This is a genomic window from Catellatospora sichuanensis (assembly GCF_007483665.1).
Classification (GTDB): Bacteria; Actinomycetota; Actinomycetes; order Mycobacteriales; family Micromonosporaceae; genus Catellatospora; species Catellatospora sichuanensis.
The window spans coordinates 111,227-167,594 of sequence record NZ_VIQO01000014.1 but is presented as its reverse complement, the minus strand read 5'-3'; the positions used below and the strand labels follow the sequence as shown (position 1 = coordinate 167,594).

Here is a 56,368-nt window from a genome sequence, read left to right as displayed (position 1 = left end):
CGGGTGGCAATGCGGGCAACCGTGGCGGCCGGGCCCCGGTCGCGCGGGCGCTTTCGGCCCGCGGGTTCACCGTGCTGCTACTCGACTACCGGGGGTACGGCGGCAACCCGGGCAGTCCGAGCGAGGCCGGGCTCGCGCTGGACGTCCGGGCCGCGTATCGCCACCTCGTGGACGAGGCGAAGGTGCGCCCGGATCGGATCATCTACTTCGGAGAGAGCCTGGGCTGCGCCGTCGTCACCGGCCTGGCCGTCGAGCACCCACCCGCCGGGCTGCTGCTGCGCTCGCCGTTCACGGACCTGGCCGCGACCGCCGCGGAGCACTACCCGTTCCTGCCGGTGCGCCTCATGCTGCGCGACCGGTTCCCGGTGGCCGAGCAGATCGCGGGGATCACGGTGCCGACCGCGGTGGTGTACGGCACCGAGGACTCGATCGTGCCCGCGGAGCAGAGCCTCGCGGTGGCGAAGGCGGCGGCCGGTGCGGTCGAGATCACGCCGGTCGAGGGCGCGGATCACAACGACGCGGTGCTGTTCGAAGGCGACGAGGTGATGGCCGCGGTCGACCGGCTCGCCGACCGGATCGAGGGCGAGTCCTGAGCGGGGAGCGCGGGTGCGGTCTGACGGCGTGCTGAGGAGCGCGCACGATCGACTTCTGCTTTAGTGGGCGCGGGAGGCACGCCATGAGTGACGATCACCGCCACGGCCGCCGCGGCCACGCCGAGCACGACCACCCGCACCATGCGCACGGCCACGACACCGGCGCGGTCGAGCGCCACCCGCACGACCACGGCCCGCGCGGTGCTGACGAGCCAGACCACCAACACGAAACCGACCATGACCACGCTGACGTGCACCGTGACGCCGATGTGCACGACCACGACGCGCCAGACCACGACGCGTCAGACCGCGACGGGCACGGCCACGACGCGCCAGACCGCGACGGGCACGGCCACGACGCCCACGACCGCGGCCCGCACGGACACGACCATGCGGGCGGCCATGACCACGAGCACGACCATGACCATGACCATGACCACGAGCACGACCATGACCACGCGCACGACCATGCGGACGCGGGTCTGTTCTCCCGGCTGAGACATCAGGTCGGCCACCTGTTCAGCCCGCACTCGCACGACACCGCCGACAAGGTGGACTCCGCCCTGGAGTCGTCCCGCGAGGGCCTGCGCGCACTGTGGATCTCCCTGGTCGTGCTCGGCATCACCGCGGTCATGCAGGGCGTCGTCGTGTACTTCTCCCACTCGGTCGCCCTGCTCGGCGACACCCTGCACAACGTCGCCGACGCGCTGACCGCGGTGCCGCTGGGCGTGGCGTTCCTACTCGGCCGCCGCCGCCCGACCCGCTCGTACACGTACGGCTTCGGCCGGGCCGAGGATCTCGCCGGCATCTTCATCGTGCTGACCATCGCGGCGTCGGCAGCGCTGGCCGGGTACGAGGCGTTCCGCCGCCTGCTCAACCCGCAGGAAGTGCGTCACCTGCCCTACGTGGCCGCAGCGGCACTGATCGGGTTCGCGGGCAATGAGCTGGTGGCCCGCTACCGCATCGTCGTCGGGCGGCGCATCGGCTCGGCGGCGCTGGTCGCGGACGGGCTGCACGCGCGCACCGACGGCTTCACCTCGCTGGCGGTGCTGCTCGGCGCAGGTGGCGCGGCGCTGGGCTGGTGGTGGGCGGACCCGGTGGTGGGCCTGCTCATCACGGTGGCGATCCTGCTGGTGCTCAAGGACGCCGCACGGGAGGTGTACCGGCGGCTGATGGACGCGGTGGACCCGAAACTGGTCGACGCGGTCGAGCAGACGCTGCGGGCGACGCCGGGTGTGGAGGACGTGGGCGAGGTGCGGCTGCGCTGGATCGGGCACCGGCTGCGGGCGGAGTGCGCGGTGTCCGTCGACGCCGACCTGACCGTGGCCCGGGCGCACGCGATCGCGGTCGACGGCGAGCACCGGCTGCTGCACGCGGTGCCGAAGCTGACGGCGGCCATGGTGCACGCCGATCCGGCCGGGGTGCGCACCGATCCGCACGCGGTGCTGAACCATCACCGCGATCCCGGAAACCGTGAGGTTGGTGGCGCGCACGACCGGGTATAGCCGCTGCCGAGGCGATAGTCGCCAAAAGGGAGGCTGGACATGGGTATCGGCGCGAGCCTATTCCTGATCGCGTTGGGCGCGATCCTGACGTTCGCCCTGGATGTGAGCATCAGCGGGCTGGACCTGGACGTGGTCGGCTGGATCCTGATGGTCGTCGGCGTCCTCGGGATGGTCCTGACCCTCACCATCTGGAGCAGCCGCCGGCGCAGCGTGGTGACCACCGCGCCCACCGAGCATCGGGTCATCGAGGAGACCCGCGACACCACGCCCCCCGGCACACTCTGACCTGCATCGTGGAACGCTGCTCGTCGTGTGGAGAGCCCTCGGCCGCGGGTGCGGCCGGGGGCTCGACGCGGCGATGCCACCGAGCGCCGGTGGACGCCCGGCTCGTGGTCGCTAGCCCGGTTCACGCGCGGACTCGGCCGCCGGGGCGCGCCCTGGCGGCCGCGGCGACCTCCGGCCCGTACGCCGAAGGGCCGCAACGCGACCCGGTGCGGGGAGCGTTGCGGCCCGGTGGATCGAGGTCACTGCCAGCGAAAGAGCCGGATGGCGAGAGTGCAGGTGACCAGGGTGTATGCCGCGGTGACGGCCAGGTGAAGGGGCTGCGGCCAGTCACCGGACCATGCGGCCTGCATCGCCTGGGACGCGGCGCCCAGCGGGGTGAAGTCGGCGACGCGCTGCGCACCGTCCGGCATCATGTCGCCCGGCGTCCACACCCCGGCGAAGAACAGCATCGGGAAGTACACCAGGGTGCCGATGCCCGCCGAGGCGCGGGCGTTCGGGGCGACCGCGGCGATGAACAGGGCCACCCCGGTCATCGCGGCACCGCCGAGCAGGAACGCGACGAGCAGCGCCGGCCAGTTCTCCGGGCCGCTGCTGCCGAAGGCGATGGCCGCCATCACCAGCATCAGCGCCGCGCCCGTGAGCAGCGCGCCCGCGTTCACGGCCAGTTGCGCGCCGATCAATGCCGACGGCTTGACCGGCGTGGTCGCCAGTCGCTTGAGCACGCCCCGCTCGCGGTACTGGGCGAGCACGCCGAGCAGGCTGGTCATGGTCACCGTGCCGATGGCCAGGGCCAGCACCACGGGCAGGTACAGGTTGATGGGGCGCTCGCCGCCGAAGTCGGGCGAGGGCTCGCTGAACGCGGGGATGGCGTTGCCGAGCACGATCACGAGCACGGCCGGGAAGGCCAGCGCGAAGAACGCGCCCACCGGCTCACGCAGGAACAGCCGGGCCTCGCTGCCGGCCAGTCGGGTCAGGGCGGACATGGTTGCTCCTTTTCAGTTGTCGCGGTCGGAGCCGGTCAGGGCGAGGAACGCGTCCTCGAGGTTTGCGCGGTAGCCGTCGACGTCGCCGACACCCGCGATCAGCGCCGCAGGGGTGTCCAGCGCGACGATGCGGCCGCCGTCGAGCACGGCGAGCCGGTCGCACAGCCGCTCGGCCTCGTCCATGAAGTGCGTGACCAGCAGGACGGTCACCCCGCGGTCACGGATCTGGCGGATCAGTTTCCACGTCTCGCGCCGCGCCCGCGGGTCCAGGCCGGTGGTGAGCTCATCCAGGATCGCCACGCGCGGGTTGCCGATCAGGGCGAGCGCGATCGACAGGCGCTGCTTCTGCCCGCCGGACAGCTTCGCGTACGGCATCCTGACCTGCTCGTTCAAGCCGACCGCGGCGACCAGCTCACGCCAGTCGGCGGGGTCGGGATAGAAGGAGGCATACAGCTGCATGGCCTCGCCGACGCGCAGCCGGTCCTGCAACTGGCTCTCCTGCAGCTGCACCCCGATGAGGCGGCGCAGCTGCTCCCGGTCGGTGTGGGCGTCCATGCCGAGCACGCTGATGGTGCCGGAGTCGGGGGTGCGCAGACCGGAGATGCACTCGACCGTGGTGGTCTTGCCGGCGCCGTTCTCGCCGAGGATGCCGAAGATCTCGCCCTCGGCGACGGTGAAGGAGACGCCGTCGACGACCGTGCGGTCGCCGTACCGCTTGGTGAGCCCGTTGACTTCGATGACTGTCATGCCGACAGACAGTAGGGGCACGGTGCGAACGCCGGTATGCGGCTGCGCGCCGACCCGGGGGTGTAGCAAACCCCACCCCGTTCCGGGGCTCACGCGCAGTGCCATGACCACGGCCGATCGGCGACGATGTGTCGCATGTTCCGGTCGTACGCCCTCGCCCCGCTGCGCTGCGTCGCCCTCGCGCTGCTCGCGGTCTTCGGATTCGTCGCCTCGCTGCCGCTGATGATGGCGATCGGCGCGGTCGTCACCTACCCGCACGTGCTGCAGCTGGTGCGCCGGCTGACCGCGCTGTCGCGGTGGCTGGCCCACACCTGGAGCGGCGTGGTGATCGAACCGCCGTACCGCGAAGGTCCCGTGCCCGCGCCGCTGCGCCGCCCCGACGGCTGGTACGAGCACGACGGCCAGCTGTTCAAGACCCCGCACTACCCCGCCTTCTTCCTGCGCATGCAGTGGCTGAGCGACGACCCCGCGACGGCCCGGGACTGGATGTGGCTGGTGCTGCTCGCCCCGATCGGCGGCCTCATCGCGCTGCTCTCGCCGGCCCTCGTCGTGGCGGGTGTGCTGCTGGCCCTGGGTGTGACCGGCCCGGGACGCCGGGCGCTGGACGACGCCGGGCTGATCGACCTGGTGGCCTGGCCGGTCCTGACCATGCCCGGTTGGGCCGTGCTCGCGGCAGGCGTGGCCGCGGTCGTCACCGGGGTGCTCGCCGGACCCGCGCTGCTACGTGCCCACGGCCGCTGGGTGCGGACCTGGCTCGGGCACCCGGGCCTCACCTGGTGGCAGTCCTCCGGGATCGGGGCCTGGCTGCGTAAGGGCGGCCATGACACGTGGAAGGCGGCGCTGCTGCTCGGGCTTTCGCTGACCGGGTTCGCCGTGTTCCTGCTGACGGTGCTGCTGACCTTGCTCAGCGGCGGGTTCGGCATCGCCTGGCTGGCGTACGCGATCCGGCCGATGCTCAACCAATACCGGCGGCTGTGCGTGAAATGGGGCGGCGGCGAGCCGATGCCCGAGCCGTACCGGCAGCGGGAGGCCGTACCGGAGCCCGGCCCCGACGGCCGCTACCGGGTCGGCCGCACCCTCTACGCCACCCGCGACGGAGCCCACCGCGCAGGCTTCTTCCCGTGGATCCTGGGCGACCCGGCCACCTGGCGCGACCTGGCCTGGATGGCGACCGCGCCGCTGGTGGCAATGGTCGCCGTGGTCCCCGGCGTGCTGATCGGCGCGGGCTACTTCGGGTTGTTCTGGCAGGCGCTGTTCTGGCCGCTGTGGGCCGTGCCGTTCGGCCTGATCACCGATGTGTGGATCAGCCCCTGGTACGTCTGGCAGCTGATGACCCTGGGCATGCCCGCCCTCAACGGGGTGCCCGGCTGGCTGTCCATCCCGATCGGACTCGCCCTCGGCCTGCTCGGCGTGCTGCTGGCCGGCCCCGTGCTGCGGCTGATCACCGGCTCGGCGCGGCTGCTGCTCGCGCCGAGCCGCTCCGCCCGGCTCACCCAGCGGGTCGAGCACCTGGCCCAGACCAGGGCCGAGGCCGTCGACGCGCAGAGCGCCGAACTGCGCCGCATCGAGCGCGACCTGCACGACGGCGCGCAGGCCCGGCTGGTCGCGGTCGGGCTGAGCCTGGGCACCGTCGAGCAGCTGATGGACCGCGACCCGGCCGCCGCCCGCGTGCTGCTGGCACAGGCCCGGGAAACCTCGGCTGCAGCCCTGGCCGAGCTGCGTGACCTGGTTCGCGGCATCCACCCGCCGGTGCTCGCCGAACGCGGTCTCGCCGACGCGGTGCGCGCGCTGGCACTGGACTCCGCACTGCCGGTCGAGGTGCGCGCCGAGCTGGCCGGGCAGCCGCCCGCGCCGGTCGCCACGGCCGCGTACTTCGCCGTCGCCGAGGCGCTGACCAACGCCGCACGGCACGCGCAGGCCAGCCGTGTCGGCGTGGACATCCGGCACACCGGTGGCCTGCTGCGGGTCACCGTCACCGACGACGGCCGCGGCGGGGCCGAACCGGCGCACGGCGGTGGGCTGCACGGGCTCCGTCGGCGACTCGCTACATTCGACGGAACCGTCGCCCTGCACAGTCCGCTGGGCGGCCCCACCGTGCTCACCCTGGAGATACCGTGCGCGTTGTCCTCGCCGAGGACCTCTACCTCCTGAGGGAAGGGCTGGTCCGCCTGCTGGAGGCGCACGACTGCACTGTCGTGGCCGCCGTGGAGACCGGCCCCGACCTGCTCGACGCCCTGCTGGCGCACCGGCCGGACGTGGCCGTCGTCGACGTGCGGCTGCCGCCCACGAACACCGACGAGGGCCTGCAGGCGGCGCTGACGGCCCGGCGCCAGGTGCCGGGGCTGCCGGTGCTGGTGCTGTCCCAGCACGTCGAGCAGCTGTACGCCCGCGAACTGCTGGCCGACGGCACCGGCGGAATCGGGTACCTGCTCAAGGACCGGGTGTTCAACGCCGACCAGTTCCTCGACGCGGTGCGCCGGGTCGCCGGGGGCGGCACCGCGATGGATCCGGAGGTCATCGCGAAGCTGCTGCAGCAGCCGGCGCGCAACGTGCCGCTGGCCAGGCTCACGCCGCGGGAGCGGGAGGTGCTGGAGCTGATGGCGGAAGGGCGCTCGAACGCGGCGATCGGGCAGCGGCTGTTCCTGTCGGAGAGCGCGGTCGGCAAGCACACGGCCAGCATCTTCGGCAAGCTCGACCTCGCGCCGTCCGATGACGACAACCGGCGGGTGCTGGCGGTGCTGGCATACCTGAACGTCGCGGCCTGACCTGAACCTCGTTCCGGTTCAGGCGTCCGCTCGGCTCGCGGGCTGCCGGTTCCCGCAGCCGGGGCGCGTCACCCGCCGCAGGCCGCACACCAGGCGACGTCCGGCTGCGGAAGGTGATCCAGGTGGTCGGGGTGATCCGGAGCCAAGCTCTTTCCCTCGGGCATGTGCCGGGCGCCGATGACCAGGACGATCACCGGCAACACCACCGCGGCAGCAGCTCCCACCACGAGAAACGTACCCACCGGACCTCCTGGGACGACGAGCGCGACGGCTGCACACCGAGGCGTGCAGCGCGCCGTGTCCGCTGGCCCGTATGCCGGATCGTCCCCGGTTCGGGGTCGCATCACGTGTTCGGACCTGCGCGGACAGGACTGCTACACGGTGGCGTCGGTGGGTGAAGCACGCGGGGACGTTCCCTGAACGGCGGCCGGCCTCTGCCCGAATTCACCGAGCCGGCACGGTCCGGCCGCTCGTCACCCGGTCCTGTACCCGATGGGGGGCGGTCAGCATGGTCTGCCACCGGCGGAACAGGCCCGGCATCGATAGGCCCGGCCACCCGCGGTGAGTTAAGAAGGGCACCTTCTGCTACGTATTGCGATGAGAAGGTGCCCTTCCTTTGCTCTTGGTCAGGCGTCGTCCCAGCGGAAGAGGAAGGCGGCGACCGCCGCGAGGACGAGGGTGAATCCGAGCAGGATGCCGATGTCCGGCAGGGTGACGGCAAAGCTCTCGCCGCGGACCATGACGTCCTGCATCGAGGAGACGAGATGCTTGAGGGGGAAGAACTCGGAGAGATTCTGCAGCCACTCCGGGGCGCCGTCGAGGGGGAAGAATGCGCCGGACAGGAACGCCATGGGCAGGGTGATGAGGTTGGCGATGGCGCTGGCGGCCTCGGGGGTCTTGGACGCGGCACCGGCGACCAGGCCGATGGACAGGAAGGCCAGGGTGCCGGCGATCATGACGGGGATGAAGGCCCACCACTGGTCGGACAGCTGCAGGCCGAAGTAGGGCAGCAGGGCCACGCCGATGAACATGGCGCACTGCGCGCCCGCGATCGCGATGCTCACCGCCACCCGCGCGCCGATGATCGAGGCGATCGGCACGGGGGACAGCCGCAGGCGGCGCAGGATCTTCTTCTGCCGCCAGGTGACCAGGGTCAGCGCCGCGCCGAACGTCGCGCCGGTGGCGATCGCCCAGCCCAGCAGGCCCGGCGTCATGTACTGGATCGCCTTGAGCGACTGGTCCTCGACGGGCTGGGTGCGCATGGTGACCGCGGGCGTCGTGACACCCGCGGCGGCGAGGTTCGCCTGCTGGACGAGGGACTCCACGATGCCGCGTACGGTGGCCGACTTGACCGCGTCCGCGGCGGAGTAGTGCACGATCAGCTCGCCGCCGACCTGCTCGATCGCGGCGGCCTTGTCACCCTTGCGCACCTCCTCCAGCGCGGCGGCGCGGTCGGACGTGCGGGTCACCGCGAGCACCTGGTCGAGCCCGGCGGCGGCCTCGGCGGGCAGCTGGTCGACGACCGGCACCGCGCCGATCTGCAGGATGTCGGTCTTGGACGCGCCCGCGTCCTTGAACAGGCCGCCGAACAGCACCAGGAACATCAGCGGGAACAGGATCGTGAAGAACAGGGCGGTGCGGTCGCGGAAGAAGCCGCGGGCCATCGCCGAGGAGAGGCTGACGAAGCTGGTCACGCGCGGTACTCCCGTCCGGTGAGGTGCAGGAAGACGTCTTCCAGGGTCGCGCCGCGCACGGACAGGCCGCGCAGCGCGTCCCGCTCGGCCAGCGCCGAGAGCACGGGCGCGGGGGTACGCGTCGCGATGGTCAGCGAGACCCCGTCGTCGCTCACCTCCAGCCCGTCGGCGAGCCCGCGCGCCGCCTCGGCGGTGATCGTGCCGGTCTCCACCGAGATCCGGGTGGGCGCGTCGAGGTCGCGCACCAGCGTCGCGGGCGGCCCGGACTCGAGGATGCGCCCGTGGTCCATGATGGCGACCCGGTCGCACAGCGACTCGGCCTCGTCGAGGTAGTGCGTGGTCAGCACCACGGTGCGGCCCTGCGCGCTGATGTCGCGCAGCACGTCCCACAGGTTGCGGCGGGCCTGCGGGTCCAGGCCCGACGTCGGCTCGTCGAGGAACACCAGGTCCGGCCCGTGCGCGAGGGCGCAGGCGATGGACAGGCGCTGCTGCTGGCCGCCGGACAGGTCCTCGTTGCGCTTGCCCGCCATGTCCTCCAGGCCGACCACGGCCAGCCATTCGTCGGCCTTGCGGGCGCTGACGCCGTAGAGCGAGGCGAAGGTGCGGATCTGCTCACGCGCGGTGAGCCGCTCGAAGAATGCGCTGGCCTGCAGCTGCACGCCGATGCGGGGGAGCAGGCGCGGGTTGCGCGGCCAGGGGCTCTCGCCGAACAGGGTGACGCTGCCCGAGTCGGGCTTGCGCAGCCCTTCCATCATCTCCAGGGTGGTGGTCTTGCCCGCGCCGTTGGGCCCGAGGATGCCGAAGAACTCCCCGGTCTGCACGTCGAAGGAGACGCCGTCGACGGCGCGCAGCTCGCCGTAGGCTTTGCGCAGCTCCTCGACCTTGATCGTCGGTGACATGTCGTGCACGGTACTCCTCACTCGCCAGGGCGATCTGTCGTGTTCGGACGCACCGCGGCTGGTTCGCGCATGCCGAACAGGAATCGGGTGATCCGCGTCCGCCGCACCAGCAGGTCGTAGGCGGCGACGGTCAGCACGATCGCGATCGCGACCAGGGCTGCGTACTTGACCGCGATCGGGGCCTGCCAGGACACGACGCCGTAGGCGACCGCGACCACGATCGGCTGGTGCAGCACATACACCGGCAGCGCGCCGAGCGCCAGGTACAGGTAGCTGCGCCGGGTGAGATCCGGCTGCCCGTCGCCCGCCTCAGCGTGCGTCGGCGCGGCGACCGCTCCTGCTGCCGGGCGCCGTTCCCGCCGGGCGACCTGTCGCCGGTCGAGCAGGCCGAGGATGGCGACCACCCAGCACCAGCCGGTCATGCCGTAGAGCGCCCGCATGGTCAGGGCCGGGCGGGTCAGGTCGGTGAACGGGTCGCCGCCGCCCTGGCTGATCATGAAGAACAGCGGCATGCCGACCGCCATCAGCACGACTCCGGCGACGGCCGCGAGCACCGCGTCGCGGCGCATCGCGTCGCGGAACCGCTCGTCGGTGGCGAGGACGAAGCCGTATGCGAAGAACAGCAGGTAGGCCCAGCGGCTCCAGCCGGCGAGCCCTTCCTCCATGCCGTCCAGGGCACTGATCAGCGCCAGCGGCAGCGCGGGCAGCAGCAGCACCATGCCGCGATGGCCGATGGAGGCGGCCAGCCGGTCGCGTAGCCGCCGCATCCGGTCGGCGGGCAGCACCCGGGCCGCGCCGGCCAGCAGCAGCGCCCAGGCCAGCAGCAGCACCACGAACCACAGGTGCCCGGTCTCGAAGTGCTCGCCCTGCAGCACGAACGGGAACTCGCCCGGCTCGAACCGCACGTCGAAGAAGCGCGGCAGGAACCGCCAGTAGGACTCGTGGTAGCCCGGGTCGGCGGCCTTCAGCCGCAGCCACTGCGGCACCGGCAGCAGCGCGACGAGCGCGAACAGCAGCGGCACTCCCAGCCGCCGCAGCCGTTCCGCCGCGAACCTGCCCGGTCCGCGCCGACGCAGCGAGTGGCGCGCGCCGAACCCGGCGATGAGGAACAGCGCGGGCATGGCCCACACCACGGCCAGCCCGGACAGGATCGTGGTGACCTCGGTGGTGTCGGCGTTCTTGACGTAGTAGTCGTCGCGGGCGTCGAACACCAGCGCGGAGTGGAAGAAGACCAACCCGACGACCACCAGCGTGCGTATCGCGTCCAGCTCCGGCCGCCGCTGCACAGCCGCCCCCGCCGGGGCCGTGGTGTCCTGCCCGTCGCCCATGCCTCCCCCTTTCGCCGCCGACGCGTCCTGGAGATGGACGCGGCGGGGGACGCCGGAGGTGGGTGGCGCGATCAGTCTACTTTCGACACATCCAGCGCGGGCTGCTCCTGGGGCGCGGGCGACGACTCGTGGCCGGTGCGGAAGCCGGTGACGGCGGTCAGCCGCGCCTGTGGGTGGTCCAGGGCGACGGTGAGCCGGCGGGTGCGGATCGTGGGGAAGGCGTGCCAGCGGCGTACGCCCACGGTGTGCCCGGCCGCGACCACCGCCCCGCCGCAGCGGATCTCGTGCCCGCCCGCCCACTGCCCGGTCGTGAGCTCCTCGCGCAGCTCGACGTGGTCGATCTCGACCTCGGTGTCGAACTCGGCGACGACCTGGCCCGGCTCGTGGGTGAGCCGGGCGGGCAGCGGCGTCGCGAACCGGTGTCGCAGCTCGGCGGTGACTTCCAGCAGCCGGGCGGTGTCGGTCTCGTCGAGCCGGCCGCGCCGGTCCGGCGGCAGGTTGAGCAGCAGTCCCGCGCCCAGCCCGACGGAGCGGTACCAGATGGCCAGCAGGTGTTCGGTGCTCTTGAGCGTGGGGAGGTCGTCGGGCTGCCAGAACCAGTGCGCCCGGATCGGCACGTCGCACTCGGGCGGCAGGTAGCGGGCTCCGTCGAGGCTGTCCTGGTCGGTGGTGAACATCGACCTGCCCAACCGGTCGACGGTGTAGACGCACGGGTCGGCGGCCAGGCCGTCCTCGTTGCCCACCCACCGGATGGTGGGCCGTCCCATGTTGAAGACCATGGCCTGGGGCTGGTGCGTGTCGACCACCTTCATGATCGCGTCCCAGTCGTAGGTGCGGCCTTCCGAGCCCGCGCCGTCGAACCACAGCTCGAACAGCGGCCCGTAACGGGTGCACAGCTCGGTGAGCTGACGCAGGTAGAACGCGTCGTACGCGGCCGGGTCGGGGTAGCGGGCGGCGTTGCGGTCCCAGGGGGACAGGTAGAGGCCCAGCGGCATGGCTGCGGCGCGGCAGGCCTCGGCCAGCTCGCCGACCACGTCTCCGCGGCCGCCGCGCCACGGCGACGACGCGACCGAGTAGTCCGTGGTGTCGGTCGGCCACAGGCAGAAGCCGTCATGGTGCTTGGCGGTGAGGACCAGATACCGCGCGCCCGCGCGCTGTGCGACGTCGACCCACTGGGCCGCGTCGAGGTCGGCGGGGTCGAACGTGGCCGGGTCCAGGGTGCCGTCGCTCCACTCCTTGCCGTGGAACGTGTTGAGCCCGAAGTGCAGGAAGAGACCGAAGCCGGCCTCCTGCCAGGCGAGCTGGGCCGGGGTGGGGACGGTGGTCATGGCACTCCTCGCCGAGCGGAACGGCGGCCGGGGGCGGCCGGGAAGTCGCAGAACGAAGGGACAGTAAACGGTTTCCTGGACGCTGTCAAAGATCCTATAGCATCCGGGGGCGAGCAGTCAGACCAGCGGAACGCCCGATCGGGTCGGGGACCCGGTGAAACGATGAAGCGGTGCTGATCGTGAGCCTGTGCGGGGCGTTGGCGGCGGCCGTGTGCTTCGGGTTGTCGTCGGTCCTGCAGGCCGTCGGCATGCGTGGGGCGGGGCCGGTCAGCGAGCTGGACCCGCGGTCCATGGTGCGTGCCTGGCTGACCGTGCCGTTCCTCGCCGGCCTGGGCCTGGATCTGCTCGGCTTCGGCTTCGAACTGGTCGCGTTGCGACATCTGCCGCTGTTCCTGGTGCAGGCCGCGATCGCGTCCGCGCTGGCGGTGACCGCGATCGCGGCGGCCGTCGTGATGAAGGAGCGGCTGGGTCGCGGCGAGAAGTTCGCGGTGGTCGCCGTCTGCCTGGGGCTGGCGCTGCTGGGCGTCTCGGCCGGACCCGAGGGCGCGAACCGCGCGCACACCGACTTCTACACCGCCCTCGCCGCCAGCCTGGTCGGGCTCGCCGTGCTCGGCGCGGGCGCGGGACGCCTGCCGGGGCGGTGGCGCACCGTGACCCTCGGGCTGTGTGCGGGCTTGTGCTTCGGGGTGCTGGCGCTCGCCGCGCGCACCCTGCCGGAACTCGATCCGGCGCGGATGATGCGCGAACCGGCGACCTACCTGGTGGCCGCTTCCAGCCTCATCGCGCTGGTGCTGTGGACGATGGCGCTGTCGGGCGGCTCGGTCACCACGGCCACGGCGGCGATGGTGATCGGGGAGACCGTGCTGCCCGCCGTGGTGGGGGTCGTGGTGCTGGGCGACGAGGCGCGAGCCGGCTGGGTGCCGGTCGCGGTCGGCGGCTTCCTGCTTGCGGTCGGCGGCGCGCTGGCGCTGGCCCGGTTCGGGGAGTTGAGTGGGGCGCCGTCAGGTGCTGCGCGGCCGGATGTCCGCGTGCCTGTTCGCGATGCGGACGCCGCCTGACGGCAGTGTGAAGCGGACCTTCTCCGCGGCGCGGGCGCCGAGGCGCTGGTAGAAGCGCTGGGCGTCGGTGTTCCAGGCTGGGGTCTGCCACTGGAGCTCGTCGCCGTCGGCCGCGGCGACCACCGCGTCGAGCAACTGCCTGCCCACGCCGCGGCCGCGGTGGTCTTCGGCCAGGTAGAGGCAGTCCAGGTGGGTGTAGTGACGGCCGGTCCAGGTGGCGAAGTCGCGGGTCCAGGTGGCGTATCCGACGAGGATCCCGGTGTCGTCGGCGACCAGGCAGCGCAGCCGCGGCGGGTCGGCGAACAGGGCTGGTGCGAGCCGGTCGCCGAGGCCGGGCGGCACGGGCGCGGCGCGCTCGTACGCGGCGTGGTCGGCGATCAGTGCGAGCAGCGCGGGCAGGTCGTCGGGCCGGACGGGTCGCACCAGGGTCATTTGTCGATCTTTTCCCACCGACTGGGACGTCGGCCAGCCCCGTGACCGCCATATCTCACCGAGATGTCGCCCGCGTTACGCCAGGCAGGTGACGCTCTGTACGGGGAAGGAATGCCAAAAGTCATCTGCACGTGCATCCGGCGCTTGCGCCTGCACAGGATCGTCTGCATGATGGGAGACGCAACGACTTGGCGTTTGCATTGTGGCACTTGCATCTGTGGCCCGGATGGTGTGGCGACACGGCACCGGGCGGACGGCACGGACTCAACCCGGCCGGCCGGCTCCACCCCCCATCCGCGAGCACCACGTTCGCCGCAGTGAGGCACGTATGCCAGCTCCCAGGATCAACCCCGCCCGGCGCGCTTCCGCCGAGATCGCGGCCACCGACTCGTACCAGCCCGGAGACAGGGTCTGGGTGTACCGCGAGCGGAAGTGGCAGGCGGGCATCATCTCCGACATCGCGACGGACAAGGCCGTGATCATCTGCGGCGGCGACTCCGGTGTCGTGGAGGAGACCATGACCGCACCTCGCCTCATGGTCCGTGACGACGTGTACCTCTACATCGACACGGTGACCTACGTGTGAGGTGCCCGAAGACCGAGCCGGCTCTCGCGTAGCCTCGGGGGCCGGACCGGGCCAGGCGGGTGGCGCCGACGATGCCGGCGCCACCCGCCACGGCTTTTCTCAGCCCCGGCGGGAGCGCCGGCGGCGCTGCCACTTCTCACGCATCTCCAGCGGCACGAAGACCAGCGTGGTGAGCACCGCGGCGACGACCGCCCACAGCGCGACCTGGCTCGGGCTCAGGTGGGCGACGCCCATGTTGGACGTCCACACGGGGTGCAGGCCGAGCGGCGGGAAGCCCTCCCAGAACAGCACCCACAGCAGCGGCACCAGGCCCATCGCGATGCCGTACGCGGTGAAGTGGCCGGCCTGCGAGAACAGCACGCCCATCACCACCGCCGCGATCATGTAGACCAGCACCGCGGTGCGCTGGCCGCCATCCGACGGGATGCGGTCGATCAGGTAGTTCCAGATGTCCACGATGGTGTCCAGCACGGGCTGCCAGTACACCGCGATCAGCACCAGGGAAACCACGATCACGATCGCGATGCCCAGGCCCTTGAGAATCTTGAATGCGCCGGCTTCTGCCTGCGTCACAGCGTTCCTCCCTCACCGATACCGTTCGCGCCGGCGCTCCCGCGGCGCGGGGCCCCTGCGGCCGCGATCATCCAGATCGGAGCGACAACGGCCGACGTGGACGTACGGTTGCGAGGGTCGCACGGCACCGATCCGGTTGAGCTGAGGGGCGATCCGCGGACGGGCCGTGCGAGCGGCGCGCCGATCATCCCACCACGATGTGCCGACGGCGAGAGCTGTCCGACCGGTTCCCGCTGCCGCAACGGCCGACCAGCGAGAAGATCCGCCGACGGGTTCACGACAGCGGCCTGAGCGGTGGTCGCGATCAGGTGGTGAGCGCCGCCGTGAGGAAGCGGTACACGGCTGCGTTGGCAGGCCCCGTGACCGACAGCGGATGCATGTTGAAGCTGTGGCCCGCACCTGGCACCACCTGGACCTGCACGGGAGAATGTGCGGCGAGCAGCCGGGCGTACAGGAACAGGCTGTCGTCCAGCAGCGGATCCTCGGTGCCGACGGTGAGCAGCGTCGGCGGCAGCCCGGCGAGCTGGGCGTAGAGCGGGGAGGCCGCGGGGTCGGCGCGGTGGGCCAGGTCGGGCACGTACTGCTCGGCGTACCAGCGCATGCGGGCCGTGGTGAGGACACCGCCGCGCGCGTCGTCCCAGTTGCGGGCGCTCGGCGTGAGGGTCAGGTCGTACACGCCGTAGCACAGGTTCAGCGCCCGCAGGGCCACGGCGGCCGGGTGTTCGCGCAGCCGCAGCGCCACCGCCAGCGCCAGGTTCGCTCCGGACGACTCGCCACCCAGGGTCGCCACCGTGACGCCGAACTCCTGCGGTGCATGGTCGAGCAGGTGCCGGGCGGCGGCCTCGCAGTCGTCGAGCAGGCCCGGGAAGCGCCGTTCGGGCGCGAGCGGATAGTCGAGGCTGACCACGGTCTGGCCCGTGCCGCGCGCCAGATCCTCGAGGTAGGCGTCCTGCTCGTCGGCCGCCCCGACGGCCCAGCCTCCGCCGTGTACGTGCAGGTAAAGGCCGGTCGGCGAGGTGGCGTCGAACACCCGCGCCGACATGGAGCCGTCCGGCAGCGGAATGGTGATCTCGCGGGCGCGCGGGGAGCGGGGGAGGACCCCGTCGGGCGCCAGCGCGGCGAGCCGCTCGCGGGCCTGCACGCGGTACGCCTGCGCGCTCTCCGGTGGCCAGCCCATCTCGCGGACCAGTGCCCCCATGGCCGCGTTGAACGCCACCACGTCAGGGGCGTACTCCGTCTGCGCGAACGTGCTCTCGTCGAGCGTCATGCCGCCTCCCGCGTGCTTCTTCTCCAATCTGCGCCGCATCGGTCCGGATCGCGCCACCTTCACCGGATTTCCGATCAGTGCACGTCACGCCGGGGCGGTCGCGTGATCGATAATGGGGTGGGGGACACGGGATGAGCGAGCAGGCGATGGTCACGGTCGGCGTCGACGGTTCCGCGTCGGCGCTGGCGGCGGTACGCGAGGCCACCCGCGAGGCGACCTGGCGCGGCTGCGGGCTGCGGATCGTGCACGCCTTCATCTGGCCGCTCATGCATGTCGGCGTCGGCGCGTCGGAGGCCGTGCCCGAGGGCGGGCTGCGCCACGACGCCGAGCACATCCTGGCCGAGGCGACCGCGGCGGCGAAGGCGGCCAACGGCCGCGTCGAGGTGGCGGCCGACCTGGTCACGGGCGGCCCCGCGGGCGTGCTGCTGGCGGCCGCTCGGTCCGCGCAGCTGCTGGTGCTCGGCGACCGGGGCCTGGGCGGGTTCACCGGCCTGCTGCTGGGCTCGGTCGCGGTCGAGGTGACGGCGCACTGCACCACCCCGGTGCTGGTGGTACGTGGTGAGGGCCGTCCCGGCCCGGTCGTGCTAGGGGTGGACGGCTCACCGGGATCGGCGCCGGCCGTACGGCAGGCGTTCACGGAGGCCCGGCAGCGTGACACCGAGCTGCTGGCGGTGCGGGTCTGGCACGACGCCGCCACGACGCTGTCCTACTCGGTGCCCGCGCTCTACGATGCCGACGCCGCGCGTTCGGCCGAGCAGCAGGACCTCGACGCGGCCCTCGACGCCGAGCGCAAGCTCCACCCGAACGTCCGGGTCCGTACGCAGCTGGTGACCGGACGCGCCGGGCGGGAGCTGGTGCGGCTGAGCGAGCAGGCCCAGCTGATGGTGGTCGGCGCACGCGGCCGCGGCGGGTTCACCGGCTTGCTGCTGGGTTCGGTCAGCCAGCAGTTGCTGCACCACGCGGCCTGCCCGGTGCTGATGGTGCGCCACACATCGGCCACCGAGTCCGGGTCCGCCGCGGACGGCGAACAGGCTGAACGACCCTAGAGACGCGGGACGCCCTGCCGCCCGGGCCTCCGGGGGACGAGGCTCGGGCGGGCCGGAACAGGGCGGGTCAGGAGCGGGTCATGGACAGGCGGATCGCGCAGGGCCGGCCGGACCGGGCGGCGGGGCTGGCGTGGCGGCAGATCAGCGAGGTGATGAGCACGCCGCCGCACGGCGTCGCCACGTCGACGACGCTGGGCGACGCGCTCGCGGTGATGGTGCGTGAAGGGCTGCGGCATCTGGTCGTCACGGACGAGGGCGGCCGGTGCGTGGGCGTGCTGGCGGACCGGTCGGTCGTGGCGGCGTGGGCCGCCGAGCCGACTGCGCTGTCGTACCGGCGGGTCTCGTCGGTGCTGGACCGCACGCCGGCGGTGGTCGCCACCGGGGCGGCGGTGGTGGACGCGGCGCGCCTGATGCGCACGGCCTGCGTGGACGCGGTGGCCGTGGTCGACGCCCGCGGGGTGGCGGTCGGGGTGGTGACGGGCAGCGATCTTGTCGCCCTGCTCGCCCGGTGACGGCGCAGGAGCGGGGGAGACGGCTTTTCGGCCGCCTCCCCCGCCACGATCACGCCAGCGTCAGGCTGGCGCGCTTGCGGTCACGATCGATCTCGAGGATCCGTACCGTGACGCTCGAACCGACCTGCGGCCCGGTCTCGCCGTGCAGCAGGCCGTGGGCGTCCTCGGCGATGCTGACGAAGGCGCCGAAGGGCACGAGCTGGACGACCTGGCCCACCAGGACGTCACCGGCGTTGAGTTCTTCGAAGCGGGACATGCGATCACCTCCTTCCTCGGCAGGCTCCGCTTGTGCGGGCGACGACGAAGGAGGGCGGGCCACGGGCCCGCCGGGCGATCACGGCTCAGCCGGATGCCTCATCTGATCACGGCACTGGGCCGACCCGGCAGTCACAGCGGATGACGTTAGCGGCAGGTCCGTCCCGTGGCAACCGCTGTGCCCGGTTTCCGGCCGGGTGACACGGGCGTAAATAAACTTGCAGCCACTGCAAGTTTAAGGTTTGATCGGCGCGTGACTCCGGTTGACCAGGACGCACCGCTGGGTCGGCGCGATCTCCGCAAGCAGCAGACCCGCGCCGCGCTGACCGGCGCGGCGCTGCGGCTGTGCGCGTCGCGCGGCTTCGACCAGGTCACCGTGGACGACATCAGCGCCGAGGCGGGCGTGTCCTCGCGGACCTTCTTCAACTACTTCGCCTCCAAGGAGGACGCCGTGCTCGGCGACCACCTGGTGGAGGTCGATGCGATGCGGGCCCGGCTGGCGGTGCTGCTGCCCACGATGCCGGTGCTGGAGGCGGTGCGCCGCGCCGTGCTGCTGGTGGTCGCCGCCATGGAGGCCGACCGCGACCACTGGTTCCTGCGCATGGAGGTCATCCATCGCAGCCCGCAGTTGCTGCCGAGACTGGTGCTCAGCAACGCCGAGGCCGAACGCGGCACGACCGAGCAGATCGCCGCGCACCTCGACGCCGACCCGGCCGCACACGGCTACCCGGCGCTCGTGGTCGCCACGACCAGCGCGGCCTTCCGCTGCGCCGCGACCCGCTGGATGACCGCGCGCGGCGCGCTGTCGCTGGGCGCGCTCGTCGACGAGGCTTTCTCGGCCCTGGCCGCCGGGCTGCCCGATCCCGACTGACCCCTGATTTCGCCGCCGCGGCCCCGTGACGGCGCCCCATGCCCCGGGTGACCCTCACCCGGTGACGCACCACGTGAGGAAGAGAATGACCACGACCGAGATTCCGGCGCAGAACGCCGGGCCGGAGCCCGAGACGGTGCCGATGACGCGCCGTGAGGTGATGCAGGCGCTGTCCGGGCTGATGCTGGGCATGTTCGTGTCCATCCTGGCGGGGACGGTCGTGGCCAACGCGCTGCCGCGCATCATCGCCGCTCTCGACGGCAGCCAGTCCGTCTACACCTGGATCGTCACCACCGAGCTGCTGGCGATGACCGCCACCGTGCCGCTGTGGGGCAAGGCAGCCGACCTGTACAGCAAGAAGCTGCTCATCCAGCTGTCGCTCAGCCTGTTCGTGGTCGGCTCGCTCATCGCGGGTTTCACCCCGAACGTCGAGATCCTGCTCGTCAGCCGGGTCGTGCAGGGTGTCGGCGCGGGCGGCATGACCGCGCTGGCCATGATCGTGATGGCGGCGATGATCCCGCCCCGCGAGATGGGCCGCTATTCGGGCATCTTCGGCGCCGTGTTCGGCATCGGCACCATCGCCGGCCCGCTGATCGGCGGCGTGCTGGTGGACACCTCGTGGCTGGGCTGGCGCTGGACGTTCTTCATCGGAGTTCCCTTCACCCTGATCGCCATCTGGCTTCTGCAGCGCACCCTGCACCTGCCGGCGACCCCGCCCGGCAAGGTGAAGATCGACTACCTGGGCGCGTTCCTGATCACCGCGGGCGTCTCGACGCTGCTGATCTGGTCGACGCTGGCCGGCAGCAAGTTCGCGTGGGCCTCCAGCTGGACGGCGCTGCTGGTGACCGGCGGCCTGGTGCTGCTGGCGCTGGCCGTGTTCGTCGAGTCGCGGGCCAAGGAGCCGATCATCCCGCTCGGCATCTTCCGCAGCCGCACCGTGACCCTCACCACCATCGCCAGCGTGCTGGTCGGTCTGGCGCTGATGGGCGGTGCGGTGTTCCTGTCGCAGTACTTCCAGATCTCGCTGGGCAAGTCGCCGACGGTGGCCGGTCTGATGAGCCTGCCGATGATCTTCGGTCTGCTGTTCTCGTCCACGATCGCGGGCGGGCTCATCACCAAGTTCGGCAAGTGGAAGATCTACCTGGTCGTCGGTGCCGTGGTGATGACGGCGGGCATGCTGCTGCTGGGCACCATCGACCACACCACCAGCGTGCCGCTGGTATCGGTGTACATGGCCGTGCTCGGCATCGGCGTCGGCCTGCTCATGCAGAACCTGGTGCTGGCCGCGCAGAACGACGTGCCCGCGCACGACCTGGGTGTCACCACCTCGGTGCTGACCTTCTTCCGCAGCATGGGCAGCGCGGTCGGGGTCAGCGCGCTGGGCGCGGTGATGACGGCCCGGATCACCGACCTGCGCGAGGAGCGGTTCGGCCCGGCTCCCGCCGGCAGCAGCTCCAGCCAGGTGCCCGACCTGGCCTCGCTGCCGCCGGAGGTCAAGGCGATCGTGGCCGAGATCTACGGCCTGGCCACCGCGGACCTGTTCCTGGTCGGCGCGCCGATCGCGGCGCTGGCGTTCATCGTGGTGCTGTTCATCAAGGAGAAGCCGCTGAGCACGCTGAGCGGCGCGGACCGGCTCGCCATGGAGTCGGCGGCCGCCGAGGGCGCGGATCTCGGCGCCAAGGGCGCGGCCGAGCCGGTGGCGAAGTCGGACGACCGCCCGGACGGGCTTGTCCGGGTGGAGTGACATCTGCCGGTCGAGGGCGTCCGTGCCGCAGGCACGGGCGCCCTTTCCGCGTCCGGGACAATCCGCGAACCGGCTATGGCGGGCAGGAGCCCGGCGATATCGTCGCCAGTGGGACGCCTGACCCGTCACGCGTAGGATTGATCTTTCTGATCGGGGGCGAGACATGCAGCCGATGACGCCGATGTACCGCGACGAGGAAGACCTGCGCCATGACGTGCGGGCGGCCTGCGTACGAGCGTGCAACCTGTGCGCCGAGGCCTGCAACGCCTGTGCCGACGCCTGCCTGGGCGATCCGGCGGTCGCCGAACTGGTGACCTGCATCCGGACGAACCTCGATTGCGCCGACATGTGTGCCACCGCGGCCGAGATCCTCGACCGGTTCCGCGGAAACCACCCCGAGCTGGCGCGGGCCGTGATCGAGGCGTGCGCGACCGTCTGCGACGTGTGCGCGCAGGAGAGCCGCACCCAGGCCGACCGCTACCGGCACTGCGAGATCAGCGCTGACGCGTGCGAAACCGCCCGTGACGCCTGTCGGCAGATGCTGGCCGAGCCGGCACTCGCCTGAGGCGACCGTTCCCGCAGACGTGTGCTGCGTCGCAATACCGCCCTGGTTTGTCACATCGGGACCGGGTTGTCCCGTCGTTCCTGAGGCGGCGGCAGAAGGTTGCCGCGACAATGGAACACGGAAGGGCAAACCGATGAATCAGCGGATGAACCTGGGCGAAATCGCGCCCGAGGGCTACCGGGCGGTGCTGGGGCTGGAGAAGTACCTGCACAAGAGCCTCGACGGCCGGCTGCTGGAGCTGGTGAAGCTGCGCGCGTCGATGCTGAACGGCTGCGCGTACTGCGTCGATCTGCACGGCACGGACCTGCTCAAGAACGGCGACGACGTGCGACGGGTGCTGGGCGTGAGCACGTGGTGGGAGTTCCCGGGCTTCGACGCCCGCGAGCGCGCCGCGCTGGCGCTCACCGACGCGGTGACCAAGCTCGGCGACCGAGGCGTCTCCGACGAGGTGTGGGACACCGCCCGCGCGGCCTTCACGGACAAGGAGGTCGCCGACCTGATCCTGGCCATCGGCACCATCAACCTGTGGAATCGCATCGGCGTGACCACCCGGATGCACCCGGCGGTGTGATGACGGCACATACAGAACTGCGTCCGGCGGACGCGGCGATCTTCGAGCAGCACCGTCCGGTGCTGCTCGGCGTCGCCTACCGGATGCTCGGCAGCTGGTGGGACGCCGAGGACGTGCTGCAGGACGCCTGGCTGCGCTGGCACGGGGCGGACCGCGCGGCGATCGGGGAGCCGCGGCGCTGGCTGGTCACGGTGACCACCCGGCTCGCCCTCGACCAGCTGCGTTCCGCCCGCCACCGCCGGGAGACCTACCCGGGCACCTGGCTGCCCGAACCGCTTCCGGTCGGCGTGCAGGTCGGCGATCCGGCCGAGACCGCCCAGCAGCGCGACACGCTGTCGCTGGCGGCCCTGCGGCTGATGGAGCGGCTCACACCGCCGGAACGGGGTGTCTACCTGCTGCGGGAGACGTTCGAACTGCCGTACTCGGAGATCGCGGACACGCTCGGGTTGACCGAGACCAACGCCCGCCAGCTGCACCGGCGAGCCGCCGACCGGATCGGCGAGGACCGCGAGCGATTCGCCGTGGACGGTGCAGGGCACCGGGAACTCGTCGAGCGCTTCCTGGTGGCGGCGGCCACCGGGGAGCGGGCCGCCCTGCAGGCGATGCTGGCCGAGGAGGTCACGCTGTGGAGCGACGGCGGCGGCAAGGTCCGTGCCGCGGTCAACCCGGTCGTCGGCGCGTCCCGGGTGTCGCGGTTCCTGGCCGGGGTCAGCGCCCGGGCCACCGACGTCGAGTGGTGGTTCCTCCAGGTCAACGGCGGCCCGGCCGCGCTGGTGCGGCTGGGCGCGCGGTGGTCGCTGATGAGCTGGGAGACCGACCACGGGCGGCTCGTCGGCATCCAGCTGCTGAGCAATCCCGACAAGGTGCGCGCGTTGGGCCTGTTCGCCCACGACCCGAACGCCGCGGCCGCGGCCCGCACGGCCTGGGCGCAGCTCTGACCGTGTCGCGTGGTCAGCCGGCGGGCGCCTGTTCGGCCCGTGCGGGTTCGGCAGGCGTGCGGGCGGCCGGGACCTGCCGCGGCGGCAGACCGAAATGACGGCGTGCCAGCACCCAGACCGCGGGGATGACCGCGACCAGCGCGGCGGTGGTGTAACCGACGGCGACGGTGCTCGCGCCGAGCAGCTTCAGGCCGCTCGCGGTCAGCACGACGGTGAGCGCGACGCGGATCAGCCCGCCCGGTGCCCGCGAGGACACCGCCGCGCCCAGCAGCACTCCCGGCACCGCCCCGACGACCAGGGCGACGGTGAGTGCCAGCTGGAAGTCCCCGAACAGCAGGTGGGCCAGGGCGGCCGCGCCGACCAGCGGCACCGCCTGCACCAGGTCCGTGCCGACCAGCTGTTGCGGTCGCAGCGCCGGATAGAGCGCCATGAGCGCGATGACGATGTGCGAGCCCGAGCCGACCGAGGTCACGCCGACGACCAGCCCACCCACTGCTCCGACCAGCACGGTCGGAATTATGCGTACGCGAACGCGCGCAAGGGCGCCTTCGGCGACCTCCCGCAGCGACGGGTCGGCCGCGGCACGCGCCTGGTCGCGCAGGCCGAACCAGGCCTTGAGCACCAGGCCCGAGGCGGCCAGCAGCAGCGCCACGCCCAGCAGCGACTGGATGACCTGCGACATGCCCTCGCCGTCGACGGCCTTGGCGATGAACACCCCGGCGAACGCGGCTGGGATGCTGCCCGAGCACAGCCACAGCACCAGGCGCTTGTCCACGGTGCCGCGCCGCATGTGGACCGCTCCGCCGAACGGCTTCATGATCGCGCCGGCGACCAGGTCGCTGGATACCGCGCTCAGCGGGGCCACTCCGAACACGAGCACCAGCAGCGGCGTCATCAGTGCGCCGCCGCCCATGCCGGTGAGCCCGACGACGACACCCACGCCGAACCCGGCGATCGCCACCCAGAGATCCATGCGGTGACATTATCGGCGCACGTCGCCGACGCGTGACGGCGTCTCAGCAGTCGAAATGTCGCGACCTGCGGCGCGTCCGGTCGGCAGCCGGGCCCGGCCTCGGCGGACCCGACGCGCTAGCCTCGGCCGGTGCGTACGACCGCGCTCCACCGTGCACTGACCGAACCCGCCGAGCCACACCTGCGCGCGTTGCCCGAAGACGTCGCTGCGCTGCTGACCGGCCTCGACGCGCCACCACGGCTCGGCGCGCACCTGCGCGCGGTGCACGACTTCGCCGCGCGGCTGGTCGCAGGTGTCGTCGAGGCGTACCCCGGGCTGGCCGTCGCGGCCGACGAGGTGCTGTTCGGAGCGGCCACGCACGACATCGGCAAGGTCGCGCACCCGTCCGAACTGTCCGGACCCGGTTCGGCCCACGAGTCCGCGGGCTACGAGCTGCTGCTGGCGCATGGGGTCGGGCCCCGCCTGGCCCGGTTCGCCCGCGATCACGGGTCCGTGGCATACGGCCCACTCGGCACCGAGGACCTGCTGGTCGTCCTCGCTGACAAGGTGTGGAAGGGCAAGCGGGTGCCCGGCCTGGAGGACGAGGTCACCGTCCGGTTGTGCGCGGCGAGCGGCGAGCAGCCCTGGGAGGCGTTCCTGCGCCTGGACGACCTGCTGGAGCGGCTGGCCCGCGACGCCGACGCCCGGCTGGCGTTCCAGGCCCGTCACCCGGTATAGGGTCGAGAGTTGTTTGCTGGTTCGGCAACAGAGTTTGCCGACTCCGGGGCGCCGGGCGCAGGGTGGTCACGGAGGTGGTCGAGATGACCTTTGAGGCGTACGACGTGGTGGTGATCGGCGGCGGGGCCGCCGGGTTGAACGGGGCGCTGACCCTGGCGCGGGCGCGGCGCTCGGTGCTGGTGGTCGACGGCGGCGAGCCGCGCAACGCGCCGGCCGCGCACATGCACGCGTTTCTGTCCCGAGACGGCATGCCGCCGGGTGAGCTGCTGAAGATCGGTCGCGAGGAGGTGCGCGGCTACGGCGGCGAGATCGTGGCCGGCCAGGCGATCTCGGCGGTACGCGAGGACGGCGGCTTCGCCGTGACCTTGGACGACGGCCGGGTGGTCCGGGCCCGGCGGCTACTGGTGGCCACCGGTGTCGTCGACGAGCTGCCCCCGATCCCCGGCCTGCGCGAGCGGTGGGGCCGCGACGTGCTGCAGTGCCCGTACTGCCACGGCTGGGAGGTGCGCGACCAGGCCGTCGCCGTGCTGGCGACCGGCGCGCACGCGGCCCAGCAGGCGCTGCTCTACCGGCAGTGGACCGCGGACGTGACCCTGCTGCGCCACACCGGCCCCGAGCCGACCGGGACGGAGCTGGCGCAGCTGGCCGCCCGCGGGGTGCGGCTGGTGTCCGGTGAGATCGCCGGGCTGGAGGTGACCGGCGACCGGCTGACCGGAGCGCGGCTGGCCAACAGCACGGTCGTGCCGTGCGCGGCGCTGGTGGTGTCCGCGCGCATGGTGCCCCGGTCCGGGGTGCTGGAGTCGCTGGGTGTGGCCCTCACCGAACACCCGTTCGGCGCGTACGTCGCCGCGGATCCGACCGGCCTGACCGAAGCACCCGGAGTGTGGGTGGCGGGCAACATCACCGATCTGGCCGCGCAGGTCATCCACGCCGCCGCGGGCGGCTCCCGGGCGGCCGCGTTCATCAATTTCGACCTGGTCACCGAGGACACCGCGCGGGCGGTCGCGCAGGCCGTCCATGAGCAGGTCACCGAGTAGACGCCGGCGGCATCCACCTGTGGCCGATGCTGCGCCGGCACCGGGCGGAGCGGCACGCCCGGATGCGCGGCGCTGGGTGACGGGCGCTACGAGCAGCTGTGCGCCTCCCGGCGGCCGGCTCGGCCACCGGGAGGCGATCGCCGCCGTCAACGGCGAACTGGACCTCGACGCCGCCGTGGCACCGTCATGACCAGGACAGGAAGTCGCCGATCGCGGCGGTGAACGCGGCCGGGTAGTCGCGGCGTACGCAGTGGCCGGCGCCGGTGACGCGCAGCGCGGTGAACGGCCCGGCGGCGGTGTCGGCGCAGTCGTCGGCGTCCGCCTCCGCCAGCAGACCCCCACGGGCGACCTCGCCGTAGATCAGCAGGGTGGGACACGCGACCCCGGCCAGCGACTGCAGCAGCGACGGGCCCGGCTCGTACGGCAGGTCGTAACAGCGCGGGTCGAATTCGCCCTTGCTGACCGCCCACGGCCGGTACTCGGCGTCGGGCCAGCCGGGATTGTCGGCACGGCCCTTGGCGATCCGCGCGTCGAGGTCCATCGCCTGGAGCTCGGCCAACCAGGACGGCATGCCGTCGGAGGCGAGGGTGTGGTGCGGGCCGGGCGGGTCCTCCAGCACCAGTGCCCGGACCAGGTCGGGCCGGGCGGCGGCCAGCGCGGCCGCGGCCAGCGCGCCCATCGAATGCCCGATCACGACGACCGGCGGCAGCCCGAGCGCGTCGAGCACCAGCGCGGCGTCGGCGGCGTTGGCGGCGGTGCCGGTGGGCTCGTCGGGCAGGCCCGACGAGCCGTGTCCGCGGGCGTCCAGCGTGATCGCGCCGGTGTGTGCGGTGAGCGCGGGCAGCACCGGGTCCCAGCAGGCACCCGAGTCGGAGAAGCCGTGCAGGAGCAGCAGACCCGGCTCGCCGCCGTGGCGCTCCCAGGCGAGGTGAGCGGTACGCACCGGGAACCTCCCAAGAAGATGATCAGCCTGACCCTACACCGGGAGAAGCTCGGCTGCGCCGTAGCGCGCGGGCCGCCGGGCTGCGGGCTTGCCTGGCAGCCGGCCGCTGATCGGGCGGGAGCGGGAACGCGGGGTGCCGCCGGCGCCGTTCGCAGGATGACGTGCGGCGGAGTCCGGGACTCCGCCGCACGTGATCGGGTGGTACGCAGGTTTACGAGGCGGTGCAGGAGAACGTGGTCGGCAGCGAGGTGTTGCCGTTGGGACGGCTGGCCTGGAAGCCCCACGACGCGGTCTGGCCCGGCGCGAGCGTGCCGTTCCAGTTCTGGTTGGTCTCGGTCACGTTCTGCCCGCTGACCACGGCGGCCTGCGGCCAGGAGCCGGTGTGCGCGTGGCCCGACGGCAGGGTCGCCGTGGACGCCCAGCCGTTGATGGAGGTGGAGCCGGTGTTGGTGACCGTCACCTGCATGACGTAGCCGTTGTTCCACTGGCTCTGCACCGAGGCCGTCGTCGTGCAGCCGGAGCCGCCCCCGCCGCCACCGGTGGTGGTGACGTTGGTGATGCCGGAGTAGCCGGACGTGCCCGCGGAGTTGCTCGCGCGGACGCGGTACCGGTACGTGGTGTTGGCGGCCAGGCCCGAGTCGGTGAACGAGGTCGAGGACGACGTGCCGACCTGGCTGAAGCTGGTGCTGCCGGCGCCGGTGGCGCGTTCGATCAGGTAACTGCTGACCGTGCCGGACGACGCCGACCAGCTCAGCGACGCGCCGCTGGAGCTGACGTTCGACGCGTTCGGCGTGCCGGGCGTGCCTGGAACCTGCGTGCCGCCACCGGTGGTGGTGACGTTGGTGATGCCGGAGTAGCCGGACGTGCCCGCGGAGTTGCTCGCGCGGACGCGGTACCGGTACGTGGTGTTGGCGGCCAGGCCCGAGTCGGTGAACGAGGTCGAGGACGACGTGCCGACCTGGCTGAAGCTGGTGCTGCCGGCGCCGGTGGCGCGTTCGATCAGGTAACTGCTGACCGTGCCCGACGACGCCGACCAGCTCAGGGACGCGCTGCTGGAGCTGACGTTCGACGCGTTCGGCGTCCCAGGGGTGCCGGGCGGCTGGGTGCCGCCGCCGCCGTTGGTGACCGTCGCCGAGAACGAGTTGACGGTCAGGCCCACGCCGCCGATCCACGGCTCGAATCCGGCCTGGACGCTGGTCAGATACCAGCTGTTGGTGCCGTACTGCGAGCCGCGGGTGAACGTGTCGCGGACGAAGTCCATCACGTCGAAGCTCAGCGAGTTGATGACCGAGCCGGTGAACAGGTAGGACACCACGTTGTTGGCGCCGTTGCTGCCGGTCCAGACGGCCCAGCTGCGGCCGGCGATGTTCGCGGTGCCGGTCTGCGAACCGATGGGCTGGATGCTGCCCTGCCGGTTGAACCAGATCATGATCTCGGTGTCCTGGACACCGGAGACGTTGGTGTCCGCGTTCAGCCAGATGTCGTACGAGGCGTTGTAGGTGCCGCTGCCGGGGTACGAGTAGCTGATGCTGCTGTTGGCGGTGCCGATCGTGCTGAGCTGCTTGGGCAGCGGGGAACTCGGGCTGCAGTTGGAGTAGTGGCAGCCCAGGAAGATGGACGGGTAGGACACCGGCGCACCTGAGGTGCTGCCGACGCCGTCCTGCTGGGTGATGCTGAACCCGTTGCCGGTGGTGTTGATGCACTGGGTGGCGCTGGTGCCCCACCGGTTGTTCTGGATCACGTAGTTGCCGGCGACCACGGTGCCGTACTGCTCACAGATCGTCGCGGCCTGAGCGGGCTGTGCCGCGAGAAGGCTCACGGCGGTGGCGGCGACGGTCAGCGCGATGGCTGAGGCGATCGTCGCGAGTCGATGCTTTCTGCTCGTCGTGGCGTGCATGTCACTCCTTGGGCAGGGGAGGAGAGATCGGGTGGGTGCCAGGACTGGGAGCGCTTCCACCGGACACCATAGGCCATCGTCGAACTGCCTGTAAACAGCGGCATCGACGGTAATCAGTTTCATGGAAGTTACATGCACTGCACGGCCCCGTTACCTTTTGGACCCTTCCGCGCGCCGGCACGACCAGCGGCCGTGACCGCCTCGCCCCGGTGGCACGGCGGCCGCGCGGCGGGTGGGAGGATGCGGGTTCGAGTCTGGGGAGGAGCACGAGGTGGGAGATCTGCAGCGGCTGCGCGAGGTCGCGGCACAGGTGTACGGCTGGACGGCGCTGCGCCCGGCACAGGAGGAGGCGATGGTCCACGTGACCGCGGGCCGGGACACGATCGTGGTGTCGCCCACCGGTTCGGGCAAATCCGCCATCTACCAGGTCCCGGCGCTGGTCGTCGGCGGTCCGACGATCGTGGTGTCGCCGCTCATCGCGCTGCAGCGCGACCAGGTGAAGAACCTCGTCGACCGCGGTGCGCCGGACGCGCACGTGGTCAACTCCGCGCGCAGCGCCCGCGACAACGACGCCGCGTTCGAGGCACTGCGGGCCGGTGACGCCGAGTTCCTGTTCCTCGCGCCCGAGCAGCTGGCCAAGGACGAGGTCGTGGCCGAGCTGCTGGAGGCCAAGCCGTCGCTGTTCGTGGTGGACGAGGCGCACTGCGTCTCCTCGTGGGGACATGACTTCCGGCCCGACTACCTGCGCCTCGGCGAGGTCATCGAGCGGCTGGGCCACCCGACCGTGCTGGCGCTGACCGCCACCGCGTCGCCGCCGGTGCGCGCCGACATCGTCGAGCGGCTGCGCATGCGGGACGCGGTGCACCTGGTCAAGGGTTTCGACCGGCCCAACATCCGGCTGGAGGTGTCCCGCGAGATCACCGAGCGCGAGAAGCGCCGCGAGATCATCGAACGCATCATCGCGCTCGACCCGCCCGGCCTGCTCTACGTGCAGACGCGCGGCGAGACCGAGGAGTACGCCCAGGCGCTGCGCGAGGCGGGCGAGGAGGCGTACGCGTACCACGCGGGTCTGAGCTCTTCGGAGCGCTCGTCGGTGCACGACGCGTTCCTCGCCTCCGACCGGGTCGTGGTCGTCGCGACGTCCGCCTTCGGCATGGGCATCGACAAGCCGAACGTACGCTTCGTGGTGCACGCGGCGCCTGCCGAGTCCCTGGACTCCTACTACCAGCAGATCGGCCGGGCGGGCCGCGACGGCGACCAGGCCACCGCCGTGCTCTACTTCCGGCCCGAGGACCTGCGCCTGCCGCGCTTCTTCTCCTCCGGCACCGTCGACGAGGAGCTGCTCACCCGCGTCGGCGCGGGCGTCATCGCGGCCGACGGCCCGGTGCGCATCGACGACCTGGTGGAGGAGCTGGACGTGACCCGCTCGCGGGTCACCCGCTCGGTCAACCTGCTGCAGGAGGCCGGGGCCGTGCTCACCACCGGCAAGGGCGTGCGGTGGACCGGCGGCGAGCTGGCCGACGCCGTCGCGGCGGCCGCGGTCGAGGCCGCGCAGATGCGCACCATCGAGCTGACCCGGGTCGAGATGATGCGGGGATACGCCGAGACCGACGACTGCCGCCGCCAGTTCCTGCTCGGCTACTTCGGCGAGGACCTGGTCGACACCTGCGGCAGTTGCGACACCTGTACCGCGGGCACCGCCGACGCGCAGTCCGACGTGGACACCGGCTTCCCGGTGCAGTCTCGGGTGACGCATGCCGAGTGGGGTCCGGGTGTGGTCATGCGGGAGGAGAACGACCGGATCACGGTGCTGTTCGACGAGGTCGGCTACCGCACCCTGTCGCTGAAGGCGGTCCGCGCCCGCAACCTGCTCACTCCAGCCTGACCTGCGGTGGCGTTGCACCGGGGACCCGGCGACTTGTTCGCCGGGTCCCCGGTCCCGTCGTGGGCCGTTAGGCCTTCGAAACATTTACGAAAACTCGGGACCTCCGATCGGGGGCGGGGCTAGCGTCGGGCACCCGCACAGCTCCACCGACCATTTCGGAGTAGTGATGACCCGTTCCCTCTATGGGCGTGGGCGGTTCGCGGCTGCCCTCGCCGTGGCGGCCGCCGCCCTCACCATGCTCATCGCACCGCCGGCGCACGCCGCCGTCAGCGGCCGCAACCTGCCGGCCGACGGCAAGGTCCGGCTGTTCATGGGCCAGGACTCCAGCACCCTGGCCGACTACAAACGCGACGTGCTCGACCCGACCCCGTCCGCGCCCCGGCCCGGCGGCGTCACCCTGTACACCAACCTCGTGCTCGGCGGCACGCCCGGCCCGCTCGGCGGCTTCTACGGGCCGGTCGACTACGGCTCGGGTGTCTACGACTTCCCGGCCACGCTCAACCAGTACCCCGGCGCCGCGCTCGCCGTCGGGCTGTACCTGTCGGACGCCTCCGCGGGCTGCGGCAACCAGCCGCTGCGCGCGATCATGGGCCGCAACGACCCCGACGTCACCGCCGGCAGCCCCAACCTGATCACCTCGTACCGGGCCAAGGTCGACGAGATGGTGAACTGGCTCAAGAACACCGGCCGCGAGGTGTTCCTGCGCATCGGCTACGAGTACGACGGCCCGTGGAACTGCTACAACGCCGACTTCTACAAGGAGGCGTTCCGCTACATCAAGGGCCGCATCGACGCGCTCGGCGCGACGAAGGTCGCCACGGTGTGGCAGTCGGCCGCCTGGCCGATCGACGAGAGCCCGAACAACCCCGAGTACCACTACATCGTCACCGCCGCCAACCACTTCGACGCGTGGTACCCGGGCGACGCGTACGTCGACTGGGTCGGGCTGTCGGCGTTCTACGGGGCGACGTACCAGCAGGTGCAGTGGGCCTGCAAGGCGGCGTCGACCTCGCCGCGGGCGCTGCAGGACCGGGTGCTGGCCTTCGCCCGGGGGCACGGCAAGCCGGTCATGATCGCCGAGGCGTCGCCGCAGGGCTTCACCACCGGTGCCAAGACCCGCAGCTGCATCTTCGCCAAGAGCCCGCAGGCGACCACCGGCGACGCCATCTGGAACACCTGGTACGCCGACTTCTTCGGCTACATCGCCGCGAACACCGATGTCATCCGGGCCGTGGCATACATCAACACCAACTGGGACGCCCAGCCCAACTGGCAGTGCAACGGCGCTCCCGCGGGCCAGCCAGGTTGCGCGAACGGCTACTGGGGCGACTCGCGGATCCAGGCCGACGCGACGATCCGCAGCCGCTTCCTGGCCGAGATCGGCAACTCCCGCTGGGTCAACGGATCCGGGAGCACGACGCCGGAGCGTACGGTCCGGGGAGTCGGGTCCAACCGCTGCCTGGACGTGTCCGGGGGCCGTACCGCCGACGGCACCAAGGTGCAGTTGTGGGACTGCCTGAACAACCCGGCGCAGAAGTGGCGGTTGGAGTCCAACGGCTCGCTGGTCAACCCGAACTCCGGCAAGTGCCTGGACGTAGCCGGTGGTGCTGTCGCCGACGGCACGATCGTGCGGCTGTGGACGTGCCTGGGCAACGGCGCCCAGCGCTGGACGGTCAACGCCAACGGCACCATCGTGAACCCGCAGTCGGGCAAGTGCCTGGACGCCGACGGCTGGGGCACCGCCAACGGCACCCAGATGATCATCTGGACCTGCGGCAACCCGGTCCAGTCCAACCAGAACTGGGTCGTCTCCTGACGGACGTGTCGGGTGCCCGGCCGGGCGGCTGCTCGCCGCGCCGACCGGGCACCACCTGTCCGCCGTGACCACGTCGGCGTGCGCGGCGGCCTCGACCGTCTGGTCAGCGGGTTCCGCTGGCCCGCTTCACTTCTGGGCGCGTAGTTGCAGGCCGTGACCGCCGGGGCCGGTGAGCGTCAGCCGGTCGGCGGTGACCTGCCAGGTCACGTCGCCCTTCAGCGTCTCCAGCACGGACCGCTCCAGCCGGTTGACGTCGTCGGCGCAGGCCATCTTGGTGGTGAAGACGTCGGAGAAGGCGATGGTCTGCTCGGCGAGCACGGCCGTGCCACCCAGGCTGTTGCAGCCGGTGTGGCCCTGCACCTTGCCGTCGGCGAACTCGAGGTAGGCGGTCGCGCCGCCGGGGACGGAGCTGGCGCTCTGCCCGTCGAGCACGGTGTCGACCTGCCAGCGGGTGCCGGTCAGCGGTCGGTCCGGGTCTGCGGACTCCTGGTCCTGCAAGGTGACCTCCATGGTGTCGGTACGCAGGGTCAGCACGTCCCCGGCCAGCTCCCAGCGCGGTCCGGCCTGGAGGAAGCCGGAGACCAGCTCGTCCTGCTCGTGCAGTTTCGGGTCGCAGCCCATGTCGGTCATGCTCACGTCGCCGGTCATCCGCAGGCGGCCGCCGGAAAGATCGGCATCGCCGCCCATGCTGTTGCACCCGGCGGTGGCCCCGACGTGACCGTTCTGGTCCAGGGTGAGCCGGATCCGGGTGCCCTTGAACAGGTCGTAGGGTTTGCCGTCGCGGGTGACGGCGGTGGACAGGAAGGTCCGCCCGGCCAGGACGGCGCCGTCGTCGGGCGGGCCGTCCGCGCCGGTGTCGAGGGGCTGCGCGCACGCGGCGAGCAGCAGGACGGTCAGCAGCGGCACTACGCGCACGGTTCTCACGTTACCTTCGACCGCCGAGGCGCCCGCTGGGTTCCGCCCGGCGGCCAGGACGCCCGGACCGTTGTCGCGGCCGAGCGTCCTGGCAGGTCGCAGGTGGTGAGTGGTTTGGAAGGGCACCTTCATCTACGCATAGCGATGTGAAGGTGCCCTTCCTTTCCTAGGCGCGGCAGGGGGTGCCGGTGGGGTGGGTGGGGGTGCCGGTGATGCCGGCCTTGGTTTCGCCGATGATGAGGTCGGTGAGCAGGGTGTCGAGGATCAGGGCCTGCTGGGTGACGCCGGTCGCGGTGGTGGTGGTGCTGTTGAGCTTCAGGCTGCCGACCACCAGCGGGATGGTGAGGGGGCCGCTGCCGACCGTCACCGTCGCGCCGTTGACTTTCAGGCTGGAGATGGTGGACGAGCCCGCGAACTGCGGCACCAGCCCGCCCGGACCGGCGACGCAGGTCGCCGAGGCGGTCGAGTCGATGTATCCGATCTCGATGGTGACCAGGCCCGCGACGGTGATCTTCGTGGAGCCCGCGGCCGCGGTGGAGACGGCCTTGTCACCCACCGCCGGTGTGCTGCTCTGGCTGTTCGGGGTCAGGTCGGTGCTCGCGGACAGGCCCGTCGTCTGCACGGTGACGAGGCCGGCGTTGAGCGTGTTGTCGGGGCCGGTCGCGGTGCTGTCGACGCACGGCGAGTTGGCCGGGTTGGCCCGGGCCGAGCGCTGGCCGGCCAGGTTCAGGGCGGTCGCCGTGCAGGTGAAGACGCCGTCGCGGTCGTTGTCGACGATGGTCGCCTCGCCGGACGGGTCGGTCAGGGCCGCGCCGCTCGGCGAGCTGAGGCTCAGCTTGAAGGTCTCGTTGAGCTCATCGGCGGTGTCGTCGGTGATCGGCACGGTGACCGTTTTCAAGGTCTCGTTCGGGGAGAACGTGAGCAGGCCGCTCTTGGCGGTGAAGTCGGCCGCCCCGGCGGTGCCGGTCGCGGTCGCGTAGCTCACGCTCACCGGGAACGGGGCGGGCACCGACAGGGTGACGGTGAAGTCGGCGGTGCCGGCACCTTCGTTCACCTGCACGTCGTACGCGCTCAGGCCGGGCACGTGCACGGTCAGGGTCTGCACGTACCCGCGGCTGGTGCCGTCGACGAGGAAGTCGACCTCGCACTGGAGTGCTCCGCCCGCGGCCTCACCGTCCACCTCGACGGTCTCGCTGAACGCCGCGTCGTCACCGCTGGTCACGGTCCGCGACGCGGGGGACAGTGACAGCGACAGGGCGTCGTCGCAGTCCACGCTCGGGGTGACCGTCACCTCGATGGCCTGGATGCCCGCCAGGATCGCGTCGGCGACCTGGTTCGACGGCACATTGTCGAGGAACACTCCACCTGTCGCATCGGTGACGGCCTGGATCTGGCCGTTCTGGTTCAGGCCGCCCGCGCCGACGTTGACCGCGACCACACGGATGTCCGCCGCCTGGAGCGCGGCGATCACCTGGGCGCGGGTGTGGCCGTTGCTCGGCTCGTGCGAGGGCGCGTCGCCGAAGATGACGACGATGCGGGTGCCGTCGGGGCGGAACGTGACCGCGCCGGTGGCGAGCTGGTAGAGGGCGTTGAGGCCGTCCTCGGGGAAGTCGCCGCCGCCGCCCGCCGCCCACGCGTTCACACCCGCCTGCACCAGGGCCTGGTCGGCGGTGAGCGCCTGATCGACGGCGAACGGCACGGCGTCGCCGGCGTCGCGGTAGTTGGCCGCCGCGAACTGCGCGCTGGGCTGCGCGCCGCTGACGGCGGTCAGGATGTCGGAGGCGTTGGTCTTCACGTTGGCGATGGCCCCGCCCATGCTGCCGGTGGTGTCGGCGAGCAGCACGATATCGGGGTTCGGCGGCACCGCGGGGGTGTGCACGACCTTGGCGATCGTCGCGGAGCCGCCGGGCGGCAGGGTGCGGGTGACGGCGGACGGCTCGACGCCCGGAGCGGCGGCCGACGCCGGCGGTGTCGGCTGGGAGAGCAGAGCCGACGCCGCCAGGGCGGCCGCCGTCAGGACGCGTACGCCCCACCGGTGGGTAGCCTTCCGCCTGTGCAGGTGCAACATCTGGCACATCCTTTCGGGCAGCCTGCGGTGTCCGGCGGTTTGCCGGAGGCGGGCTGCTGGGTGTGCCTAGAGTCAAAGCGATGAATATCAACGTCATCAACGCTTGACTATCCGGTACGCGCCGACTAAGTGACTACACGTGTGAGCGTGACCGCGTTGTGTGACGGCCGTCGATCGCTCCGTTCGGCGTAACCCGATCGGACTACGCGGTGCTCGGCCGCGGTGTCGTGAAATGAATGACTGCCCGGTGCACGTGTGACGGCTATTCGATAGCGGGCAGTGCCGGTGGAGCGGGACTCGCCTTCCGTCAGCCGCGCAGGTAGGCGAGCACAGCCAGGACGCGGCGATGGTCGTCGGCGTCGGGCGGCAGGTCGAGCTTGGCGAGGATGCCCGCGATGTGCTTGGCCACCGCCGCCTCGGTCACGACCAGGCGGCGGGCGATCGCCGCATTGGAGCGGCCCTCCGCGACCAGGCCGAGCACCTCGCGCTCGCGCGGGGTGAGCCGGTGCAGCGGGTCGCGGCGGCGGTCCAGCAGCTGGCGGACCACCTCGGGGTCGATGACGGTGTGCCCGTCGGCGACCCGGACCAGGCCGTCCACGAACTCGGAGACCTCGCCGACCCGGTCCTTGAGCAGGTATCCCGTTCCCGCGAACCGCCCCGCGTCGATCAGCTCCGCGGCATAGGTCTGCTCGACGTACTGGCTGAGCACCAGGATCGGCAGGTCCGGCAGCTCGGCCCGCAACGCCAGGGCGGCCCGCAGGCCCTCGTCGCTGAAACCGGGCGGCATCCGCACGTCGGTGACGACGATGTCGGGCCGCAGCAGCGGCACCTGCTCGCGCAGCGCGGCGGCGTCGCCGACCGCGGCGGCCACCTCGTGCCCGAAGTGGCGCAGCAGGCTGGTCAGCCCTTCGCGCAGCAGTACCGAGTCCTCGGCCAGCACCACCCTCAGCGCTCGCACGGCAGCTCCACCCGCAGCAGGGTCGGCCCACCGGGCGGGCTGGCCAGCAGCAGCCGCCCGCCGACCGCCGCGGCCCGGTCGGCCAGACCGGTCAGCCCGGTGCCGCGGGCCGGGTCGGCACCGCCCGCGCCGTCGTCGTGGACCTCCAGCACCAGCCGCCGGTCCTGCGTCCACGCCGCGACCCGGCCGCCGGCCGCGCTGCTGTGCCGGGCCAGGTTGGCCAGCGCCTCGTTGACCGCGAAGTACGCGGTGACCTCGACCGGCGCGGGCAGCCGCCCGTCCAGGCGCAGGTCGAGCTCGACGGGCACGGGGGAGCGCCCGGCGATGTCGCGGATCGCGGCGGCCAGCCCGCGGTCGCTGAGCACCTGCGGGTGCACGCCGCGGATCAGCTCGCGCAGCTCGGCCAGCGCCGCCGCGGTCTGCCGCTTGGCGTCGTCGAGCAGCGGCGCGACCGCGTGGTCGTCGGCGATTTGCAGCCGGGCCAGGCCGAGTGTGACGCTCAGCGCGACGAGCCGCTGCTGCGCGCCGTCGTGCAGGTCCCGCTCGATGCGGCGGCGTTCGGAGTCGAAGCCCGCCGCCAGCCGCTCCCGTGAGCGCATGACTTCGACCAGGTCGGTATCGCTCGGAGCCAGCACCGCGCGGGCGATCGCGGCCCGTGCCCCGGCCCAGGCGGTGATCGGGTACGCCGCGAGCGGCAACATGATGAATCCGGCCGCGCACAGCAGTGTGGTGAACCACGGTGCGGCGGGCAGTTCGGCGCCGGGGCCGGTGGGCTGCAGCGGCGCCGACATCAGCATCAGCGGCGGGAGCAGCGACAGCAGCACCACGGCCAGGTCGAGCCACCAGGCCACGCACGCGCTGAGCACGGCGTACCCGATCTCACGCCAGGTGCCGGGCTCGCGCAGGCGCAGCGGCGCGCGCGGCGGCAGCGGGCGGGTGTCGACCAGCCGCAACCGCCGCCGGTCGAACCCGGCGATCAGCGGCCCGGCGGCCACCACGATCAGCAGCGCGGCCACCAGCAGGCCGATGAGCGCGGTGCGCTCCGGGCGCAGCAGCTCGATGCCGACCAGCAGCGCCAGCGGCAGCGCCGCCGGGACCAGTCCCGCGGCCAGATAGGCCAGCGACCGCCACGGCCAGCCCGAACGCACCAGCCGCCAGGGCGGCACGGCGGCGGCGGACAGGGCGGTGCGAGCGGTCACCGCACGACCCTAACCTGCACCGATGGCCGGCACAGTAGTGCTGGAGCTAGTACGGATCCTCGTCACCGCACCCGTGCGTCGCGCCCCGCGCTCGGGTGGGGTGGTCCCATGACATCAACGGCGACGGTCCGCCTGCACGCGGTCCGCAAGACGTACGGGACCGGCGTGAACACGGTCACCGCCCTCGACGGGGTGAGCGCCGAGTTCACCGCGGGAACCTTCACCGCGGTGATGGGTGCGTCCGGCTCGGGCAAGTCCACCCTGCTGCAGTGCGCGGCCGGGCTCGACACCGTCGACAGCGGGCAGATCACCATCGACGGCACCGACCTGGCCGGGCTGTCCGAGCACGCCCGTACGCTGCTGCGCCGGGACCGGATCGGGTTCGTGTTCCAGGCGTACAACCTGGTCGGGGCGCTGACCGCGGCGCAGAACACGGCGCTGCCGTTGCGTTTGGCCCGGCGCGCGCCCAAGCCCGCGGCGGTCGAGCAGGCGCTGGCCGAGGTCGGGCTGGCCGAGCGGGCCGGGCACTATCCGGCGCAGCTGTCCGGCGGCGAGCAGCAGCGGGTCGCCATCGCCCGTGCCCTGATCACCCGGCCCGCGGTGCTGTTCGCCGACGAACCCACCGGGGCGCTGGACAGCACGTCGTCGGCCGTGGTGCTGGCCGCGCTGCGGCGGCTCGTGGACGGGCACGGGCAGACCGTGGTCATGGTGAGCCACGACCCGGTGGCGGCCGCGACGGCCGACCGGGTGCTGGTGCTGGCGGACGGGCGGCTGGTCGACGAGATCACCGGCGCGGACCCGGCGCGGATCGCGGCGCGGCTGGCCGCCGGGGCGGTGGCCGCATGATCGCGCTCGCCTCGCTGCGCGAGCGCCGGCGCAGCCTGCTCGGCACGCTGGTGACCCTCGCCGTCGCGGTGGCCGTGCTCACGGTGTGCGGCCTGCTGCTCGCCTCGGCGCGCCCGGTGACACCCGACCGGTTCGCGGCGAGCCCTGTGCTGATCCGTCCGGTTCCGCCTAAAACACCGGAGGCGTTCACCGAACCCCGGCCGTGGCCGAAGGAGCAGGCGCAAGCGCTGGCAGTACGGCTGTCGGCGGTGCCCGGGGTGTCGGAAGCGGTGCTCGTGCAGCGCTTCTACGTCCAGCTGGTACGCGACGGCAGGCCCGTCGCGGGGGAGCGCGACGCCTACAACTGGTCCGCGGCGGCGCTCGGCGGCCACCGGCTCGCCACGGGCCGAGCCCCGGCCGGGTCCGACGAGGTCGTGCTCGGTGCGGCCCTCGACGTTCCGGTGGGGGCGCGGGTCGACCTGCTGACGGCGGCTGGTCCGGAGCATTTCACGGTGACCGGGACCGTCGACGGCGCCGGGATGTGGGTGACCGACGAGGTGGCGGGTGCCCGCGGTGGCGGCGTGCCCGTGATCGGCCTGCTGACCGCCGCGGACGCCGACGTCGCCGGGGTGGCCGCGGCGTCGGCCGCCGCCGTCGGTACCGACGGCGTGGCGCTGGCCGGGGACGCGCGCGGGGCGCTGGAACCGGTCGGCGACGCCCGCACCCGCTGGATCGGCATGCAGGTGCTGTCCGCCCTGTCCGCGCTGGGCGTGTTCGTGTCGGTTTTCATTGTCGCGTCGACCTTCGCCTTCGCGACCCGGCAGCGGGAGCGGGAGCTCGGCCTGCTGCGCCTGCTCGGGGCGGTGCCGAGGCAGGTGCGGCGCTGGGTCCTCGGCGAGGTGCTGCTGCTGGGGCTGCTCGGAGGCGCGGTCGGGGTCCCGGCGGGACTGCTGGCCGCCGGACCCATGGCGCGTTGGCTGGTACGCACCGGGTTCGAGCCCGCATCGTTCACCGTGCTGTACCAGCCGGTGGTCCCGGTTGCCGCGATGGCCGCCGGGGTGCTGGTCGCGCTGGTGGGAGCCTGGGCGGCGGCCCGGCGCGCGGCCCGGGTGGGCCCGCTGGCGGCACTGCGTACGGCGGCCCTCGACGACCGGCCGGTGACCCTGGCCCGGATGATCGCCGGCGGGGTGGCGCTGGCCGCCGCGGTCGCCGCGGGTGTCGCCGCGACCCGGGCGTCCGGCGCCGACCTGGGCACCTACGCGCTGTACGCCGCGATGGCGCTGGTCACCGCCGGCAGCCTGCTGGCCCCGGTGCTGCTGCCGCCGGCGGTGCGCCTGCTGACCGCGCCGTTCGCGGGCGGCCGGGGCGCGACCGTGCTGCTGGTGCGCCAGCACGTCGGCACCGCGGCCCGGCGTTCCGCTTCGGCTGCCGCGCCCGTGCTGCTCTGCGTGGCGTTCACGGTCCTCATCGGCGGGATGGTGCAGACCACCACCGCCTACTACGGGCTGAACCGGGTCACCGCCGCGAACGCCACCGCCGTGGTCGTACCCGACGGCACGCCGGGCCTGTCCGACCCCGCGGTCACCGCCGCGGGCGGCCTGTCCACACTGCCCACCACCCTGTACGACGGCACCGAGCCGCTGCCCGCCGCCGGTATCACCCCCGCGGAGCACACCGTGCTGACCGTCGGCGACGGCAGCCTGACCGCCCTGCACCGGTCTCCGGCGGAGAAGCCCGCGGTGGTCCCCGTGGCCGTGGCAGAGGGATTCGCCGTCTCGGCGGGGTGGGCCATGGGCAGCACGCATCCGGTGTTCGGCCCGGACGGAAACCTGATCATGCTGGAAGTGGTCGCGGTGCTCACCGCTGGGCCGCTGCCGGCCGGGATCCTGCTCGACCGAGCGGTGGTGCGGGCGATGGACCCGTCGGCGCTGACCACCGTCGTCTACTCCGGACAGCCCGGTCCGGCGACCGCCCTGGCGGGCCTGGGTGCGCGCTCGCTGAGCGCCGCCGCCTACGCGGCCGGCGGCCAGGAGGAGGACGACCGGCTGGTATGGGTGTTCACCGCGGTGCTGATCGGGGTGTCGGCCGGGTTCGGGCTGCTGGCTGTGGTGAACACGATGCTCATGTCGACCACGGGCCGGGCCGCGGACCTGCGGGTGCTGAAACTGTCCGGGGCGACCCGCGGACAGGTGCTGGGCGTGCTGGCCGCGGAGACCGCGGTGGTGGTGGCCACCGGGGCGGCGCTGGGGCTGGCCGTGGCCGTCGCCGCGCTGGCGGCGCTCGCCCGCGGGTTGAGCGTGCAACTCGGCGTCGCGGTGCCCATGGTGATCCCCTGGGGCACGCTGGCCGCGACCGTCGGCGTCTGCCTCGTGCTGGCCGTGGCCGCGGCGATACTGCCCGCGCTCGGCTCCGGCCGGGCGACCCGACCGCATTCGAGTGTTTGAGCAGGCAGCGGCATGGGGACGTCAGTTATTGCACGGGGGCGAACAACTGCTACGTCGTCCAGCCGTGCACGTGACGGGACGGCGAGGTGCGCGGATGACCCAGGTGACGTACGACCCGTGGCATGCGGCCTTGCTGGACCTGCTGCATCTGACCCAGCAGGCGCAGGACGACCAGGTCGCCGAGTGTGTCAGCGCGGCGCTGCGCCCGCTGGGCATGGAGACCACCTGCTATCTGGTCGACGAGGAGCAGCGTCACCTGCACCCGCTGGCCGAGCACGGCAAGCAGTCGGCGGCCCGGCTCGGCGTGGAGGGCACCGTCGCCGGACGTGCCTTCACCACCGTGGACACCCAGCGGGTCGGCGGCGGACTCGGGAGCCGGCTGTGGGTTCCGCTGGTGGACGGCACCGAACGCCTCGGTGTGGTGGAGATCGTGCTGCGCCGCGACGACTGCGACATAGAGGCGTTGCAGGACTGGTGCGAGAGCTACGTCGGCCTGGTCGGGCACCTGCTGGCGGTGAAGATGCCGTACGGCGACTCGCTGCAGCAGGTCCGGCGGACCCGGCCCATGACAGTGGCGGGCGAGCTGCTGCTGTCGACGCTGCCGCCGCTGACGTTCACCTCCGACCGGCTGGTGCTCAGCGCGCTGCTGGAACCGCACTACGACATCGGGGGCGACGCGTTCGACTACGCCCTCGACGGCGAGACGGCGTGGTTCTGCGTGCTCGACGGGATGGGCCGGGGCCTGCACGCGGCGGTCATGACGGTGACCGCGCTGGCCGCCATCCGCGCCGCCCGGCGCGACGACCGCGGCCTGTACGCGATCGCGCAGGCCACCGAGGATGCGCTGCGCGACCAGTTCGAGGACACCGCCTACGTCACCGGGCTGCTGTGCGAGCTGCACACCGGCACCGGACGGCTGCGCTACATCAGCGCCGGGCACCCGGCCCCATTGCTGCTGCGACGCGGCCGGGCGGTCCGGGAGCTGACCGGCGGCCGGCGGCTGCCGCTGGGGCTGGACGACAGCACGATCGAGGTCGCCGAGGAGATGCTGGAACCGGGGGACCGGCTGCTGCTGTACACCGACGGCGTCATCGAGGCGGGCGACCGGTGGGGGGAGATGTTCGGCGTGGAGCGGCTCGTCGACCTCACCGAGCAGGCGGCGCAGGCGAAGCTGCCGGCTCCGGAGACGCTGCGCGGCCTGGCGCACCGGGTCGCCTCGTTCCGGGACGGGCCGCCCCGCGACGACGCGATGCTGATGCTGGTCGAATGGTCGGCGGAGGCGGCCCGCCGGGTGCTGCCCTGATCAGTCAGTGCGGCGAGGTCCAGCCCGCACCTCCGGGAGCGGCCGTGACCGCTGGCGGCTGCGGCGCCCGATCATCGCACGAACCACACCGCGGCAAGGGGCCTGGGACGGCCGGCCACGAACGACCGGCGGCGGGCTGGTCCATGGTTGTTACGGTGACCGCCATGACCCCACTGATGGCGATGCTTCGCCGCGCGTGGCCGCTGTTGGCGGGGCTCACCTTGGCAGTGGCGGTCGGCGCCGTCTTCGGCTCGACGCTGCTGGGCCCGGACTGGCTCTCGCTGGGAGTCGTCGCTGTTGTGGTCGTCGCGCTGGCCACGTTCTGGGTGCACGAACGGGGGAATGTGCGTACGGTCTGGAGCCTCGCCGCCGCCATCGTGGCGATGGGGGTCGGCTTGGTCGGCCTCCTGGCGATATACATCGCCCCCTTAGCCATGGTTGAGCTGTTCGGCGAGCCGGTGCAGGCCAGGGTCACGGCCGTGCGCGACGGCATCGATGGCAGAGAGTACAAGCACCGGATCCGGCTGGCCCGGCCAGACGGCACGGCGATCCCCGGAGAGTTGACACTGCCTCGCGATGCCGGCACGAAGCAGGGCGACCAGCTGGCCGTGCTGAGCGACCGCACCGGCGTGGCGAACCCCGTGCCGGCCGACGAACCCGTGACCGGCTCGGCGGCCTTCCTGGTGATCCTCTGGCTGGCTGTGGCGGGGCCGGCGGTGCTGTGCGGGATGGCGCCGGACTCCGGCCCGACCGTGCGCGGCCGCGAGCGCCGCGCCGCCCCGCGCGACCGCCGACGCAGGTGACCGCGGCCGGCGGTCATGATCCTCGGGCAGGACTCAGCCGGACACCATGCCGAGCATCATGGTGACCTGGGCGGTGCGGGACTGGTCGACGCGGGTCGCGAACTCCAGCACCTTCGGGTTGACCCCGGAGGTCAACTCCATCCGGGCATACTCCACGGCCTGGTGCTGGTGGCCGATCAGCAGGTTGAGGAAGACCTTGTCGAACTCCGCGGCGGGGGCGTCGCGCAGCGCCTTGACCTCGTCCGGCCCGGTCGCGGGCAGCCCGCCGTGTCCGGCGTGCAGGTTCGGGTCGGCGGCGGGCGTCAGGGGCTTGGTCCAGGTGCGCAGCCAGCCCTGCACCGCGGTCAGCTCGTCGGCCTGCGTCACGTCCATCGCCGAGGCCAGGTCGCGCACCTTCGTGTTCGCGCTGCGGGCGGCGGCGAGTTTCAGCAGCTCGCCCGCGGGTCCGTACTGCGCGGCCATCATCTGCAGGAACATCACGTCGGTGTCGTTGTACCCGCCCGACTCGTCGAGCGCCGGTGGCGGCGACCCGGACGGCGGCGCGAACGACGGCGCGGCCGAGGGGCCGGTGGTGACACCGGGCGGCGCGTCACAGGCGGCCAGGGTCACCAGGACGACGGCGAGCAGGACGAAGCGCTTCATGTGCGGTGGCTCCTCGGGGGCGGGCACCGGGCAGGGGCCGCGGTCCGGCGGCTCGGCTGGCCGGTCCGCGGCTCGGGTGAGCCGCGGACCGGGTCAGATGGTGATCAGATGCGCTGCCACAGGGCAGGCACGTTGGGCGGCTCCCAGCCGGCAAGCGCGGTGTGCGCCTGCAGGCAGCGGTAGCTGAGCCCGCCGTAGGTCACCGTGGCGCCGACCCCGTACGCGGTGCCTGCGGCCCAGGTGCCACCGCCGGGGTTGGTCGGCGGCGGGGACTGCGGCGGGTTGGGCGAGGGCGACGACGGCGGAGGCGTCGGGTTGCCCCCGCCGCCACCGCCGCCTACCTGCAGGTCGACGCAGGAGTAGAACGCCATCGCGGTGTCGTAGATGTTCCACCGGGCCAGCACGAGGATCCGGCCGGTGCGTCCGCCCAGACTGACGTTGTGCGAGACCGTCGCACCGGGCTGGGCACCGTTGTCGTTGATCACCGCGATGCGGGTGCTCCCGACGAAGTACTCCCAGGTGCTGGTGCGGTGGCGGGCGGTGAGCACCCAGTTGAACGTGACGTTGTTGCCGACCGAGGCCGCGGGCCAGTTCTTGCTGTTGTCGTTGAGGACCGCGAATCGGCTGCCGCCGCCGTTGCACTGCATCGAGCCCTTGGGCGCCTCGACGCTCTGCGGCTCCCAGACGATGTCGCCGCAGCCGGTGACCCGGCCTTGGGCGCAGTTGGCCTGGCGGCTGGGCGGGGACGAGATGTACCCGTGCGCGCTCGCCGGGGCGGCGATCATGCCGGACACCAGGATCGTGAAGATGGACAGGACGGGTAGAACGATCCGTTTTCTCATGTCTCCTCCTCGCTTCTGTGCGGGATGGACGGACCGGGTGGGACGAGTGCCGGTGTCGTGAGAGGAGACATCGACACTCGTTCACGAAAACATAAAATAAACAGTCCTAACTGTAAATACGCTTAACTGAGATTGCGTTCAAGTTGGCACGTGCCGGACATGCGCGAGGCCCCGGCCGTACCCGACCGGGGCCTCGCACCTGCTCGGATCAGCCGGCCAGGTGGCCCCAGTCCGCCTCCAGCTCGCTCCACGCGCCCTGCGCGACCGCCTCGCCGTTGATCAGCACGACGACCCGGTCGGCCTGCACCAGCGCGGCCCGCTTGGACGTCGAGCCGACCACGGTCAGCCCGTGCGCCCGCAGCGCCTGCCACAGCGCCAGCTCCGTGGTCACGTCCAGGGCGGACGACACGTCGTCGGCGATCAGCAGCTCGGTGCCCGGCGCCAGCGCCCGGGCCAGCGCCAGCCGCTGCAGCTGGCCGCCGGACAGCCGGGTGCCCTTGTGCCCGATGAGCAGCTCCATGCCGCTGCCCGCCGCCGCCAGGTCATGCTCCAGCTGTGCCGTGGCCACCGCCTGCGCGGCGTCGACGTCGTGGCCGAGCCGGATGTTGTCACCGACCGTGCCGGACAGCACCCGCGGCAACTGGGCCACGTAGCCCACCTGGTTGGGGCGCAGGAACACCTCCGGCTCGGCGACCCGGTCACCGTTCCACAGCAGCGCGCCGTCGTGGTGCACGATGCCGGCCAGGGCCCGCAGCAGCGACGACTTGCCCGAGCCGACCGGGCCGAGCACGAGCACCAGGTCGCCGCGCTCCACGGTCAGGTCGACGCCGCGTACGCCGACCGTGCCGTCCTCGTGCACCGCGCCGAACCCGGACAGTTCCAGCCGGTGCAGCGGGTTGCGCGGAGCGGCCACCGGACCCGGGGCGGTGCCCGCCGACAGGTCCACACCCGGCACGGCCGCCGAGTACGCGCCCACCCCGGCCATCGCCACGGTGCGCCTGGTCCACACCCGCGCCGACGGCAGCTGCGACACCAGCGACGCCGTGGTCCAGGCGAACCACCGGGCCGAACCCAGCGTCGACACCGCGACCAGGGTCGCGCCCGCGCCCAGCTCGCCGGCCATGAACAGCGCCCACACCGCGATCGGCAGCAGGCCCGCCAGCAGCGACGGCGTCGAACGCGCCCACACCTGCATGGCGATCTCCTGGCGCTGGCGTTCGCTGCGGGCGGCGTCGAGCCGGGCCAGCTGGCCCAGCACCGGCCGGGTCGCGCCGGCCAGCTTGACCGTGCGGGCCGACGACAGCGATGACACCAGGAACGTGGCGAACGCGGCCCGCGCGGCCACGGTGTGCGCGGCCGAGCGCTTCAGCACCGGCGCGAAGACCGTCGCGGCCAGCGCCGAGACCACCATCGTGCCGGTGAAGAACAGCGCGGGCACGATCGAGCCGGACACCAGCGTCATCGCCACGATCATCACGATGCTGATGGACTGGTCGACCAGGTTGTCGGCGAGCATCACCACCCGCTCGTTGTCGCCGCCCTGCGCGACGACCTCGGCCGGGGTGTGCGCGCTGACCCGGCGCGGCCCGGTCTGCCCGTGCACCAGGCGCAGGTTGATCCGCAGCATCTGCCGGACCCACCACTCCGGGTACCACAGGCCCGCGAAGTAGCCGGCCGGCGTGGTCACGGCCAGCCCGGCGACGATGCCCAGCGCCGGCCACCACGGGCTGCCGGAGCCGTCGACCACGTCGGCCCACAGCCACGGCAGCACGGTGCCGTCCAGGCCGAACAGCACCATGACGGTGAACAGTGCGACCGAGACCTGGCCGAAGCGGAAATCGTTGACGGTCAGCCGGAAGATCTCACGCAGCGTGCGCACCCGCTGCGGGGCGGGCAGCGGCGGCGGGTCGGCCTTCGGCGGCGCGACCAGGTCCGCGCCCGCGCCTGCGCCGGTGCCCGCTGCCGGGCCGTCCTGCCTCGCCGGGGCCTGCGTTCCGTCGCCCGCGGCGCTCTCGCCGGCCGACTCCAGGCCGTACGCGGTCGCCAGCACCAGCTCGCCGTCGGCCGCGCTGCTGTGGCTGGTGGCCAGCAGTTGCGCGAAGCGCTGCGACTCCGACAGCGGACCGGCCTCCACGACCCGGCCGTCGGCCAGCACCACGACCTCGTCGCAGTCGCGCACCGACGACAGCCGATGCGCGATGACCACGCCGATCCGGCCGTGCAGCAGGCGCTGCGCGGCGTGCTGCACCCGCGACTCGGTGACCGGGTCCATCCGCGCGGTGGCCTCGTCGAGGATGACCACCTGGGGGTCGCGGACCAGGATGCGCGCGAACGCGACCAGCTGCTCCTGGCCCGCCGACAGCTTCTGGCCGCCCTCGCCCAGCTTCGTCTGCAGGCCGTCGGGCAGTGTGTCGACCCACGAGGTCAGGCCCAGCTCGTTCATCGCCTTTCCGGCGGCGTCGAGCAGCTCCGGGTCGAACAGCGCGATGTTCTCCGCGAGCGTGCCGGCCAGGATCTCGGTGCGCTGCGGCACGATCGCGACCCAGCGCCGCAGGGCCTCGACCTCCAGGTCGAGCAGGTCGATCCCGCCCAGGAACACCGTTCCGCGGGGCACGTCCACGGCCCGGGTCAGCACCTTGGCCAGCGTCGACTTGCCCGAGCCGGTCCGGCCGACCAGGGCGTACGACCGTCCGGGCGCGAAGGTCAGGTCCAGCTCGCGCAGCGCCGGCCGGCGCCGGTCGGTGGAGTAGTGGAAGGTCAGCCCGCGCACCTCGATGTTGCCGGTGGTGGGCGCCGCCCCGCCGGTCGGCTCCTGCGGGGTGTCGCGCAGCAGCTGCACCCGCGCCCACGCGCCCAGCGCGTGCTGCAGCTCCGGCAGCATCCGGCTGACCTGCTCGACGGTGCCGCCGAAGGCCAGCGCCAGCAGCCACGCGCCGGTGAGCCGGGCCGCGCCGAGATGGCCCGCGGACAGCGCCCACACGCCGCCGAGCACGAGCACGGCGATGCCCGCCCGGGTCACCCCGGAGGCGATGGTGCTGACCCGCGTGGACAGCGCCCACACGCGACGGCCGCGTTTGAGCACCTCGCTGGAGCGCTGGGCGTAGAGGCGCAGCACGTACGGGCGGCCCAGGCTGGTGCGCACGTCGTCCTGGCCGTGCACCGACTCCTCCTGCACGGCGGCCAGGTCCGACCAGGCCTCCTCTTCGTGCATCCGGGCCGGGCCGATGGCGGTGGTCGGGCGGCGCAGCCCGAACCCGAGCACCAGGGACAGCATCAGCATGGCCAGGCCCGCGGGCCACCACACCACGAACGCCGTCACCGCGGACAGCACGGCCACCGCACCGGACTGGGCCAGCCGCACTCCACTGCCGCGCAGCTGCGAGCCCACCTGGTACACGTCGCCGTCGATGCGGTCGAGCAACTCGCCGACCGGGGTGCCCTCCAGCGTGGGCAGGCTCTGCCCGAAGGCGACCCGGCACAACCGGCGGCGTACGTCGGCCGCCCAGTCGGCGGTGAGCCGGGCCATGATCAGGCTGAGCGCGAGGTCGCTGAGCACCACCACCGCCAGCGCCGTGGCCAGCGCGGTGAAGGCCAGCGTGGACCGGTCCACCAGCACGGTGCCCGCCAGGGCGGCGGCCAGCGCGGCAGCGGCGGCACCGGCGACGATGAGGACCAGCACCGCCAAGGTTCGGCGGGGCGACGTGGCCCACAGGTCACGGAACAGACGCATGGCAGGGCCCCTTGCAGCCGGTTTGATCTGGTCCCCAGCATGCAAGGCCGCCCCACCCGAGCTCAACGCAATTACGGCGGCACGGGCGTGGTGATCAACACATTCGGCTCATTCGGCGATCCGCAGGGCCACGAGCATGCTCAGGAACGCGCCGGGGTGCACGATCGGGATGCGGTGCCGGCGGGCCTGGCGGGCCTTGCCGGACATCGTGTCGGGGTCGGCGGCCACCAGCAGCCGGGTGGTCCGGGTGACGGCGCGGCCCACGGTCAGCCCGGCGATGCGCGCCCGCTCCTCCCACAGCTCCCGCGGCTCCGCGGTCTGCCCGGTGAACACCACGGTGTCGCCGGGCAGCAGCTGGAAAGCCGGCGCGGGCAGCGGCCGCGTGGTGCGGCGGTGCCGGTCGTCCGGGTCGGGGTCGAGGGCCCGATCCACGTCGGCGCGGCCCAGCCCGAGCAGCGCGGCGACGGTGTGCAGGTCGGCGCGCTCGGTCTCGGTCACCTGGCCGTCGTCGGCCGCCTCCACGGCGAGCGCCTGCAGATAGAGGCGGTGCAGGTCCAGCACCTCGTCCCGGCTGAGCCCCAGCGCGTAGGCGGCCTCGACCAGCGCGTCCGCTTCCACCGCTGACACGTGCCGGTCGAGCAGGGCGTTGTCGAGCAGCGACAGGTAGCTGTCGGCCTGCGGCGGGGTCGCCACCCGGGGCAGCCGTTCGATGAGCCTGGTGAGGAAGTGCTCCTCCGTCTCGTGCGGGTGGCGGCGCACGACCGGCAGCACCTCGTCGGAGGGCAGCGGGGGCCAGGTCAGCGTGGCGGCGTCGAGCACCAGCTGCTGCCACGGCGGCGGCGAGCCGACCCGGTGCAGGTAACGCGCCAGCAGCCCGGCGGCCGCGCGGGCGTCGTCGAGCGCGCTGTGCGCCCGCTGCTGCGGGATGCCCGCGGCCAGGCAGCAGTCGCGCAGGCTGCGTCCGGCCGACGGCAGCAGCTGCGCGGCGAGGTTCATGGTGCACAGCCCGTACTCACGCCCGACCGGGGCCCGCAGCCCGAGCCGGGAGTATTCGGCGACCAGGAACGCGGCGTCGAAGGCGAGGTTGTGCGCCACGATCACCCGTTCCCGCAGCATGGCGCCGACCTGCCCGGCGAGGTCGGCGAAGACCGGCGCGCGGCGGGCCTCGGCGGCGGTGATGCCGTGCACGTGCTGCGGGCCGAGGTCGCGTTCCGGGTTGACCAGGCTTGACCAGTCGCCGGTGATCCGGCCCGTCGCGTCGACGTGCACGATCGCGATCTCGCAGATCCGGTCGTGCCAGCTCGTGCGCAACCCGGTCGTCTCCACATCGATCACCGCGTACAACGCCGCCACCTCCGCCTTCTGCGGGCCGGACCGTCCCATCACGACCGCGCCGGGTCCTCACAGTATGTCCTGCGGCACCCGCTCCGGCTCCGCCGAAAGCACCGACACACGGCGAACCCGGCGGGAACACCTCGGAAGATCGCCCGATCGTGCGCCGCCCCGTCCCGTGCTGCCGGTCCCCGGCCGACCGTCGGCATGATCGCTCGACTTGCCAGGCAGGTGTGCGAACGGCGGTCCAAGATACGCACACCTGCCTGGCAAGTTGGCCGATCTTGCGGGTCAGGCGCGCCGCGCGCCTACGGGCCAGACCACCACGACCGGCATGGCCCGCGCGTGCGCCTGGGCGACCACGGCCGCGGTGCCGCCCCCGTCGACCGCGGGGTGGCCGTCCCACACCGCGACGAGCAGGTCGCAGCCGGCCAGCATGGCGGCGTTGGCGTCCTCGTAGGCGGCCCGGCCCGCCCGCGCGTGCGGCATCACCCGCACGGACGCGGCGCGCCCGGACAGCCGGTCGAACGCCTCGGCATGGTCCGGGGCGACCTGCCGGTCGCGGTAGTCGGCGGCAGGAAGCACGATCTCCAGCCTCGCGCCGTGTGCCACGACCGCCTCCGCGAAGATCGTGTCCGCGCCCGCGGCCAGGCAGGACACCCCGACCAGCTCATCCGGACGGTACGCGGCCAGCAGCTCGCGCACCGCCGTGGCGACGAGGGACGCGGTGTCGGCGGTGAGGTTGAGGTGCCCGGTCACGCCGATGCGGGTCGGCTTACTGGCGGCATCCATGCCAGGCAATCTGCCACAGCGGGCCGCCCGCAGCCGACCCGGTTAGGGTGGGCACATGATCGATCGAGACGACGCCGTCCTGATCCGGCCCGCCACAGGCGGCGACGCGTCCGCCGTCGGCGCCATCTGGCGGGACGGCTGGCGTGACGGCCACCTGGGCCACGTGCCCGAGGAACTGGTCGCGATCCGTACGCCGGAATCGTTCGACCTGCGCGCCGCGCAGCGCGTCGACGACACGACGGTGGCCGAGGTGGACGGTGCGGTCGCGGGCTTCGTGATGGTTCTCGCCGACGAGGTCGAGCAGGTCTACGTCGCCGCCGAGCAGCGCGGCACGGGAATGGCGGGTGCGCTGCTCGCCGAAGGTCTGCGCCACGTGGGCGCCAACGGACACGATCGCGCCTGGCTCGCCGTGGCCAGCGGCAACACCCGCGCCCGCCGTTTCTACGAGCGCCACGGCTGGACCGACGAGGGCGCATTCGACTACCCAGCCCGCACCTCCGGCGGCCCCATCGCCGTCCCCTGCCACCGCTACACCCGCGCGGTCTGACCCGAAGCGCCTGCGCCGCCGATCGGCGCTCCGCCGCCACAAGCGAAGATCACGACGATCTTGCGCGAACTGTTGGGCATACGCCCGGATAGTGCGTGTTGTACCCACAGCCTGCGCAAGATCGTCGCTGGGGTGGAGGTGGTCAGGGTTGGGTTTTGTGCCAGAGGTGTTCGGTGGGGTCGATGTAGCGGTGGGTCAGGGCGGCTTGGGCTTCGGGGGTGCCGATTTCGGCGAGTCGGCGGGACGCGGCGTCGTGCGCCCATCGGAGTGTCGGGTCGGGGCGGCTGACGACGTCACGTAGCGCCTCGATCTCGGCGGCGTCGGACATGCCGCACAGGCCTTCGATGGCAGCGGTGGCCACCGCCGGCCGGGCCGAGCGCACCTTCTCCAGCAGCGCGGGCCGTTCTGTCTCCTCCGGCGTGCCCGCGCGGGCGGTGACCGCGACCATCTCCTCCCACGCGTCGGGCGAATCCCACCACCGGCTTACGAGGTCGGCGACCTGTCCGCTGGCGGCGTTCTCGCGCGCCGTCGCGACCTCGTAGATCGCGGCTCGCACGGCGCCGACGCAGCAGAACCGCGGCTCGCGGCGGAGGGCGTCATGTGCCTCCAGCAGTGCCGGAAGCGCTCGCGGGTGGCGGGTCGCCTGCAGGCGGCGGGCGAAGGGGCCCCAATGCTCGCCCTCGGCCGGACGATCGTCGAACGCCGAGTCGAGATCGGGCTGGTCGGGCTGCGGCACGGGCGCGCCGCCGCCGTCGATGGCCGGCTCCTGATGCATCCGGCCGACGGTCCGTCGGTTCCTGGCGATTCCCACCAGACCATTGTGCCGGAGGAGTCGGTCGCGATCCGCACGCCGGCCCTCACGTCCGGCGGCCCGGCCGCCGTGCCCTGCGGCCGGTACACCCGCGCGGTCCGATCCGCCGGAGGCCGAATATCGGTGGACGAGCGGCACGAACACCGCCCATATTGGCGTACGCGCTGGTCGAGCGCATGTGCTCAGTGAAAGAGGGTGGCGTGGCGGCTGACCGCACGGGTGAGCGGATTCTGGCAGGGCTTTACGCGGGGCTGCGCGAGCGGCGAACCCCGCAGCAGGTCGCCTGCGACCTGGTCGACATGCGGGCTTACGACTGGCTCGGCGCGGACCTGGTACGCGAACTGCACGGGGTGGCACGGGCTGCCCGTGGCCGTGACGCGGTCGGCGCGACCGGCTCGTCGATGCGCACCACCTGGCGTCACCACCCCGGCCTGGCCCGCGCCTACGCGGCCGCCGCGAACGCGCTGGCAGTGGTCACCGCGGCAGCGGGCCGTCCCGAGCCCGCCCCGGCCGACCCCGCCGATCCGGCGGCCCTGCGGCGCTGGCTCGACGTCGCGCTGCCGCTGCTGGGGCTGCCGGTCGAGGAGCCCCGCCCAGCGCGCATGACGCGCCCGATCGGCACCGTGACCCACACCTTCGGCTCGTGGAAGTTCACCCGTCGGCGCACACCCGCGGGCCGGCGCGGCGACACCGGCGGGCACGCCGACAAGCGCGCGCGGATGGACGCCGCGACCAGGCGCACCCGGCTGCCGGGGGTGCCGGTACGGGCGTACCGTCGGGCCGTGCGGGCGGTGCTGCACCTGCAGCAGCGCACCACGGTGCTGGCCGTCGAACGCGACCGTGAGGCCGCCATCGCCTTCGGCAAGACCCGCCTGGCCTACCTGATCGCCGAGGACGACTTCACCGCCTGCCCGCGCACCGCAGCGTTCGTCGCGTACTACGTGGCCCGGCTCGGCATGCGGACGCATTTCACGAACAAGTCGCAGAAGCGGCCCATGGACACCCTCGCCGAGCAGCTGCTCAAGGCAGCACTGGCGGCCCCGACCTGCCGGCCGGACGTGCTCGCCTTCGTGATCACCCGCCGGTCGGTGCTCGACCGGCTCGACGACGAGCAGTGCGGCCGCCTGCTCGCGGTCTACTACGAGCAGCTCGTGGCCTGCGCGCGCACGCTGCGCGCGGCGTACGACGAGAACCGCGACCCGATGCACATGGTGGTGCGCCGCGGCGACGACTCGTCGTCGTGGAACGCCGCGTCACGCGCGTTCAACCAGGCCCGCGCCGGCTGGCTCAACCTCACCGCGACGCTCGGCTACGACGACGTCGTCGAGGCGGCCTGCCCCGGCAAGGTCCCCGCGCTCGTCGCCTCGGATGTGGCGTACTGGCACACCATCACCGGCGGCGACCAGCACATCGACATCCGCGTGTGGGCGGAGCTGCCACTGCCGTGGGACGTCGTGCTCGGCGACGACGACTGTCCGGCCGACCTGGTCCGCGAGACCTGCCGCGCGTACGGCGTCGACCCCGAGCGCCAGGGCTGGACCACGGCGTACCGGCAGGACTTCCTGGAGCTGCCCGCGCCGGCACCCGACCTCGTGCACGGGGTGGAGGTGGGCTCGCCGCTGCTCGCCGGGCTGCTGCGGGACCTGGGGGTGTTCTCCGGACAGGCGATGACCGGCAGCCAGCGGGCCAGGGCCGAACTGCTGTCGGCCGGGCCGGCGTAAATGGCGTTGCGCGGCCGTGGCCGCTGCGGCAGAGTCACGGGCGCACGGTGTTAGCTCAAAGAGCCGGGGGAGGCCCCGGCCCGGCAGAGCGGGCGGCTCACCGACCTTCCGCCCCGTTCCCGTTTCGATCACGGGACGCCGTGTGCGACTACGCGGTCCCCGCGCCGAACCGGTGCGGGGACCGCTGTCTTCACGGGCACGCCGTCGGGACGGGGCGAATGGTGTGGAACCGCGCCGACGCCTGCTGCACGGCTCGGCTGACCGACTTCTACGTGCTGGTCTCCGACCGGCCGTTCGTCTCCGGGACGCTCGCGGGCGTGCCGCCGTGATCGGGGCACGCCCACGCCCGCCACCCGCCATGGGCGACGGCGGTGGCGACGGTCAGCCTTTGACGCCGGTGAGCGTCACGCCCTGGACGAAGGCCTTCTGGGCGAAGAAGAACAGGACCACGACCGGGATCATGGTGAGCATGGTGGCGGCGCTGACCAGGTGCCATTCCACGTGATGCATGCTGCGGAAGCCGGCCAGGCCCAGGGAGACGGTCCAGTTCTGCTCGTTCTCGCTGGTGTAGAGCAGCGGGCCGTAGTAGTCGTTCCAGGCGTAGAAGAACTGGAACATGGCGGCGGCGGCGATGCCGGGGCGGGCCATCGGCAGCACGACCTTCAGCAGGGTGCGCCACTCGCCCGCGCCGTCCACCCGGGCCGCGTCCAGGTACTCGTCGGGGATGGTGACGAGGAACTGGCGCAGCAGGAAGATCGAGAACGCGTCACCGGCCAGCATGGGCAGGATCAGCGGCCACAGCGATCCGGTTAGCCCGGCGTCGGCCCAGAACAGGTACAGCGGCACGGTGGTGACCTGCGGTGGCAGCATCATCATGCATACGATCGCGACCATGGTGACCGACCGGCCGCGCCAGCGCAGTTTGGCCAGCCCGTACGCGGCGGGCACGCTGGCCAGCAGCATGAAGCCGGTGGCGAGCGCCGCATACAGCAGCGTGTTGAGCAGGTAGCGCAGCAGCGGGGCCTTGGCGAACGCCTCGGCGTAGTTCTCCGGGTGCCACGACGTCGGCCACAGCTGCGAGGTCAGCGTCTGGTCACTGGTCATGAACGAGGTCAGCCCGAGGAACACCACCGGGGCCAGGAACATCACCGACAGCGCGATCGCCACGGCGTGCCGGGCGACGAAGAGCAGCACGTTCCGTCGCGTCATCTCGTGAACTCCTTGAACCGGCGCAGCAGCAGCACGGTCGCGGTCATCGAGACCACGAACAGCACCACGGCCAGCACGTTGGCGTACCCGAGCACGTGGTACCGGAAGCCGACCACGTACAGCCAGAGCGGATAGGTGAACGTCGAGCCCTCGGGGTAGCCGAACGTGTCGGAGATGCCGCCTCCGCCGGTGACCTGCCCGGAGGCGACGCTGGCGGCGACCGCGGCCTGGGTGAAGTACTGCAGCGTGCCGATGATCCCGGTGATCGCCGCGAACGCCAGCACGGGCGAGATGCTCGGCAGCGTCACGTACCGGAAGCGCTGCCAGCTTCCCGCGCCGTCGAGCGCGGCGGCCTCGTGCAGCTCGACGGGCACGTCCAGCAACGCCGCGATGAAGATCATCATCAGGTCGCCGATGCCCCACATCGCCAGCACGACCAGCGACGGTTTGGCCCAGGCGGGGTCGTTGAACCACAGCGGCGGGTCGGCGACGCCGAGCGCCGACAGCGCCGTGTTCACCGGGCCGGTGCCGGGCTTGAGCAGCAGCACGAACGCGAGCGTCGCGGCGACCGGCGGTGCGAGCGCAGGTAGGTAGAACAGCGTGCGGTACACCCCGCGGGCGCGTTTGACCTGGTTGAGCAGCAACGCGGTGAGCAGCGCCCCGAGCATGCGCGCGGGGACCATCACCACGACCAGCCACAGCGTGTTCTTGGCCGCCCGGACGACGTTGTCGTCCTCGAACAGGAAGCGCCAGTTGTCCAGCCCGACCCACTCCGGTGCCTGGATCAGATTGAACCGGGTGAAGGAGAAGTACACCGCCGACACCAGCGGGTAGACCAGGAACAGGGCGAGCCCGGCCAGGGTCGGCGCGACGAAGACATAGGGCGTCAGCCGCCGCCGCAGCCGGGTGAGCCTGGGGGAGGGGGTGCGGGACGTGCCCGCACCCCCGGTGAGCGGCAGCGACATCAGCCCGCCAGCTTGACGAGGTTGTTGATCTGCTGGTCGACCTTCGTCAACCCGCCCGCCAGGTCGGTCGTGGTCCCGGCCTGATAGGACTGCAGGAACCCGGACAGCTCCTCCTGGTACGCGGCCCCGATCGCGCTCGGCGGCGTGGTGACCGTGGCGGGGTGGGCGAAGATGTCCAGGAACACCTGGAACTCCGGGTCCACCACCAGGTCCTTGCTGGTCAGCGCGTCGGTGGTGCTGGGCACGTTGCGGATGCCGTTGCTCAGCTTCACGATGGCCTTGGTCTCGGTGGTCAGGAAGCGCACCAGGGCCCAGGCCGCCTCGTTGTTCTTCGCGGTGCGCGACACCCCGATGACGTTGCCGGTGACGTAGCCGCCGCCGTAGCGGGCCGGGTCGGCCACCGGCAGCGGCGCGACGCCGAACGACACGTCCTTGGCCTGGTCGCGCAGGAACGCCATGCGCCATTCGCCGTCCACGTTCATGGCGACCTTGCCCTTGTGGAAGGCGTTGTCGGCGGACCACTCGTCGCCCAGGCCGGCCCGGAACTTCTCGAGCTTGTCGTAGCCGTACCAGTCGACGAGGTCCTTCTGCCAGCGGACCAGCTCCTGCCACTTCGGGTCGCTGCCGATGGCCGAGGTGCCGTCGGCGTTGAGCCAGTTCGCGCCGACCATCGGGGCCAGGTGCGAGGGGGAGTTCTCGTAGAAGCCGAAGGACGGCAGGAAGCCGGCCCGTTCGATGGTGCCGTCGGGTTTGCGTACCGTCAGCTTCTTGGCCAGCTCGGTCAGCTCGGCCAGGGTCTTCGGCGGGCCGGCGACGCCGGCCTCGGCGAAGATCGCCTTGTTGTAGTACAGGCCGTACACGTCGGCGAGGAACGGCATCGCGCACCGCTTGCCCCGGAACTCCGTGTAGGACCGGATCACCTCGGGGTATCGCTTCAGGTCGATCCCGTCGCGCTGCAGGTACGGCGTCAGGTCGGTCCAGGCGCCCGAGGAGCAGAACTTGCCGACGATGTCGGTGGAGTAGCTCAGGCCGACGTCGGGTCCCTGGCCCGCGCCGATGGCCTGCAGCATCTTGGTGTCGTCCTGGCCGCCCTTCACGGTGACCTTGACCTTGGGGTGCGCGGCCTCGAAGTCCTTGACGATCTCGGCGATCGCGTTCGCCTCGCGGTCGGTGAAGAAGTGCCAGAGCTCGACCGCGCCCGACGCCTCGACGCCGGGGCTGGCCAGGGGCGCGGCCTGCTCGCCCGGCGTGCAGGCGGCCGTGGCCAGCAGCCCAGCCGCCAGTACGGTCAGCAGCAGCCGGGATGCGCGCGGCCGCGCGCCGGTGTTGCGTCGGAAGTTATCGGTGGTGAACACGTGGGGCTCCTCCGCTGTCGAATCGGCGCCGCGTCGGGCAAACGGCGGCGCGACGGCCTCCCCGAGGACCGCAGCACTGTTAGGAAGACTGACT

At 72.3% G+C, this 56,368-nt stretch carries 51 protein-coding genes (1 of these 51 only partly in view); 24 read left to right on the top strand and 27 right to left on the bottom strand.

From position 1 onward, the window contains the following. The 3 genes from FLL47_RS27460 to FLL47_RS27450 all read left to right on the top strand — a co-directional run. On the top strand, positions 1-593 hold the 3' portion of the coding sequence (locus FLL47_RS27460) for an alpha/beta hydrolase (RefSeq protein WP_222106218.1). The gene continues 247 nt to the left of window position 1, outside the view; 593 of the gene's 840 nt are visible here — the last part of the coding sequence; its start codon lies beyond the left edge, outside the window; its stop codon occupies positions 591-593. 83 nt (positions 594-676) lie between these two features. After that, a complete protein-coding gene (locus FLL47_RS44815; protein ID WP_144123720.1) occupies positions 677-2,098 on the top strand; it encodes a cation diffusion facilitator family transporter in 1,422 nt (473 codons plus the stop codon). Between the two features lie 39 nt (positions 2,099-2,137). Further along, complete coding sequence (locus tag FLL47_RS27450) at positions 2,138-2,383, top strand: DUF6458 family protein (RefSeq protein WP_144123718.1); 246 nt, start codon at positions 2,138-2,140, stop codon at positions 2,381-2,383. 239 nt (positions 2,384-2,622) lie between these two features. Here the strand turns inward: FLL47_RS27450 and FLL47_RS27445 are convergent, their stop codons facing one another. Then, complete coding sequence (locus FLL47_RS27445) at positions 2,623-3,366, bottom strand: ABC transporter permease (RefSeq protein ID WP_144123716.1); 744 nt, start codon at positions 3,364-3,366, stop codon at positions 2,623-2,625. 12 nt (positions 3,367-3,378) lie between these two features. After that, positions 3,379-4,113, bottom strand: a complete 735-nt coding sequence (locus FLL47_RS27440; protein WP_144123714.1) for an ABC transporter ATP-binding protein — start codon at positions 4,111-4,113, stop codon at positions 3,379-3,381. A 135-nt stretch (positions 4,114-4,248) separates the two neighbouring features. On the opposite strand from FLL47_RS27440, the gene FLL47_RS27435 reads away from it, so the two are divergent. Further along, the gene (locus tag FLL47_RS27435) at positions 4,249-6,264 is read left to right on the top strand and encodes a sensor histidine kinase (RefSeq protein WP_144123712.1); all 2,016 of its coding nucleotides are present in this window, start codon (positions 4,249-4,251) and stop codon (positions 6,262-6,264) included. Next, positions 6,228-6,878: a response regulator transcription factor gene (locus tag FLL47_RS27430; protein ID WP_144123710.1), complete on the top strand. Its 651-nt coding sequence runs from the start codon at positions 6,228-6,230 to the stop codon at positions 6,876-6,878. The genes FLL47_RS27435 and FLL47_RS27430 overlap by 37 nt, the downstream gene beginning before the upstream one ends. A gap of 68 nt (positions 6,879-6,946) precedes the next feature. Here FLL47_RS27430 and FLL47_RS43130 read toward each other — a convergent pair whose 3' ends face one another. The 5 genes from FLL47_RS43130 to FLL47_RS27410 all read right to left on the bottom strand — a co-directional run bounded on the left by FLL47_RS43130 (position 6,947) and on the right by FLL47_RS27410 (position 12,127). Further along, entirely contained in the window at positions 6,947-7,120 is a 174-nt protein-coding gene (locus tag FLL47_RS43130; RefSeq protein ID WP_186315938.1) for a hypothetical protein, read from the bottom strand. A 384-nt stretch (positions 7,121-7,504) separates the two neighbouring features. Next, positions 7,505-8,572 carry an ABC transporter permease gene (locus FLL47_RS27425; protein WP_144123708.1) on the bottom strand — a complete coding sequence of 356 codons (1,068 nt, stop codon included), beginning with the start codon at positions 8,570-8,572 and terminating at the stop codon, positions 7,505-7,507. Then, on the bottom strand, positions 8,569-9,471 hold the full coding sequence (locus FLL47_RS27420) for an ABC transporter ATP-binding protein (protein WP_144123706.1): 903 nt from the start codon (positions 9,469-9,471) through the stop codon (positions 8,569-8,571). The genes FLL47_RS27425 and FLL47_RS27420 overlap by 4 nt, the downstream gene beginning before the upstream one ends. Before the next feature lie 17 nt (positions 9,472-9,488). Next, a complete protein-coding gene (locus tag FLL47_RS27415; protein WP_144123704.1) occupies positions 9,489-10,799 on the bottom strand; it encodes an acyltransferase family protein in 1,311 nt (436 codons plus the stop codon). 71 nt (positions 10,800-10,870) lie between these two features. After that, on the bottom strand, positions 10,871-12,127 hold the full coding sequence (locus tag FLL47_RS27410) for an alpha-L-fucosidase (protein WP_144123702.1): 1,257 nt from the start codon (positions 12,125-12,127) through the stop codon (positions 10,871-10,873). 170 nt (positions 12,128-12,297) lie between these two features. Here FLL47_RS27410 and FLL47_RS27405 point away from each other — a divergent pair, with 170 nt between their 5' ends. After that, positions 12,298-13,185, top strand: a complete 888-nt coding sequence (locus FLL47_RS27405; RefSeq protein WP_222106217.1) for a hypothetical protein — start codon at positions 12,298-12,300, stop codon at positions 13,183-13,185. Here FLL47_RS27405 and FLL47_RS27400 read toward each other — a convergent pair. Beyond that, a complete protein-coding gene (locus tag FLL47_RS27400) occupies positions 13,129-13,617 on the bottom strand; it encodes a GNAT family N-acetyltransferase (RefSeq protein ID WP_144123701.1) in 489 nt (162 codons plus the stop codon). The genes FLL47_RS27405 and FLL47_RS27400 overlap by 57 nt on opposite strands. A gap of 328 nt (positions 13,618-13,945) precedes the next feature. On the opposite strand from FLL47_RS27400, the gene FLL47_RS27395 reads away from it, so the two are divergent. Continuing rightward, entirely contained in the window at positions 13,946-14,203 is a 258-nt protein-coding gene (locus FLL47_RS27395) for a hypothetical protein (protein WP_144123699.1), read from the top strand. A gap of 99 nt (positions 14,204-14,302) precedes the next feature. Here the strand turns inward: FLL47_RS27395 and FLL47_RS27390 are convergent, their stop codons facing one another. Both FLL47_RS27390 and FLL47_RS27385 read right to left on the bottom strand, forming a co-directional pair. After that, on the bottom strand, positions 14,303-14,776 hold the full coding sequence (locus tag FLL47_RS27390) for a hypothetical protein (protein WP_144123697.1): 474 nt from the start codon (positions 14,774-14,776) through the stop codon (positions 14,303-14,305). A 304-nt stretch (positions 14,777-15,080) separates the two neighbouring features. Next, positions 15,081-16,043 (bottom strand): alpha/beta hydrolase, encoded by a 963-nt coding sequence (locus tag FLL47_RS27385; protein WP_186315937.1) that lies wholly within the window; start codon positions 16,041-16,043, stop codon positions 15,081-15,083. 131 nt (positions 16,044-16,174) lie between these two features. Here FLL47_RS27385 and FLL47_RS27380 point away from each other — a divergent pair, with 131 nt between their 5' ends. After that, positions 16,175-17,089: a universal stress protein gene (locus tag FLL47_RS27380; protein ID WP_222106216.1), complete on the top strand. Its 915-nt coding sequence runs from the start codon at positions 16,175-16,177 to the stop codon at positions 17,087-17,089. A gap of 80 nt (positions 17,090-17,169) precedes the next feature. Next, positions 17,170-17,601, top strand: coding sequence for a CBS domain-containing protein (locus FLL47_RS27375; protein WP_144123693.1), 432 nt, complete (start codon positions 17,170-17,172; stop codon positions 17,599-17,601). Positions 17,602-17,650: 49 nt separating this feature from the next. On the opposite strand, the gene FLL47_RS27370 is transcribed toward FLL47_RS27375, so the two are convergent. Then, a complete protein-coding gene (locus FLL47_RS27370) occupies positions 17,651-17,857 on the bottom strand; it encodes a S1 RNA-binding domain-containing protein (RefSeq protein ID WP_144123691.1) in 207 nt (68 codons plus the stop codon). A 252-nt stretch (positions 17,858-18,109) separates the two neighbouring features. Between FLL47_RS27370 and FLL47_RS27365 the strand changes: the two genes are divergently transcribed. The 5 genes from FLL47_RS27365 (at position 18,110) to sigJ (ending at position 22,545) form a co-directional block, all read left to right on the top strand. Then, positions 18,110-18,727, top strand: coding sequence for an acyl-CoA-like ligand-binding transcription factor (locus FLL47_RS27365; RefSeq protein WP_144123689.1), 618 nt, complete (start codon positions 18,110-18,112; stop codon positions 18,725-18,727). Positions 18,728-18,812: 85 nt separating this feature from the next. Continuing rightward, positions 18,813-20,471: an MDR family MFS transporter gene (locus FLL47_RS27360; RefSeq protein WP_144123687.1), complete on the top strand. Its 1,659-nt coding sequence runs from the start codon at positions 18,813-18,815 to the stop codon at positions 20,469-20,471. Positions 20,472-20,634: 163 nt separating this feature from the next. Beyond that, positions 20,635-21,036: a four-helix bundle copper-binding protein gene (locus FLL47_RS27355; protein ID WP_222106215.1), complete on the top strand. Its 402-nt coding sequence runs from the start codon at positions 20,635-20,637 to the stop codon at positions 21,034-21,036. A 145-nt stretch (positions 21,037-21,181) separates the two neighbouring features. Beyond that, complete coding sequence (locus FLL47_RS27350) at positions 21,182-21,607, top strand: carboxymuconolactone decarboxylase family protein (RefSeq protein WP_144123685.1); 426 nt, start codon at positions 21,182-21,184, stop codon at positions 21,605-21,607. Continuing rightward, on the top strand, positions 21,607-22,545 hold the full coding sequence (gene sigJ, locus FLL47_RS27345) for an RNA polymerase sigma factor SigJ (RefSeq protein ID WP_144123683.1): 939 nt from the start codon (positions 21,607-21,609) through the stop codon (positions 22,543-22,545). The genes FLL47_RS27350 and sigJ overlap by 1 nt, the downstream gene beginning before the upstream one ends. A gap of 13 nt (positions 22,546-22,558) precedes the next feature. Here sigJ and FLL47_RS27340 read toward each other — a convergent pair whose 3' ends face one another. Beyond that, positions 22,559-23,518 (bottom strand): sulfite exporter TauE/SafE family protein, encoded by a 960-nt coding sequence (locus tag FLL47_RS27340; protein WP_144123681.1) that lies wholly within the window; start codon positions 23,516-23,518, stop codon positions 22,559-22,561. A 129-nt stretch (positions 23,519-23,647) separates the two neighbouring features. On the opposite strand from FLL47_RS27340, the gene FLL47_RS27335 reads away from it, so the two are divergent. Then, positions 23,648-24,235, top strand: coding sequence for an HD domain-containing protein (locus FLL47_RS27335; protein WP_144123679.1), 588 nt, complete (start codon positions 23,648-23,650; stop codon positions 24,233-24,235). Positions 24,236-24,309: 74 nt separating this feature from the next. Then, positions 24,310-25,272: an NAD(P)/FAD-dependent oxidoreductase gene (locus FLL47_RS27330; protein ID WP_425457772.1), complete on the top strand. Its 963-nt coding sequence runs from the start codon at positions 24,310-24,312 to the stop codon at positions 25,270-25,272. A 184-nt stretch (positions 25,273-25,456) separates the two neighbouring features. Here the strand turns inward: FLL47_RS27330 and FLL47_RS27325 are convergent, their stop codons facing one another. Further along, positions 25,457-26,215, bottom strand: coding sequence for an alpha/beta fold hydrolase (locus tag FLL47_RS27325; RefSeq protein ID WP_144123675.1), 759 nt, complete (start codon positions 26,213-26,215; stop codon positions 25,457-25,459). Between the two features lie 211 nt (positions 26,216-26,426). Continuing rightward, complete coding sequence (locus FLL47_RS27320; RefSeq protein WP_144123673.1) at positions 26,427-28,112, bottom strand: GH12 family glycosyl hydrolase domain-containing protein; 1,686 nt, start codon at positions 28,110-28,112, stop codon at positions 26,427-26,429. 271 nt (positions 28,113-28,383) lie between these two features. Here FLL47_RS27320 and FLL47_RS27315 point away from each other — a divergent pair, with 271 nt between their 5' ends. Both FLL47_RS27315 and FLL47_RS27310 read left to right on the top strand, forming a co-directional pair. Continuing rightward, positions 28,384-29,997: a RecQ family ATP-dependent DNA helicase gene (locus FLL47_RS27315; protein WP_222106214.1), complete on the top strand. Its 1,614-nt coding sequence runs from the start codon at positions 28,384-28,386 to the stop codon at positions 29,995-29,997. 166 nt (positions 29,998-30,163) lie between these two features. Continuing rightward, positions 30,164-31,813, top strand: a complete 1,650-nt coding sequence (locus FLL47_RS27310) for an RICIN domain-containing protein (RefSeq protein ID WP_144123671.1) — start codon at positions 30,164-30,166, stop codon at positions 31,811-31,813. Positions 31,814-31,939: 126 nt separating this feature from the next. Here FLL47_RS27310 and FLL47_RS27305 read toward each other — a convergent pair whose 3' ends face one another. From FLL47_RS27305 to FLL47_RS27290, 4 genes are all read right to left on the bottom strand, one after another. Then, complete coding sequence (locus FLL47_RS27305) at positions 31,940-32,728, bottom strand: META domain-containing protein (protein ID WP_186315936.1); 789 nt, start codon at positions 32,726-32,728, stop codon at positions 31,940-31,942. Positions 32,729-32,894: 166 nt separating this feature from the next. Then, the gene (locus FLL47_RS27300; RefSeq protein WP_144123667.1) at positions 32,895-34,796 is read right to left on the bottom strand and encodes a Calx-beta domain-containing protein; all 1,902 of its coding nucleotides are present in this window, start codon (positions 34,794-34,796) and stop codon (positions 32,895-32,897) included. A gap of 307 nt (positions 34,797-35,103) precedes the next feature. Then, on the bottom strand, positions 35,104-35,754 hold the full coding sequence (locus FLL47_RS27295; protein WP_144123665.1) for a response regulator: 651 nt from the start codon (positions 35,752-35,754) through the stop codon (positions 35,104-35,106). After that, positions 35,742-36,953 (bottom strand): sensor histidine kinase, encoded by a 1,212-nt coding sequence (locus tag FLL47_RS27290; RefSeq protein ID WP_144123663.1) that lies wholly within the window; start codon positions 36,951-36,953, stop codon positions 35,742-35,744. The genes FLL47_RS27295 and FLL47_RS27290 overlap by 13 nt, the downstream gene beginning before the upstream one ends. A 108-nt stretch (positions 36,954-37,061) precedes the next feature. Between FLL47_RS27290 and FLL47_RS27285 the strand changes: the two genes are divergently transcribed. From FLL47_RS27285 to FLL47_RS27270, 4 genes are all read left to right on the top strand, one after another. Beyond that, a complete protein-coding gene (locus FLL47_RS27285; RefSeq protein ID WP_144123661.1) occupies positions 37,062-37,799 on the top strand; it encodes an ABC transporter ATP-binding protein in 738 nt (245 codons plus the stop codon). Next, positions 37,796-40,222, top strand: a complete 2,427-nt coding sequence (locus FLL47_RS27280; RefSeq protein WP_144123659.1) for an FtsX-like permease family protein — start codon at positions 37,796-37,798, stop codon at positions 40,220-40,222. The genes FLL47_RS27285 and FLL47_RS27280 overlap by 4 nt, the downstream gene beginning before the upstream one ends. 94 nt (positions 40,223-40,316) lie before the next feature. Beyond that, positions 40,317-41,525, top strand: a complete 1,209-nt coding sequence (locus FLL47_RS27275) for a PP2C family protein-serine/threonine phosphatase (RefSeq protein ID WP_144123657.1) — start codon at positions 40,317-40,319, stop codon at positions 41,523-41,525. 164 nt (positions 41,526-41,689) lie between these two features. Continuing rightward, positions 41,690-42,328: a hypothetical protein gene (locus FLL47_RS27270; RefSeq protein WP_144123655.1), complete on the top strand. Its 639-nt coding sequence runs from the start codon at positions 41,690-41,692 to the stop codon at positions 42,326-42,328. Positions 42,329-42,361: 33 nt separating this feature from the next. Here FLL47_RS27270 and FLL47_RS27265 read toward each other — a convergent pair whose 3' ends face one another. The 5 genes from FLL47_RS27265 to FLL47_RS27245 all read right to left on the bottom strand — a co-directional run bounded on the left by FLL47_RS27265 (position 42,362) and on the right by FLL47_RS27245 (position 49,666). Next, positions 42,362-42,970 carry a DUF305 domain-containing protein gene (locus FLL47_RS27265; RefSeq protein ID WP_144123653.1) on the bottom strand — a complete coding sequence of 203 codons (609 nt, stop codon included), beginning with the start codon at positions 42,968-42,970 and terminating at the stop codon, positions 42,362-42,364. A 104-nt stretch (positions 42,971-43,074) separates the two neighbouring features. Beyond that, a complete protein-coding gene (locus FLL47_RS27260) occupies positions 43,075-43,812 on the bottom strand; it encodes a lytic polysaccharide monooxygenase (RefSeq protein ID WP_144123651.1) in 738 nt (245 codons plus the stop codon). 208 nt (positions 43,813-44,020) lie between these two features. After that, positions 44,021-47,542 carry an ABC transporter ATP-binding protein gene (locus tag FLL47_RS27255; RefSeq protein WP_144123649.1) on the bottom strand — a complete coding sequence of 1,174 codons (3,522 nt, stop codon included), beginning with the start codon at positions 47,540-47,542 and terminating at the stop codon, positions 44,021-44,023. A gap of 108 nt (positions 47,543-47,650) precedes the next feature. Next, positions 47,651-48,925 (bottom strand): exonuclease domain-containing protein, encoded by a 1,275-nt coding sequence (locus FLL47_RS27250; RefSeq protein ID WP_144123647.1) that lies wholly within the window; start codon positions 48,923-48,925, stop codon positions 47,651-47,653. A gap of 240 nt (positions 48,926-49,165) precedes the next feature. Beyond that, positions 49,166-49,666: a hypothetical protein gene (locus FLL47_RS27245; RefSeq protein ID WP_144123645.1), complete on the bottom strand. Its 501-nt coding sequence runs from the start codon at positions 49,664-49,666 to the stop codon at positions 49,166-49,168. Positions 49,667-49,721: 55 nt separating this feature from the next. On the opposite strand from FLL47_RS27245, the gene FLL47_RS27235 reads away from it, so the two are divergent. Continuing rightward, positions 49,722-50,213 (top strand): GNAT family N-acetyltransferase, encoded by a 492-nt coding sequence (locus tag FLL47_RS27235; protein ID WP_144123643.1) that lies wholly within the window; start codon positions 49,722-49,724, stop codon positions 50,211-50,213. Positions 50,214-50,355: 142 nt separating this feature from the next. Here FLL47_RS27235 and FLL47_RS27230 read toward each other — a convergent pair whose 3' ends face one another. Continuing rightward, positions 50,356-50,988: a HEAT repeat domain-containing protein gene (locus tag FLL47_RS27230; RefSeq protein WP_144123641.1), complete on the bottom strand. Its 633-nt coding sequence runs from the start codon at positions 50,986-50,988 to the stop codon at positions 50,356-50,358. Positions 50,989-51,224: 236 nt separating this feature from the next. On the opposite strand from FLL47_RS27230, the gene FLL47_RS27225 reads away from it, so the two are divergent. Next, a complete protein-coding gene (locus FLL47_RS27225; RefSeq protein ID WP_144123639.1) occupies positions 51,225-52,745 on the top strand; it encodes a hypothetical protein in 1,521 nt (506 codons plus the stop codon). A 381-nt stretch (positions 52,746-53,126) separates the two neighbouring features. Here FLL47_RS27225 and FLL47_RS27220 read toward each other — a convergent pair whose 3' ends face one another. Genes FLL47_RS27220 through FLL47_RS27210 form a run of 3 tightly spaced genes read right to left on the bottom strand, consistent with a single transcriptional unit; the run spans position 53,127 to position 56,274 of the window. After that, a complete protein-coding gene (locus FLL47_RS27220) occupies positions 53,127-53,954 on the bottom strand; it encodes a carbohydrate ABC transporter permease (protein WP_144123637.1) in 828 nt (275 codons plus the stop codon). After that, a complete protein-coding gene (locus FLL47_RS27215) occupies positions 53,951-54,919 on the bottom strand; it encodes a carbohydrate ABC transporter permease (protein ID WP_144123635.1) in 969 nt (322 codons plus the stop codon). The genes FLL47_RS27220 and FLL47_RS27215 overlap by 4 nt, the downstream gene beginning before the upstream one ends. Continuing rightward, positions 54,919-56,274, bottom strand: coding sequence for an ABC transporter substrate-binding protein (locus FLL47_RS27210; RefSeq protein ID WP_246158692.1), 1,356 nt, complete (start codon positions 56,272-56,274; stop codon positions 54,919-54,921). Before FLL47_RS27210 ends, FLL47_RS27215 begins: the two co-directional genes overlap by 1 nt. Positions 56,275-56,368 lie beyond the last annotated feature (94 nt).

What these genes read in the sequence shown, in the direction of transcription:
- FLL47_RS44815 (WP_144123720.1), top strand. Translation starts at nt 677, where the DNA reads ATGAGTGACGATCACCGCCACGGCCGCCGCGGCCACGCCGAGCACGAC.
- FLL47_RS27450 (WP_144123718.1), top strand. Translation starts at nt 2,138, where the DNA reads ATGGGTATCGGCGCGAGCCTATTCCTGATCGCGTTGGGCGCGATCCTG.
- FLL47_RS27445 (WP_144123716.1), bottom strand. Translation starts at nt 3,366, where the DNA reads ATGTCCGCCCTGACCCGACTGGCCGGCAGCGAGGCCCGGCTGTTCCTG.
- FLL47_RS27440 (WP_144123714.1), bottom strand. Translation starts at nt 4,113, where the DNA reads ATGACAGTCATCGAAGTCAACGGGCTCACCAAGCGGTACGGCGACCGC.
- FLL47_RS27435 (WP_144123712.1), top strand. Translation starts at nt 4,249, where the DNA reads ATGTTCCGGTCGTACGCCCTCGCCCCGCTGCGCTGCGTCGCCCTCGCG.
- FLL47_RS27420 (WP_144123706.1), bottom strand. Translation starts at nt 9,471, where the DNA reads ATGTCACCGACGATCAAGGTCGAGGAGCTGCGCAAAGCCTACGGCGAG.
- FLL47_RS27415 (WP_144123704.1), bottom strand. Translation starts at nt 10,799, where the DNA reads ATGGGCGACGGGCAGGACACCACGGCCCCGGCGGGGGCGGCTGTGCAG.
- FLL47_RS27410 (WP_144123702.1), bottom strand. Translation starts at nt 12,127, where the DNA reads ATGACCACCGTCCCCACCCCGGCCCAGCTCGCCTGGCAGGAGGCCGGC.
- FLL47_RS27400 (WP_144123701.1), bottom strand. Translation starts at nt 13,617, where the DNA reads ATGACCCTGGTGCGACCCGTCCGGCCCGACGACCTGCCCGCGCTGCTC.
- FLL47_RS27395 (WP_144123699.1), top strand. Translation starts at nt 13,946, where the DNA reads ATGCCAGCTCCCAGGATCAACCCCGCCCGGCGCGCTTCCGCCGAGATC.
- FLL47_RS27385 (WP_186315937.1), bottom strand. Translation starts at nt 16,043, where the DNA reads ATGACGCTCGACGAGAGCACGTTCGCGCAGACGGAGTACGCCCCTGAC.
- FLL47_RS27380 (WP_222106216.1), top strand. Translation starts at nt 16,175, where the DNA reads ATGAGCGAGCAGGCGATGGTCACGGTCGGCGTCGACGGTTCCGCGTCG.
- FLL47_RS27375 (WP_144123693.1), top strand. Translation starts at nt 17,170, where the DNA reads ATGGACAGGCGGATCGCGCAGGGCCGGCCGGACCGGGCGGCGGGGCTG.
- FLL47_RS27370 (WP_144123691.1), bottom strand. Translation starts at nt 17,857, where the DNA reads ATGTCCCGCTTCGAAGAACTCAACGCCGGTGACGTCCTGGTGGGCCAG.
- FLL47_RS27360 (WP_144123687.1), top strand. Translation starts at nt 18,813, where the DNA reads ATGACCACGACCGAGATTCCGGCGCAGAACGCCGGGCCGGAGCCCGAG.
- FLL47_RS27355 (WP_222106215.1), top strand. Translation starts at nt 20,635, where the DNA reads ATGCAGCCGATGACGCCGATGTACCGCGACGAGGAAGACCTGCGCCAT.
- FLL47_RS27350 (WP_144123685.1), top strand. Translation starts at nt 21,182, where the DNA reads ATGAACCTGGGCGAAATCGCGCCCGAGGGCTACCGGGCGGTGCTGGGG.
- sigJ (WP_144123683.1), top strand. Translation starts at nt 21,607, where the DNA reads ATGACGGCACATACAGAACTGCGTCCGGCGGACGCGGCGATCTTCGAG.
- FLL47_RS27340 (WP_144123681.1), bottom strand. Translation starts at nt 23,518, where the DNA reads ATGGATCTCTGGGTGGCGATCGCCGGGTTCGGCGTGGGTGTCGTCGTC.
- FLL47_RS27320 (WP_144123673.1), bottom strand. Translation starts at nt 28,112, where the DNA reads ATGCACGCCACGACGAGCAGAAAGCATCGACTCGCGACGATCGCCTCA.
- FLL47_RS27310 (WP_144123671.1), top strand. Translation starts at nt 30,164, where the DNA reads ATGACCCGTTCCCTCTATGGGCGTGGGCGGTTCGCGGCTGCCCTCGCC.
- FLL47_RS27300 (WP_144123667.1), bottom strand. Translation starts at nt 34,796, where the DNA reads ATGTTGCACCTGCACAGGCGGAAGGCTACCCACCGGTGGGGCGTACGC.
- FLL47_RS27285 (WP_144123661.1), top strand. Translation starts at nt 37,062, where the DNA reads ATGACATCAACGGCGACGGTCCGCCTGCACGCGGTCCGCAAGACGTAC.
- FLL47_RS27280 (WP_144123659.1), top strand. Translation starts at nt 37,796, where the DNA reads ATGATCGCGCTCGCCTCGCTGCGCGAGCGCCGGCGCAGCCTGCTCGGC.
- FLL47_RS27275 (WP_144123657.1), top strand. Translation starts at nt 40,317, where the DNA reads ATGACCCAGGTGACGTACGACCCGTGGCATGCGGCCTTGCTGGACCTG.
- FLL47_RS27270 (WP_144123655.1), top strand. Translation starts at nt 41,690, where the DNA reads ATGACCCCACTGATGGCGATGCTTCGCCGCGCGTGGCCGCTGTTGGCG.
- FLL47_RS27265 (WP_144123653.1), bottom strand. Translation starts at nt 42,970, where the DNA reads ATGAAGCGCTTCGTCCTGCTCGCCGTCGTCCTGGTGACCCTGGCCGCC.
- FLL47_RS27260 (WP_144123651.1), bottom strand. Translation starts at nt 43,812, where the DNA reads ATGAGAAAACGGATCGTTCTACCCGTCCTGTCCATCTTCACGATCCTG.
- FLL47_RS27255 (WP_144123649.1), bottom strand. Translation starts at nt 47,542, where the DNA reads ATGCGTCTGTTCCGTGACCTGTGGGCCACGTCGCCCCGCCGAACCTTG.
- FLL47_RS27250 (WP_144123647.1), bottom strand. Translation starts at nt 48,925, where the DNA reads ATGGGACGGTCCGGCCCGCAGAAGGCGGAGGTGGCGGCGTTGTACGCG.
- FLL47_RS27245 (WP_144123645.1), bottom strand. Translation starts at nt 49,666, where the DNA reads ATGGATGCCGCCAGTAAGCCGACCCGCATCGGCGTGACCGGGCACCTC.
- FLL47_RS27235 (WP_144123643.1), top strand. Translation starts at nt 49,722, where the DNA reads ATGATCGATCGAGACGACGCCGTCCTGATCCGGCCCGCCACAGGCGGC.
- FLL47_RS27230 (WP_144123641.1), bottom strand. Translation starts at nt 50,988, where the DNA reads ATGCATCAGGAGCCGGCCATCGACGGCGGCGGCGCGCCCGTGCCGCAG.
- FLL47_RS27220 (WP_144123637.1), bottom strand. Translation starts at nt 53,954, where the DNA reads ATGACGCGACGGAACGTGCTGCTCTTCGTCGCCCGGCACGCCGTGGCG.
- FLL47_RS27215 (WP_144123635.1), bottom strand. Translation starts at nt 54,919, where the DNA reads ATGTCGCTGCCGCTCACCGGGGGTGCGGGCACGTCCCGCACCCCCTCC.